General features: G+C 70.7%; 52 protein-coding genes and 1 tRNA gene (2 of these 53 cut by a window edge). 21 read left to right on the forward strand and 32 right to left on the reverse strand.

The window, feature by feature from the left end:
- A protein-coding gene (locus ACFC1K_RS02905) for an acyltransferase (protein WP_375870357.1) crosses the window boundary here: on the reverse strand, positions 1-780 show its 5' portion. Its footprint begins 1,194 nt before the window's first position; the window shows 780 of its 1,974 coding nt (coding positions 1-780); it begins with the start codon at positions 778-780; its stop codon lies beyond the left edge, outside the window.
- A tRNA-Gly gene (locus ACFC1K_RS02910) sits at positions 780-853 on the reverse strand. The genes ACFC1K_RS02905 and ACFC1K_RS02910 overlap by 1 nt, the downstream gene beginning before the upstream one ends.
- Before the next feature lie 79 nt (positions 854-932).
- On the opposite strand from ACFC1K_RS02910, the gene dcd reads away from it, so the two are divergent.
- Positions 933-1,538, forward strand: a complete 606-nt coding sequence (gene dcd / locus ACFC1K_RS02915; protein ID WP_045299427.1) for a dCTP deaminase — start codon at positions 933-935, stop codon at positions 1,536-1,538.
- Positions 1,539-1,543: 5 nt separating this feature from the next.
- On the opposite strand, the gene ACFC1K_RS02920 is transcribed toward dcd, so the two are convergent.
- From ACFC1K_RS02920 to ACFC1K_RS02930, 3 genes are read right to left on the reverse strand one after another with little or no spacing between them, the layout of a single operon-like run.
- Positions 1,544-2,518, reverse strand: a complete 975-nt coding sequence (locus ACFC1K_RS02920; RefSeq protein WP_375870358.1) for a hypothetical protein — start codon at positions 2,516-2,518, stop codon at positions 1,544-1,546.
- Between the two features lie 32 nt (positions 2,519-2,550).
- Positions 2,551-3,303, reverse strand: a complete 753-nt coding sequence (locus ACFC1K_RS02925) for a cache domain-containing protein (protein ID WP_375870359.1) — start codon at positions 3,301-3,303, stop codon at positions 2,551-2,553.
- Positions 3,300-4,085, reverse strand: a complete 786-nt coding sequence (locus ACFC1K_RS02930; protein ID WP_375870360.1) for a FadR/GntR family transcriptional regulator — start codon at positions 4,083-4,085, stop codon at positions 3,300-3,302. Before ACFC1K_RS02930 ends, ACFC1K_RS02925 begins: the two co-directional genes overlap by 4 nt.
- A 125-nt stretch (positions 4,086-4,210) precedes the next feature.
- Here ACFC1K_RS02930 and ACFC1K_RS02935 point away from each other — a divergent pair, with 125 nt between their 5' ends.
- The 5 genes from ACFC1K_RS02935 (at position 4,211) to ACFC1K_RS02955 (ending at position 9,204) form a co-directional block, all read left to right on the forward strand.
- The gene (locus ACFC1K_RS02935; RefSeq protein ID WP_375870361.1) at positions 4,211-5,245 is read left to right on the forward strand and encodes an ABC transporter ATP-binding protein; all 1,035 of its coding nucleotides are present in this window, start codon (positions 4,211-4,213) and stop codon (positions 5,243-5,245) included.
- A 96-nt stretch (positions 5,246-5,341) separates the two neighbouring features.
- Positions 5,342-6,520, forward strand: coding sequence for an ABC transporter substrate-binding protein (locus ACFC1K_RS02940; protein ID WP_375870362.1), 1,179 nt, complete (start codon positions 5,342-5,344; stop codon positions 6,518-6,520).
- Between the two features lie 73 nt (positions 6,521-6,593).
- Positions 6,594-7,517 (forward strand): ABC transporter permease, encoded by a 924-nt coding sequence (locus tag ACFC1K_RS02945; protein ID WP_310286632.1) that lies wholly within the window; start codon positions 6,594-6,596, stop codon positions 7,515-7,517.
- Between the two features lie 9 nt (positions 7,518-7,526).
- Positions 7,527-8,327, forward strand: a complete 801-nt coding sequence (locus ACFC1K_RS02950; protein ID WP_310286628.1) for an ABC transporter permease — start codon at positions 7,527-7,529, stop codon at positions 8,325-8,327.
- A 226-nt stretch (positions 8,328-8,553) separates the two neighbouring features.
- Complete coding sequence (locus tag ACFC1K_RS02955) at positions 8,554-9,204, forward strand: PadR family transcriptional regulator (protein ID WP_310286626.1); 651 nt, start codon at positions 8,554-8,556, stop codon at positions 9,202-9,204.
- A gap of 10 nt (positions 9,205-9,214) precedes the next feature.
- On the opposite strand, the gene ACFC1K_RS02960 is transcribed toward ACFC1K_RS02955, so the two are convergent.
- From ACFC1K_RS02960 to ACFC1K_RS03025, 14 genes are all read right to left on the reverse strand, one after another.
- Entirely contained in the window at positions 9,215-9,901 is a 687-nt protein-coding gene (locus tag ACFC1K_RS02960; protein ID WP_375870363.1) for a hypothetical protein, read from the reverse strand.
- A gap of 98 nt (positions 9,902-9,999) precedes the next feature.
- Positions 10,000-10,965, reverse strand: coding sequence for an NAD(P)/FAD-dependent oxidoreductase (locus tag ACFC1K_RS02965; RefSeq protein ID WP_375870364.1), 966 nt, complete (start codon positions 10,963-10,965; stop codon positions 10,000-10,002).
- Positions 10,958-11,287 carry a ferredoxin gene (fdxA, locus tag ACFC1K_RS02970; RefSeq protein WP_045299416.1) on the reverse strand — a complete coding sequence of 110 codons (330 nt, stop codon included), beginning with the start codon at positions 11,285-11,287 and terminating at the stop codon, positions 10,958-10,960. Before fdxA ends, ACFC1K_RS02965 begins: the two co-directional genes overlap by 8 nt.
- The gene (locus ACFC1K_RS02975; protein WP_375870365.1) at positions 11,284-12,681 is read right to left on the reverse strand and encodes an FAD-dependent oxidoreductase; all 1,398 of its coding nucleotides are present in this window, start codon (positions 12,679-12,681) and stop codon (positions 11,284-11,286) included. The genes fdxA and ACFC1K_RS02975 overlap by 4 nt, the downstream gene beginning before the upstream one ends.
- Positions 12,678-13,484 (reverse strand): uroporphyrinogen-III C-methyltransferase, encoded by an 807-nt coding sequence (gene cobA / locus ACFC1K_RS02980; protein WP_375870366.1) that lies wholly within the window; start codon positions 13,482-13,484, stop codon positions 12,678-12,680. Before cobA ends, ACFC1K_RS02975 begins: the two co-directional genes overlap by 4 nt.
- Complete coding sequence (locus tag ACFC1K_RS02985) at positions 13,481-14,407, reverse strand: ABC transporter permease (RefSeq protein WP_375870367.1); 927 nt, start codon at positions 14,405-14,407, stop codon at positions 13,481-13,483. Before ACFC1K_RS02985 ends, cobA begins: the two co-directional genes overlap by 4 nt.
- Complete coding sequence (locus ACFC1K_RS02990; RefSeq protein ID WP_310286614.1) at positions 14,397-15,272, reverse strand: ABC transporter ATP-binding protein; 876 nt, start codon at positions 15,270-15,272, stop codon at positions 14,397-14,399. Before ACFC1K_RS02990 ends, ACFC1K_RS02985 begins: the two co-directional genes overlap by 11 nt.
- Before the next feature lie 2 nt (positions 15,273-15,274).
- The gene (locus ACFC1K_RS02995; protein ID WP_375870368.1) at positions 15,275-16,357 is read right to left on the reverse strand and encodes an ABC transporter substrate-binding protein; all 1,083 of its coding nucleotides are present in this window, start codon (positions 16,355-16,357) and stop codon (positions 15,275-15,277) included.
- Positions 16,358-16,410: 53 nt separating this feature from the next.
- On the reverse strand, positions 16,411-17,721 hold the full coding sequence (locus ACFC1K_RS03000; protein WP_375870369.1) for a sulfate adenylyltransferase subunit 1: 1,311 nt from the start codon (positions 17,719-17,721) through the stop codon (positions 16,411-16,413).
- Positions 17,721-18,638 (reverse strand): sulfate adenylyltransferase subunit CysD, encoded by a 918-nt coding sequence (cysD, locus tag ACFC1K_RS03005; protein WP_235560106.1) that lies wholly within the window; start codon positions 18,636-18,638, stop codon positions 17,721-17,723. The genes ACFC1K_RS03000 and cysD overlap by 1 nt, the downstream gene beginning before the upstream one ends.
- Positions 18,635-19,378 (reverse strand): phosphoadenylyl-sulfate reductase, encoded by a 744-nt coding sequence (locus ACFC1K_RS03010; RefSeq protein WP_310286608.1) that lies wholly within the window; start codon positions 19,376-19,378, stop codon positions 18,635-18,637. The genes cysD and ACFC1K_RS03010 overlap by 4 nt, the downstream gene beginning before the upstream one ends.
- On the reverse strand, positions 19,375-21,102 hold the full coding sequence (locus ACFC1K_RS03015) for a nitrite/sulfite reductase (protein ID WP_375871146.1): 1,728 nt from the start codon (positions 21,100-21,102) through the stop codon (positions 19,375-19,377). The genes ACFC1K_RS03010 and ACFC1K_RS03015 overlap by 4 nt, the downstream gene beginning before the upstream one ends.
- Before the next feature lie 177 nt (positions 21,103-21,279).
- Positions 21,280-21,966, reverse strand: a complete 687-nt coding sequence (locus tag ACFC1K_RS03020; protein WP_375870370.1) for a sirohydrochlorin chelatase — start codon at positions 21,964-21,966, stop codon at positions 21,280-21,282.
- A 217-nt stretch (positions 21,967-22,183) separates the two neighbouring features.
- Complete coding sequence (locus tag ACFC1K_RS03025; RefSeq protein WP_375870371.1) at positions 22,184-23,035, reverse strand: MarR family winged helix-turn-helix transcriptional regulator; 852 nt, start codon at positions 23,033-23,035, stop codon at positions 22,184-22,186.
- Positions 23,036-23,153: 118 nt separating this feature from the next.
- On the opposite strand from ACFC1K_RS03025, the gene ACFC1K_RS03030 reads away from it, so the two are divergent.
- Positions 23,154-23,780 carry a MarR family winged helix-turn-helix transcriptional regulator gene (locus tag ACFC1K_RS03030; protein ID WP_375870372.1) on the forward strand — a complete coding sequence of 209 codons (627 nt, stop codon included), beginning with the start codon at positions 23,154-23,156 and terminating at the stop codon, positions 23,778-23,780.
- Between the two features lie 60 nt (positions 23,781-23,840).
- On the opposite strand, the gene ACFC1K_RS03035 is transcribed toward ACFC1K_RS03030, so the two are convergent.
- The 3 genes from ACFC1K_RS03035 to ACFC1K_RS03045 all read right to left on the reverse strand — a co-directional run bounded on the left by ACFC1K_RS03035 (position 23,841) and on the right by ACFC1K_RS03045 (position 28,184).
- Entirely contained in the window at positions 23,841-25,886 is a 2,046-nt protein-coding gene (locus ACFC1K_RS03035) for a substrate-binding domain-containing protein (RefSeq protein WP_375870373.1), read from the reverse strand.
- A 120-nt stretch (positions 25,887-26,006) separates the two neighbouring features.
- The gene (locus ACFC1K_RS03040; protein WP_310286600.1) at positions 26,007-26,579 is read right to left on the reverse strand and encodes a hypothetical protein; all 573 of its coding nucleotides are present in this window, start codon (positions 26,577-26,579) and stop codon (positions 26,007-26,009) included.
- 123 nt (positions 26,580-26,702) lie between these two features.
- Complete coding sequence (locus ACFC1K_RS03045) at positions 26,703-28,184, reverse strand: MFS transporter (protein ID WP_375870374.1); 1,482 nt, start codon at positions 28,182-28,184, stop codon at positions 26,703-26,705.
- An 81-nt stretch (positions 28,185-28,265) separates the two neighbouring features.
- Between ACFC1K_RS03045 and ACFC1K_RS03050 the strand changes: the two genes are divergently transcribed.
- The 3 genes from ACFC1K_RS03050 to ACFC1K_RS03060 all read left to right on the forward strand — a co-directional run bounded on the left by ACFC1K_RS03050 (position 28,266) and on the right by ACFC1K_RS03060 (position 32,327).
- The gene (locus ACFC1K_RS03050) at positions 28,266-29,849 is read left to right on the forward strand and encodes an MFS transporter (RefSeq protein WP_375870375.1); all 1,584 of its coding nucleotides are present in this window, start codon (positions 28,266-28,268) and stop codon (positions 29,847-29,849) included.
- Between the two features lie 85 nt (positions 29,850-29,934).
- On the forward strand, positions 29,935-31,686 hold the full coding sequence (locus ACFC1K_RS03055) for a sensor histidine kinase (protein WP_375870376.1): 1,752 nt from the start codon (positions 29,935-29,937) through the stop codon (positions 31,684-31,686).
- Complete coding sequence (locus tag ACFC1K_RS03060) at positions 31,677-32,327, forward strand: response regulator transcription factor (protein WP_310286590.1); 651 nt, start codon at positions 31,677-31,679, stop codon at positions 32,325-32,327. The genes ACFC1K_RS03055 and ACFC1K_RS03060 overlap by 10 nt, the downstream gene beginning before the upstream one ends.
- A 76-nt stretch (positions 32,328-32,403) precedes the next feature.
- Here the strand turns inward: ACFC1K_RS03060 and ACFC1K_RS03065 are convergent, their stop codons facing one another.
- On the reverse strand, positions 32,404-34,119 hold the full coding sequence (locus ACFC1K_RS03065; protein ID WP_375870377.1) for a hypothetical protein: 1,716 nt from the start codon (positions 34,117-34,119) through the stop codon (positions 32,404-32,406).
- Positions 34,120-34,224: 105 nt separating this feature from the next.
- Here ACFC1K_RS03065 and ACFC1K_RS03070 point away from each other — a divergent pair, with 105 nt between their 5' ends.
- Positions 34,225-35,436 carry an alpha/beta hydrolase family protein gene (locus ACFC1K_RS03070; protein WP_375870378.1) on the forward strand — a complete coding sequence of 404 codons (1,212 nt, stop codon included), beginning with the start codon at positions 34,225-34,227 and terminating at the stop codon, positions 35,434-35,436.
- On the opposite strand, the gene ACFC1K_RS03075 is transcribed toward ACFC1K_RS03070, so the two are convergent.
- Both ACFC1K_RS03075 and ACFC1K_RS03080 read right to left on the reverse strand, forming a co-directional pair.
- Positions 35,387-35,656, reverse strand: a complete 270-nt coding sequence (locus ACFC1K_RS03075) for a hypothetical protein (protein WP_375870379.1) — start codon at positions 35,654-35,656, stop codon at positions 35,387-35,389. The genes ACFC1K_RS03070 and ACFC1K_RS03075 overlap by 50 nt on opposite strands.
- Complete coding sequence (locus ACFC1K_RS03080; RefSeq protein ID WP_375870380.1) at positions 35,653-36,363, reverse strand: hypothetical protein; 711 nt, start codon at positions 36,361-36,363, stop codon at positions 35,653-35,655. Before ACFC1K_RS03080 ends, ACFC1K_RS03075 begins: the two co-directional genes overlap by 4 nt.
- 109 nt (positions 36,364-36,472) lie before the next feature.
- Here ACFC1K_RS03080 and ACFC1K_RS03085 point away from each other — a divergent pair, with 109 nt between their 5' ends.
- The 5 genes from ACFC1K_RS03085 (at position 36,473) to ACFC1K_RS03105 (ending at position 41,230) form a co-directional block, all read left to right on the forward strand.
- Positions 36,473-37,030, forward strand: coding sequence for a hypothetical protein (locus ACFC1K_RS03085; protein WP_375870381.1), 558 nt, complete (start codon positions 36,473-36,475; stop codon positions 37,028-37,030).
- A gap of 173 nt (positions 37,031-37,203) precedes the next feature.
- The gene (gene dnaK / locus ACFC1K_RS03090; protein WP_375870382.1) at positions 37,204-39,072 is read left to right on the forward strand and encodes a molecular chaperone DnaK; all 1,869 of its coding nucleotides are present in this window, start codon (positions 37,204-37,206) and stop codon (positions 39,070-39,072) included.
- A 2-nt stretch (positions 39,073-39,074) separates the two neighbouring features.
- A complete protein-coding gene (locus ACFC1K_RS03095) occupies positions 39,075-39,692 on the forward strand; it encodes a nucleotide exchange factor GrpE (protein WP_375870383.1) in 618 nt (205 codons plus the stop codon).
- A gap of 15 nt (positions 39,693-39,707) precedes the next feature.
- Positions 39,708-40,706, forward strand: a complete 999-nt coding sequence (locus ACFC1K_RS03100) for a DnaJ C-terminal domain-containing protein (RefSeq protein WP_375870384.1) — start codon at positions 39,708-39,710, stop codon at positions 40,704-40,706.
- 53 nt (positions 40,707-40,759) lie between these two features.
- Positions 40,760-41,230 carry a heat shock protein transcriptional repressor HspR gene (locus ACFC1K_RS03105; RefSeq protein ID WP_310286575.1) on the forward strand — a complete coding sequence of 157 codons (471 nt, stop codon included), beginning with the start codon at positions 40,760-40,762 and terminating at the stop codon, positions 41,228-41,230.
- Between the two features lie 63 nt (positions 41,231-41,293).
- On the opposite strand, the gene ACFC1K_RS03110 is transcribed toward ACFC1K_RS03105, so the two are convergent.
- A complete protein-coding gene (locus ACFC1K_RS03110; RefSeq protein ID WP_375870385.1) occupies positions 41,294-44,647 on the reverse strand; it encodes a collagen-binding domain-containing protein in 3,354 nt (1,117 codons plus the stop codon).
- Positions 44,648-44,773: 126 nt separating this feature from the next.
- On the opposite strand from ACFC1K_RS03110, the gene ACFC1K_RS03115 reads away from it, so the two are divergent.
- Entirely contained in the window at positions 44,774-45,190 is a 417-nt protein-coding gene (locus tag ACFC1K_RS03115) for an MmcQ/YjbR family DNA-binding protein (protein ID WP_375870386.1), read from the forward strand.
- Positions 45,191-45,193: 3 nt separating this feature from the next.
- Here ACFC1K_RS03115 and ACFC1K_RS03120 read toward each other — a convergent pair whose 3' ends face one another.
- Together ACFC1K_RS03120 and ACFC1K_RS03125 are read right to left on the reverse strand one after the other, a co-directional pair.
- On the reverse strand, positions 45,194-46,819 hold the full coding sequence (locus ACFC1K_RS03120) for an amidohydrolase (protein ID WP_375870387.1): 1,626 nt from the start codon (positions 46,817-46,819) through the stop codon (positions 45,194-45,196).
- A complete protein-coding gene (locus tag ACFC1K_RS03125; RefSeq protein WP_375870388.1) occupies positions 46,816-48,093 on the reverse strand; it encodes an MFS transporter in 1,278 nt (425 codons plus the stop codon). The genes ACFC1K_RS03120 and ACFC1K_RS03125 overlap by 4 nt, the downstream gene beginning before the upstream one ends.
- Before the next feature lie 163 nt (positions 48,094-48,256).
- Here ACFC1K_RS03125 and ACFC1K_RS03130 point away from each other — a divergent pair, with 163 nt between their 5' ends.
- Entirely contained in the window at positions 48,257-48,865 is a 609-nt protein-coding gene (locus ACFC1K_RS03130; protein ID WP_310286567.1) for a TetR/AcrR family transcriptional regulator C-terminal domain-containing protein, read from the forward strand.
- 3 nt (positions 48,866-48,868) lie between these two features.
- On the opposite strand, the gene ACFC1K_RS03135 is transcribed toward ACFC1K_RS03130, so the two are convergent.
- Positions 48,869-50,266, reverse strand: coding sequence for a DUF2252 domain-containing protein (locus ACFC1K_RS03135; RefSeq protein WP_310286566.1), 1,398 nt, complete (start codon positions 50,264-50,266; stop codon positions 48,869-48,871).
- A 54-nt stretch (positions 50,267-50,320) separates the two neighbouring features.
- On the opposite strand from ACFC1K_RS03135, the gene ACFC1K_RS03140 reads away from it, so the two are divergent.
- Both ACFC1K_RS03140 and ACFC1K_RS03145 read left to right on the forward strand, forming a co-directional pair.
- A complete protein-coding gene (locus tag ACFC1K_RS03140; RefSeq protein ID WP_375870389.1) occupies positions 50,321-51,415 on the forward strand; it encodes an AI-2E family transporter in 1,095 nt (364 codons plus the stop codon).
- Between the two features lie 43 nt (positions 51,416-51,458).
- Entirely contained in the window at positions 51,459-52,553 is a 1,095-nt protein-coding gene (locus ACFC1K_RS03145; protein ID WP_375870390.1) for a DUF998 domain-containing protein, read from the forward strand.
- Here ACFC1K_RS03145 and ACFC1K_RS03150 read toward each other — a convergent pair.
- The gene (locus tag ACFC1K_RS03150; RefSeq protein WP_375870391.1) at positions 52,542-53,885 is read right to left on the reverse strand and encodes an ion channel protein; all 1,344 of its coding nucleotides are present in this window, start codon (positions 53,883-53,885) and stop codon (positions 52,542-52,544) included. The two genes, ACFC1K_RS03145 and ACFC1K_RS03150, sit on opposite strands and share 12 nt — an antisense overlap.
- Positions 53,886-53,997: 112 nt before the next feature.
- Here ACFC1K_RS03150 and ACFC1K_RS03155 point away from each other — a divergent pair, with 112 nt between their 5' ends.
- A complete protein-coding gene (locus tag ACFC1K_RS03155; RefSeq protein WP_375870392.1) occupies positions 53,998-54,768 on the forward strand; it encodes a potassium channel family protein in 771 nt (256 codons plus the stop codon).
- 201 nt (positions 54,769-54,969) lie between these two features.
- Here ACFC1K_RS03155 and ACFC1K_RS03160 read toward each other — a convergent pair whose 3' ends face one another.
- Both ACFC1K_RS03160 and ACFC1K_RS03165 read right to left on the reverse strand, forming a co-directional pair.
- A complete protein-coding gene (locus ACFC1K_RS03160; protein WP_310287831.1) occupies positions 54,970-55,305 on the reverse strand; it encodes an SHOCT domain-containing protein in 336 nt (111 codons plus the stop codon).
- A 29-nt stretch (positions 55,306-55,334) separates the two neighbouring features.
- Positions 55,335-55,419, reverse strand: the 3' portion of a protein-coding gene (locus ACFC1K_RS03165; protein WP_310286560.1) for a DUF6325 family protein. 332 nt of this gene lie beyond the right edge of the window; 85 of the gene's 417 nt are visible here — the last part of the coding sequence; its start codon lies off the right edge, out of view — the gene reads right to left on this strand; it ends in the stop codon at positions 55,335-55,337.

Consider the following 55,419-nt stretch of genomic DNA (forward strand, 5'->3'; position numbering starts at 1 on the left):
GGACGCCCCGGACAGCGGCATGGGCGCGGGCCGGAGCTCGGGCACGGACAGGAGCTCGGGTGAGACCCCACCCTCCGACGCGGCCGTGGCCAGCGCGGCGAGCACTGCCGACGGTGTCTCCACGGGCTCCCGTGGTTCGGGGGAGTCGGGGCGCTCCTCGGTGCCTCGGGCGGCAGCATCCGCCGCAGCATCGGGGTGGATGCCGGTGTCGTCGGGCTCGACGCGCCAGCGGATGAACCGCGCGGGGTTCCCTCCGACGACGGCGCCCGCCGGAACGTCCTTGGTCACGACCGCGCTGGCGGCGAGCACGGAGTGCGACCCGACGCTGACGCCGTCGAGGATCACGACGTGCGAGCCGATCCACACGTCGTCGCCGATCTCGATGCCTTTGGAGGTCAAGGGCTGGCGGAAGACGGGCGTGCCGGACTCCATCGAGTGGTTGAAGCCGAGGATCGAGGTGTGCGCGCCGATGCGGACGCCGTCGCCCATCGTGACGCGGCCGCGGATCACCGTGTACGGGTTGATGCTGCAGTCGGCGCCGGCCCGCAGGTCGCCGGTGAGATAGGCGCCCGCCGCGACGTACGTGCGGTCGCCGAGGCGCAGCGAGTCGTTGTCGATCGAGGCGAGCTCGGAGAGGAAGCACTGCTCGCCGAGCTCGTGGTCGGGACGGCCCGCGACGACGGTCTGCTGGAGGAGCAGCTGCGCTTCGCGTTCGGACGGCGTCGCCTCGCTCCAGAAATCCCAGGGCGAGTACTCGTGGGCGGCGATCGCGGGAGACATGGAGGGGCTGACGGGAATCGAACCCGCGCTGTCTGCTTGGGAAGCAGAAGTTCTGCCATTGAACTACAGCCCCGGACGCCGGCACCCCGGCGCTCGCGCGCCTGTTACAGCGCCCGGCCAGCATAACAGCACGGTCCGGATAGGCTGGCTCCGTGCTGCTGAGTGACCGCGACATCCGGCTCGAGATCGACGCGGGGCGCCTCGCGCTCGACCCCTGGGACCCCGCGATGGTGCAGCCGTCGAGCGTCGACGTGCGGCTCGACCGGTACTTCCGGCTGTTCGACAACCACAAGTACCCGTTCATCGATCCCGCCGAAGACCAGCCCGAGCTGACGCGCCTCATCGAGGTCGACCCCGAAGAGCCGTTCATCCTCCACCCGGGCGAGTTCGCGCTCGGCTCGACGTTCGAGCAGATCACGCTTCCCGACGACATCGCGGCCCGCCTCGAGGGCAAGTCGTCGCTCGGCCGTCTGGGGCTGTTGACCCACTCGACCGCGGGCTTCATCGACCCCGGCTTCTCGGGCCACGTCACGCTCGAGCTCTCCAACGTCGCGACGCTGCCCATCAAGCTCTGGCCCGGCATGAAGATCGGCCAGGTCTGCTACTTCCGCCTCACCTCGCCCGCCGAGAGCCCCTACGGCTCGGGGCCGTATGGCAACAGGTATCAGGGGCAGCGCGGGCCCACGGCATCCCGTTCCTTCCAGAACTTCCACCGCAGCGACGTCGGCGCGACGGATGCCGGGAGCCGCGGCGCCTGAAACACTCAGGGCGCGGGCTCGACGATGCCCGGCTCGCGCGCGTACACGTGCACCTGCTCGCCGTCGAGCACGAACTGCAGCGCCGTGCCCTCGGCGAAGCGATCGCGCAGCTCTGACGGCGCCTGCCGTCCGACCACCAGCGCCGCCTGTGCCGGGAACGGGCCCGCACCGCACGCGCCGCCGAGGTAGGAGGGGTTGTCACCCACCCCGCTGAAAACGATCAGACAGGGGACAGCCCCCTGGGTCCCGTCACCCGTGACCTGCGGCTGCGACAGCACCGAGAGGCCGTAGAACGACTCGAAGGCGAGGGAGTCCTCGGTCGGGCCGCCCCAGACCTCCTCCGGCCAGTCGGCGTCGGGGTCCACTCCGAGCACGCCTACCCGGCCCGCCTCCATGCTCTGCACGAGCACCGTCAGTCCGACGCCGACGAGCATCGCGACGACGACCGAGGCTGCCCACACGACAGGTGTGCGCCGCCACCACGGGCGAGCGGGCGCGTTCTCGACAGCGTCGGGGTCGACGTCATCGCCGGCATCGCTGCCCGAGCCGGCGGCTGGGCCCACGCGCCCGGAGGCTCCGGCCGACGCGCCAGCGGCGACCGGAGGGGGCGTGGGGACCGGTCCGCCCGAGCGGTCATCCGCGCTCAGAGCCTCCGCGAGAGAGCCGTGCTCGTCGCGAACGGCTGTGATCGGGTCCGCTGCGGCCGCGGCATCCGTCTCCTCCGATGGGGGCACGGCGACGGCCTGCAGTGCCGCGGCCTCGTCATCGTCGTCGAAGGCGGACCCGCGAGGGGATCCGCCATTGGTCGAGACACGCGCGCTCGCCGCGACGTTCGCCGCGCTCGCGGCTGCGGCCTGCTCTTCGAGCTCGCTCAGGCGGGCGAGTGCGGCGGGGTCATCGAGGATGTCGGCGTCCGGTCCGTACGCGCGCTTGCGCAGCGCGGCGAGCTCGTCGCGCGAGGAGTCGGTCGGCGTTGACATCGAGGCCATCCTTCCCCATCGCGCCCGGCGCGCTAGCTTCCGACGACGAGGGCGAGCGACGTGTCGCCGCAGGCGAGCACTGAGGTGCCGCCCGGCAGTCGGACGGGGGCCGGCGACAGCGCTCGCACGGCGGCGGTGAGGTCGTCACCGCGGAGCATCGATCCCGGCTCGCGGCGCGCGTCGGTCGAGGTCACGACCCGGCCCGAGGCGTTGACGAGGGTCGCGGGTAGCTCGCCCGCGCGCAGCACCGGAAGGAGCACGCGTTCCAGCCGGTCGACCAGGGCGTCCGCTCCGACGACGCCGATCATCGCACCGTCACGCACCACGGGTGTGGTGATCGTGACGGTGTAGTCATCCGTGCACACGTAGTCGACGTAAGGGCCGGTGAGGTGCCGCGCGCCCGTCGTCTGCGGAACGCGCCACCACTCGAGTGCGGTGTAGTCGCGGAACTGCTCGTGGGTCGGGTCGTCGATCGTCGCCAGCCGCCGCACCCCGTGGGTCGAACCGGTGGTTCCGAGCCACCAGGCGAGGTGCCATTCGGCGTCGGTCAGCACACCCGGCGCCGCCACGAATCCCGCGCCGGTGAGCAGCGTGTCTCCTGAGACGGCCGGCACGGCGAACGCCTCGACGAGCGGATCGATCGTCTGCGCCGTCAGGGCGTGGGCCGAGGCGAGCTGCTGCTCGAGCAGATCGCGCCACCCGTCGATCATGGCGAAGATGCCGTCGATGGTCGCGGCGACACTGATCGCCACGTCGGCCGGAGACCTGGTCGCGATGGTGGTCATGGGACGTCCTTCGGGTCGGATGCTGCGTCCTCGGTGCGCGCGTCGATGCGCGCTCGCTCGTCGATGAGCCATTCGAAGGCGCTGTTGATATGTGTGATCGTCTCCGCGCGGGCCTTGTCGGGTGCGACGTCGCGGATGGCGTCGATGACCCGGGCACGGGCGATGGCGCTGCGGTCACGGTACTCCTGCTCCCGCAGGCACATCCAGAGGAGGGAACCTGCCTCTCCCTGCAGGCGCATCTCCTCGTGAACGAGGCGGGGCGACTGGCTGACCGCCGCGACCTCGAGCTGGAACCGGCTCACGGCTCGCCTCGCGCCGCCGGCCGTCGTCAGATCGGCGGCGTCGGAGATCCGCACGAGCGTCTCGATGTCGTCGTCGCTTGCGCGGTTGGCGGCGGTCTCGGCCGCCGTGCCGGCGATCGCCGAGGTGTGCAGCGCGAAGTCGCGCAGCTCGATGCGGCTGAGTTCGCGCAGGCGCCTCTCCAGCACACGGGTCGCGGCGTCGCGGTCGAAGGTGACGAAACTGCCGCCGTCGCGGCCGCGCCGCGTCTTGACGAGCCCTTTGTCGCGCAGCACCTCCAGCGCCTCGCGTGCGGTGACCAGGGCCACTCCCAGGCTGCGCGAGAGGTCCGCCTCGCTGGGCAGGCGCTCGCCGTCGTGGAGGACGCCGGTCACGATCGCATCGGTGAGCCGCTTCTCGACGAGCTCGGCCCTGCCGGTGCCGTCCAGCGGGGCGAAGACGACGGCGCGGGCGGCGTCGACTCTTCCCGTCGCGTGCGGCATGGGACCCCCGGGTGGATGGCGGAAGAGGGCGTCCTCCGCAACTGTGACCCGACCGTAACACGGCCGCCCCCCTTTTGACATATGGATCCATATGATTAACTTCCATCGACATCGAGGGAGACGTCATGAGCGAGCAGCAGCCTGCCATCCGGCTGACCGGACTCACGAAGGAGTTCGGAGCCGTCACGGCCGTCGACCACGTCGACCTCGAGATCGCCGCCGGGGAGTTCTTCTCGATGCTGGGGCCCTCGGGGTCGGGCAAGACCACCGTGCTGCGACTGATCGCCGGCTTCGAGCAGCCGACCGACGGATCGATCCAGCTGTTCGGGCAGGACGTCACGAAGAAGGCGCCCTTCGACCGCGACGTGAACACCGTCTTTCAGGACTACGCGCTCTTTCCCCATATGACCGTGCTCGACAACGTCGCCTACGGCCTGCGCGTCCGGGGGATGGGGCGCGCGAAGCGCCGCGATCTGGCGATGGCGGCGCTCGCCGCGGTGCGGCTCGACCAGATGGCGGCGCGCAAGCCCTCGCAGCTCTCGGGCGGTCAGCGCCAGCGGGTGGCGCTCGCCCGCGCCACCGTCGTGCAGCCGAAGGTGCTCCTCCTCGACGAACCGCTCGGCGCGCTCGACCTCAAGCTCCGCGAGCAGATGCAGGTCGAGCTCAAGCAGATCCAGCGCGACCTCGGCATCACGTTCATCTTCGTGACGCACGATCAGGAGGAGGCGCTGACGCTCTCCGACCGGATCGCGGTGTTCCACGACGGCCGGATCATCCAGCTCGGCACTCCGCAGGACCTCTACGAGCGTCCGGCGTCGCGATTCGTCGCTGACTTCGTCGGCACCTCCAACCTGTTCGACCACGAGCGGTCCGCGACCCTCATCGGGCGCGAGGGCGAACACTCCATCCGCCCCGAGAAGCTCACGCTGGCTTCGTCAGCCGCCTCGGCGCCGGGAGAGCACTCGGCCGAGGGAACCGTGGTCGAGTCGATCTACGTGGGAAGCGGCATCCGTCGCGTCATCGATCTGGATGCCGGCATGCGGGTGACCGTGCTCGAACGCAACGACCGCACCCGCCTGGCCGACGACGACCGCGGGAATCGCGTGCACGTCACATGGCACGACGAGGACGTCGTCTCGTTGATCCCGCCCGGCACTTGATCCCGCCCGGCACTTGATCCCACCCCGACCTGGGCGCCCGCGCCCCGGAGCACACAACAGCACAGCCCGAAATCAACAGCACCGAGAGGAACCACCATGTTGCGCACATCACGGGGACGGCGCATCGCCGCGACCGCCCTGGCGATCGGTTCGATCGCCGTCCTGGCCGGCTGCGGCACGTCCAGCGGCGGGGGCAGCGCCCCCACCCAGGCCGTCGACGAGCTCGGAGACTACGAGGACGGAGTCTCGATCATCGCGTGGGCCGGCTACGTCGAGGACGGCAGCAACAGCCCCGACTACGACTGGGTCACCGGCTTCGAGGAGAAGACCGGCTGCCAGGTCACCTCGAAGACGTTCAACACCTCCGACGAGGCCGTCAATCTCATGAAGACCGGTGAGTACGACGTCGTGTCGGCATCGGGCGACGCGTCGCTGCGTCTCATCGCCGCCGGTGACGTGCAGCCGGTCAACGTCGACCTCATCCCGAGCTACGCGGGCATCTACGACTTCCTCAAGGACCAGCCGTGGAACACCGTCGACGGCGAGCACTACGGGGTGCCGCACGGGTACGGCGCCAACCTGCTGCTCTACAACACGGACGTGGTGACCCCCGCGCCCACGTCGTGGGACGTCGTCTTCGACAAGGCGGGCGACCACACGGGCAGGATCACCGCCTACGACAACCCGATCTACATCGCCGATGCGGCCGTGTACCTGATGGCCCACCAGTCCGACCTCGGGATCGAGAACCCGTACGCGCTCGACGAGACGCAGTTCCAGGCGGCGGTCGATCTGCTCAAGGAGCAGCGGCAGCACGTGGGCGAGTACTGGTCGGACTATCTGAAGGAGGTGCAGGCGTTCGAGACCGGCGACTCCGTCGCGGGCACGACGTGGCAGGTGATCCAGAACGTCCTGGCCGGCGAGGGCGCGACCACCGACGTCGTCCTGCCCGAAGAAGGGGCCACCGGCTGGTCGGACACGTGGATGATCTCGTCGACGACCAAGAGCCCGAACTGCTCGTACGCGTGGCTGGACTGGATCTCCAGCCCCGAGGTCAACGGCGTCGCGACCTCGTACTTCGGTGAGGCGCCGTCGAGCCAGGCGGCCTGCGACTTCCGCGAGGACTGCGAGGCCTACCACGCCGGCGACGCCGACTACGCGTCGCAGATCTGGTACTGGACGACGCCCATCGCCGAATGCCTCGACGGTCGCACCGACGTCCAGTGCATGGACTACTCGGCGTGGACCGAGGCCTGGTCCGAGATCAAGGGCTGACTCACGCAGCGCGCCGGGGGCGGACGGATGCCTCCGCCCCCGGCTTGAACGGATCCCGAACCGGAGGCACTCGATGACCGACACCGCGACCGCCCCGCCGCCCGCCCGCACCGTGCCGCCGCCGCGGGCGACGCCCGCGCGACGCTCGTCGGCGTGGCTGAGCGCGCACCCGCGGTTCCGGCTGGCGTTCCTGCTCACCGCCCCGCTGTTCTGGCTGGTCGTGGTGTACATCGTGGCGCTGGCCCTGCTGCTGGTCACGGCGTTCTGGCAGGTGGACTCCTTCACCGGCGAGATCATCACCGACTGGACGCTCGACAACATCGTCACCGTCGTCACGGGGTCGCTCTATCAGACCGTGACGCTGCGCACGGTCGGGATCGCGCTCCTGGTGACCGTGATCGACGTGGCGATCGCCCTTCCCATCGCGTTCTTCATGGCGAAGGTCGCCTCGCCACGAACGCAGCGCCTCCTCGTCATCGCCGTCCTCATGCCGCTGTGGGCGAGTTATCTCGTGAAGGCGTACGCGTGGCGATCGGTGTTGTCGCAGGAGGGCATCCTCGAGTGGATCCTGGCCCCGTTCGGCCTGCACACCCCGGGCTACGGCCTCACGGCGACCATCATCACGCTGTCGTACCTGTGGCTGCCGTACGTGATCCTCCCCATCTACGCGGGGCTCGAGCGCGTGCCGGACTCGCTGCTCGAGGCGTCCGCAGACCTCGGGGGGAAATCCTGGCGGACGCTCGGATCCGTCGTCCTGCCGCTGGCGTTCCCGGCGATCATCGCGGGCACGATCTTCGCCTTCTCGCTGTCGCTCGGCGACTACATCACCGTCAACATCGTGGGCGGCACCAACCAGATGCTCGGCAACCTCGTGTACACCAACGTCGGCGCGGCCAACAACCTGCCGCTCGCCGCGGCGATCGCGCTCATCCCGATCGTGATCATCTTCGGCTACCTGGCCCTCGTGCGGCGCACCGGCGCCCTCAACAACCTCTAGGACCCGCCGATGCGACTCTCGCGACTCTCCCGCACCGTGCTCGGCGTCGTCACCGCGCTCATCCTGCTGGTCGTCTACCTGCCGCTGTTCGTGGTCCTCGTCAACTCGTTCTCGACGTCGACGTCGCTCAGCTGGCCGCCACCGGGGTTCACGCTGGAGTGGTGGGGCAAGGCGTTCCAGAGCACCGGGGCGATCGAGGCGGTGGGCACGAGCGTCGCGATCGCGCTGGTCGCGACGGCGATCTCGCTCGTGCTGGGCACGCTCATCTCGATCGCGCTCCAGCGGTTCGAGTTCTTCGGCCGCGACGCGATCTCGCTGCTGATCATCCTGCCGATCGCGCTGCCCGGCATCATCACGGGCATCGCTCTGAACAACTTCTTCCGCACCATCATGGGTGTGCCGCTGTCGATCTGGACGGTGGTGATCGCCCACGCGACCTTCTGCATCGTGACGGTCTTCAACAACGTCATCGCCCGTCTCCGGCGCACCGGCACGAACCTCGAGGAGGCGTCCGCGGACCTGGGCGCCGGCATCTGGACGACGTTCCGCCTCGTGACCTTCCCACAGCTGCGCTCGGCGCTGCTCGCGGGGGCGCTGCTCGCGTTCGCGCTGAGTTTCGACGAGATCATCGTCACGACGTTCACGGCAGGGTCCGGCGTGACGACGCTGCCGATCTACATCCTCAACAACATGTTCCGCCCGAACCAGGCCCCGGTCGTCTCGGTCATCGCCGTGGTGCTGGTGATCGTGTCGATCGTGCCGATCTACCTCGCGCAGCGGCTGTCGGGGTCGGAACAGACCCGACGATGACCGGTGGGCAGAGAGATGTGCGGCGGGCGATCCCCAGATCACCCGCCGCGAAGGCGGGCCCGCGTCCCCACGCGTGAGTCCCACCCACGACGACGGTCCGTGTCCCCACACAGGTGGCCGCGCCGATGGTTACTGCATTCTGCAGTATATGGTCCTTCCTGCGTCCGCGGGGTAATCTTTTTGTTCCGCGACGTGACCCGAGTGCCGACGGGGAAGGAGTTTTGTCGTGCCCGAACGCGAACCCTCGATCACGGGGTACCTCACGCTGGGTCTGCTGGCCGGACGGGACTGGTCGGCGTACCAGCTCGCCGAGCAGCTCGGGCGCGGCGTCTCGGAGCTCTGGCCGTCCGCCGATCGCGGACGCTACGCCGTGCTCAACCGCCTGCACTCTGCCGGGTTCGTCGAGACCCGGCAGGAGCACACGGGCAAACGCGCCCGCACGATCTACTCCATCACGCCGGAAGGGCGCGAGGCGCTCGCCGCGTGGCTGCGCACCACGCCGCGCCCGCCGACCCTGGAGTTCGAGGGCATGGTGCGGGTGCTCCTGTCAGACCAGGGCTCGCTCGACGACCTCCGTGCGACCCTCGCCCGTACCCGGGAGCAGGCGCTCGCGAACCGCGAGATGTTCGCGCGATACGCCGCGTACATCAGCGAGACCGGCGGCACGTTCCCCGAGCGCAAGCACCTGTTCGCACTCGCCAACACGTTCATGATCGGCCACTACGAGCACGTCATCTCGTGGACCGAGTGGGCCGAGCAGCAGATCGCCGGCTGGCCCGACACGGTCGCGCCCGCCCGAACCCACGGCGGACAGGTGCACGACATGCTCGCGCCGGGCCGCGAGGCGCTCGCCGGCGACCACGCCACCGACTGGTGACCCCTCGCTCCTACGGTCGCTGGGCGTAGACGATCACCCGGTCACCGTCGCGGACGAACTGCAGCGTGGTGCCTTCGGGGAACTCGTCGAGCAGAGCCGGAGGTGCCTGCGGGGTGACGACGATCGTCGTCGACGAGGGACCCGACCCGGTGGCGCACGACCCGGCCGACAGGCCGAAGTTGACCGAAGCCGAGTCGTACACCCACAGGCAGGTGCTGTTGGTGCCGTTGCCGAAGTCGCGGGCCGAGGCGATCGCGGTCAGACCGAGGTACTCGTCGAACGTGACGCCGTCCGGCGGCCGCGCCCCCCACATCTGCTCCGGCCAGAGCCCGTCCGCGTCCTCGCCGAGATCGGCGACCTGCTCCCGGCCCTGCGGCAGCTGCACCGACGCGACACCCGCCCCGAGAAGCGCGGCGATCAGCAGCGATCCGCCCCACAGGAGCGCGCGGTGCCGCTCCCACCACGGGACCGGCACGACCGGCACGGTGGCGGTCGGTTCGTCCCGCCCTGTGGCCGGAGGCGCGGCCGCTGCCACCAGCGGGACGTCAGCCTCTTCCGCGCCGACGGCTCGCGCTTCGAGCTCGCGGAGCCGGCTCAGCGCCTGCGGATCGCCGTCGATGTCGGCATCCGGTCCGTAGGCGCGCAGCCGCAGCGCCTTCAGTTCGCCCGCGGCGTCGTCGGTCAGGTCGTCGGACATCGGCGACATCATCGTCGACCTCGGCGTCCGGGAACCGAACGGGCAGGTGTCCGATCGGTGAACATCCCGCAGCGCGCGCCTCGGAAGCGCGCATCGGCTCAGTGGGCGGTGCGCACCCCGACGAGATCGTGCACGAGCACGGCGGCCGCCCGCGCACCCTGGCCCGCGGCGACGATGAGCTGCTGCGGACCGGGGGACGCAGCATCCCCTGCCGCATACAGCCCCGGCACCGACGTGCGTCCGGAACGATCGGTCACCACGTTGCCGAACCCGTCGCGCTCGAGGTCGATGCTGCCGACGAAGTCGAGCGCGGGATGCCACTGCGGGCGCACGAACCCGCCGTCGATCTCGACGCGCGCGCCGTCGACGAGGCGTACTGCTGTCACGGTGCCGCGGTCGCCTTCGAGGTCGTCGATCACCCGTCGTTCGACGATGATCCCGGATGCTGCGAGCTCGGCCTCTTCGACCGTGTCGACGGCGTCGGTGCCATTGGTGAAGACCGTGAGCCGGTCGGTCCAGCGGGCGATGAGCCGGGCACGCGCGGCGAGGTCGCGGGTCTCGCCGATGAGGGCGAGCGGCCGGTCCTGGAGTTCCCACGCGTCGCACGCAGCGCAGCTGAAGAGGGTCATGCCGTAGAACGCGCGCAGGCTCGGGATGGCCGGGAGCGTCTCGCGCAGGCCTGTCGCGACGAGCACCGAGCGCGCGGCGACGGCGGGCGGGATGCCGGCGCCCCGGCCCTGGAGCGCCGCGAGGAAGCGGAGGCCCTCGCCGCAGTCGCGCTCCTGCAGCGCGGTCACCACGGTCCGGTCGAACACCTGCACGTTGGGGTAGGCGGCGAGCTCGGCGCGTGCGAGCTTGCGCAGCTCGAGCGGCGGAACCCCGTCGCGCGTGAGGAAGCCGTGCGAGCGCAGGGTCGCGGCGTTGCGCGGACGACCGGCGTCGATGAGGACGACGGACGCACGGGCGCGTCCGAGGTTGAGCGCCGCCGACAGCCCGGCAGGGCCCCCGCCGACGATGACGACGTCGACCTCGGTCGAGGGTGCGGGAGGAGTGGGATCAGTCATGGCCGTCTCCTTGGGGAGGAAGCGCCGCGATGACGGGGTGATCCTTCGCGATGACGCCGGTCTTGGCCGCACCGCCGGGCGACCCGATGTCGTCGAAGAACTCGACGTTCGCGGTGTAGTAGTCCTGCCATTCCTCCGGCAGGTCGTCCTCGTAGTAGATCGCCTCGACCGGGCACACCGGCTCGCAGGCGCCGCAGTCCACGCACTCGTCGGGGTGGATGTACAGCGACCGCTCACCCTCGTAGATGCAGTCCACCGGGCACTCGTCGATGCAGGCGCGGTCCTTCACATCCACGCACGGCAGGGCGATCACATAGGTCACGGGACGAGCGCTCCGCGCGAGATCGCGACCTGCTCGTCGCGCGGCACGACCTTGACGCGCTCGCGCGTGTGGAGGTGGTTCGCGCCCAGCTCGCGCTCGTGCGCGTCGAGGGCGAGCCAGCCGTCCCACGTCGTGAAGGCGACGTCGCGCTCCTCCAGCACGTCGAGCACGTCTCCGTCCACCGTCGGAGCGCCGAGGCGGCCGGCCGCGACGTCCGCCACGAGGTGCGCGATGGTCTCCATCGCGTCCGACTTCGTGTGGCCGATGAGGCCGACCGGTCCGCGCTTGATCCAGCCCGTCGCGTAGAGCCCGGCGATCACGGGGGCCTCCGCGTCACCCGTCACCGCAGCATCCTTCACACGTCCTTCGACGTTCGAGACGACGCCGGCCTTCTCGTCGAACGGCGCGTCGATGACCGGCGTGCCGTAGTAGCCGACGGCGCGATAGACCTGCTGCACCGCGATCTCGCGGAACTCGCCGGTGCCGCGGACGGCGCTGCCCTCTCCCGTCGGCTCGGTGCGCTCGAAGCGGATGGCTTCGACCTTGCCGTCGCCGAGCACCGCGACGGGGGAGTGGTAGAAGTGCAGGTGCAGGCGCCGGCTCGCGCCGGTCGACTCGCGCGTGCGCCAGCTCTGGAGGATGCGGAGCATGACCTTGAGCTGGTTGTTCGACGGCACGAGGCCCTCGAGGTAGGCGAAGTCCTCGTCGTGCACGACGATGTCGACGTTCGGCACCTCGCCGAGCTCGCGCAGCTCGATCGGCGTGAACTTGATGTCGGCGGGACCGCGGCGGCCGAAGACGTGCACGTCGGTGACGGCCGAGGCCTCGAGCCCGGCGAGCACGTTGTCGGCGATCTCGGTCGAACGCAGGTCCACGGCGTGCTTGGCGAGCACCCGGGCGACGTCGAGCGCGACGTTGCCGTTGCCGATGACGGCGACCTCGCGCTGGTCGAGCGTCCACTCGGTGGGGACGTCCGGGTGCCCGTCGAACCACGCGACGAAGTCGGCGGCGCCGTACGAGCCCTCGAGATCGATGCCCGGGATGTCGAGCGCGGCGTCGCGGATCGCGCCGGTGGCGAGGATCACGGCGTCGTAGCGCTCCTGCAGCTCGTCGATCGAGATGTCGCGGCCGACCTCGACGTTGCCGATGAAGCGCGTGGTGCCGGCATCGAGCATCTCGTGCAGCGAGTTGACGATGCCCTTGATGCGGGGGTGATCGGGCGCGACGCCGTAGCGGATCAGTCCGTAGGGCGCGGGGAGCGACTCGAACAGGTCGATGGCGACGGTGCCGCCGGCCTCGACGACCGAGTTGGTGAGGATGTTGCCCGCGTAGATGCCGGCGGGACCGGCGCCGACGATCGCGACGCGGAGGTTCTGGAGGCTCGAGGAAGTCACTGCGTGGGGGCCTTTCGGAGGCGCTCGGGCGCGAGCGGGTCGTACTGGGAGAGATCGAGGGTCGCGAGTTCGGCGGGCGCGTACGGGCTGAGCCGGACGACGTCGCCGACGACCACGACGGCGGGGGAACGGATGCCTCGTTCCGCGGCCTGGTGCGCGATGGTCGAGAGTGTGCCGACGGTGACCCGCTGGCGGGGTCCGTACCCGTCCTCCACGACGGCGACGGGGCAGTCCGCACCGCGCTCGCCGCGGGCCAGCGTGATCGCGGAGTTCGCCAGGGTGCCGATGCCCATGAGCAGCACGACGGTGTGGTCGCGGCCGCCGCCGAGGGCGACGATCTGGTCGTGCGCGGTGGCGACGGTGAAGGCCGTCGCGACGCCGCGATGGGTGAGCGGGATGCCGGCGATCGCGGGCACCGAGATGGCGCTGGTGATGCCGGGCACGACCTCGACGGGGACGCCGGCCTCCTGGCAGGCGTGGAGCTCCTCGCCGCCGCGGCCGAAGACGTACGGGTCGCCGCCCTTGAGGCGGACGACCGTCTTGCCCTCCTGGCCGAGGTGCACGAGCAGCGCGTTGATGGCGTCCTGCGGCACGGCGTGGTGACCGGGGCGCTTGCCCACGTCGACGACCTCGGCGCGCAGTTCCACCCCGTCGGCCTTGAGGCCGTCGAGCACGGCGCGCGCGCCGAGCCGGTCGGCGACGATGACGTCGGCCGCCTCGAGGGCGCGGAGGCCCTTCACGGTGAGCAGGCCCGCGTCACCGGGGCCGGCCCCCACGAGCCAGACTTTGCCCGCGGCGGTCATCGCGAACCTCCCGAGATGAGCAGGCCCCGGCGCTTCAGCATCCGTCGCTCCAGAGGTCCGAAGAAGACGAGCTCGATGAGGATGCCGATCGCGAGGATGAGGATGATCGTCGCGAGCACGCCGGCGAGGTCGGCCAGCTCGCGCGACTGCTGCAGCATCGAGCCGAGGCCGAAGCCGATGGAGCCGCCCGTCGCGATGATCTCGGCCGCCATGAGCGAGCGCCAGGAGAACGCCCAGCCCTGCTTCAGGCCGGCGAGGTATCCCGGCAGTGCAGCGGGGAGGATCACCGACGTCGCCAGCTGCCACCGCGAGGCGCCCAGCACCGTGCCGACCCGTCGCAGCTGTGGGGGCACCTGGTCGATGCCGGCGATGAGGCCGTTGACGATGGACGGGATGGCGCCCATGAGGATGACGAAGTACACGGTGGCGTCCGACAGGCCGAACCAGATGATGGCGGCGGGCACCCACGCGACGGAAGGCAGCACCTGCAGACCCGAGATGATCGGGCCCACGGCGCGGCGGATCGGGCGCACCTCGGCCAGCAGCAGGCCGACGGGCGTGCCGACGACGATCGCGATGAGGAAGCCGACCACGCCGCGCTCGAGGCTCGTCGCGACCGCCTCCTGCAGCCGGCCGGTGTCCCACGCGAGGCCGAGTGCGCTCCACACATCGGCGGGGCTGGGCACCTTGTCGGGCCGAGGCTCCGCGATCACGACGTAAAGCTGCCACGCGACGATCAGGAGGATCACGAAGACGACGGGCGGCACGACGCTCTGGGCGAAACGACGCCAGCGGCTCGGGCCGCGCTCGGCGTCGGTCTGCAGGCGGTCGAGACCGGTGGAGAGGCTGCGGAGATCGTCGGGCAGCACCGAGTTCGGGTCGATGGCGTCGCGCGCGATGGTCGCGGTGGTGTCATGCGGCATTTCGGCGGATCTCCTTGCGCAGCTGCTCGGTGATCTCCACCGAGAGGGCGGCGACCTCGGGGGACTCGATACGACGGCCCGTGGTCTTCGCGATCTGCCACTGCTGCACGATGCGGCCAGGGCGGCTGCCCATCAGCACCACTCGCTGACCGAGGCGGGCGGCCTCGCGGACGTTGTGCGTCACGAACACGATGGTGCGTCCGGTGGCACGCCACACGCGCTCGAGCTCCTCGTGGAGGAGGTCGCGGGTGATGGCGTCGAGCGCTGCGAACGGCTCGTCCATCAGGAGGACGGGGCGGTCCTGAGCGAGCGCACGGGCGAGCGCGACGCGCTGCCGCATGCCGCCCGAGAGCTCGTGGGGACGCTTCTCCGCGGCATCCGCGAGGTTCACCGCATCGAGGAGAGACAGCGCCTTCTCACGACGCTCGCCCCGCGGGACGCCACGCAGACGCAGGGCCAGCTCGACGTTGCGGCGGGCCGTGAGCCACGGCATGAGCGCCGACTCCTGGAACATGACCGCAGAGCCCTCGTCGGGAGTCTCGATGCGCCCCGCGGTGGGCCGGTCGAGGCCCGCGATGAGGTTGAGCAGGGTGGACTTACCGCATCCCGACGCACCCAGAAGGCACACGAACTCGCCCGGCGCGATGTCGAGCGACACGTCCTCGAGCACGACCGGCCCGGCGCCGAAGCGCTTGGAGACGCCGTCGATGCGCACCGCTGGTGGGGGCGCGGGCGCCGCGACGGGCACCGGCGTCACGCTGTCGAAGCTCGGCGCGAGGGGCTTGTTCGTGCCCGCCGGAGCGGGCGCGCCCGCCTCCGGGCCCGCGTGCGCGGACCCGGAGGCGGAAGCGGGAGCGGTGCTCATGTTCAGTCCTCGCCGAGCCCTGCCGCCGAGATGGGCTCTTCGCCCTCGGCTTCGAGCTGCTTGTTGAGCAGGCGCAGATCGAACAGGCCCTCGATCGAGCCGTCCTTCTGGGTGCCTGCCTGGATGCCGTTGTCGACCAGGGTCTCGAACGTGTCGGCGTGCGGGTCGACCGAGAACGTCACGTGCTCGAGCGCGCGCTGGATGACGGCGTCCGCGAGCGGCTTGCCGGTCTCCTTCTCGATCGCGTCGTTGATGACGGCCGGCGCCTCGTCGGCGTTGTCGGCGATCCACGTGACGGCGGCCTCGTGGCCCTTCAGCAGGTCCGCGACGACATCGGGGTGCTCGTCGAGGAACTCCTTGCGCACCAGCAGCACGGTCGTGGGGAACTCGCCGTCCTCCCACAGGTCGGCCTCGTCCTGCAGCACGTGCGCACCGGCGTCGATGACCAGCCGCGACACCCACGGTTCGGGCAGCCAGGCGCCGTCGAGCTGACCGTCCTGGAACAGCGTCAAGGTCTGCGCGTTCTCGGTCGGCGTGATCTGCACGTCGCCGCCACCCGACGTGTCGGTCTCGAAGCCCTGGTCGGCCAGCCACACCCGGGCCGCGACGTCCTGCGTGTTGCCCAGCTGCGGCGTCGCGATCGTGGTGCCTTCGAGGTCGGCGGGATCGTCGATGCCGTCGCGCACGACCAGTGCCGCACCGCCGGTGGCGGCGCCGGCGATGATGCGCGCCGACTCGCCGCCGGACTGGATGAAGGTGTTGATCGACGGGTTCGGGCCGATGTAGGTCGCGTCGATCGCGCCGGCGGTGAGGGCCTCGATGGCGGCGGGGCCGGCGTTGAAGACCTGCGTGGTGATCGTGACGTCGTCGCCGACGGCGTCCTGAAAGAGGCCTTCCTCCAGTCCCACCAACGCCGGCGCGTGCGTCACGTTGGCGAAGTAGCCCAGGCGCAGCTCGTCGACCGAGGGCCTGGCGTCGCCGGCGGAGGTCTCGCTCGGTGATGCTGCAGCGGAGGCGCAGCCGGCCATCATGGCCGCCACGAGTCCCAGGGTTGTGAGTGCTGTCGCAGTGCGGATTTTGTTCACGGTGTCGCCTCCTTAGATTCGGTGTTGCTCAGTGGTGGGTTGTGCGCGACGGGTCAGTCGCGCACGATGCCGGCGGCGAGCGTGGCGCCGTCGGACGGATGGATCACGAGGAACGAGCCCCCGTGGCGGCTGGTGGCATACGGCTCGAGCGGCAGGTCGGCCGCCAGGCGCAGCCGCACACGACCGATGTCGTTGGTCTCGAGCGTCTGCGCCGGCCCGTGCGTGAGCGCGTCGAGGTCGTAGCGCGACTCGATCTGCGCGACGATGGCCTGCACGGTCGCCGTGCCGTGCTTGACGAGGACACGGATGCCGGGGGTCAGCGCCCGCGCGTCGAGCTGGAACAGTTCGGCATCGAACTCGCGGCGACCCGCCGGAACGGTGCCGGCGGCGACGACCAGCGCACCGCGCGCGGTGTCGATGTCGCGGTCGAACTCGAGGGAGACGGACTGCGGGGCCGTCGCCTCCTCGACCTCGGCGCCGGCGGCACGGATGCCGGTCACCGTGGTCGCCGAGCCGCCAGGGAAGATCTCGACCCGGTCGCCCACGCGCACCACGCCGCTGGAGATGCGGCCGGCGACGGCGCGGTAGTCGCGCAGGCGCTCCGCCTCGGCGGGGTCGATGCCGGGGGCGAGGCCGCCCTGCGGGCGCAGCACGAGCTGCACCGGGAGGCGGAACGGCTCGAGCTCCCGCTCGGTGTCATCGGCGGCGGGAAGGGTCTCGAGCAGTTCGAGCAGCGCCGGGCCCTCGTACCAGGGCGTGCGCTCCGAGCGGTCGACGATGTTGTCGCCCTCGAGAGCCGACACCGGGATGACGTGCAGATCCTCGATGCCGAGCTCGGTGGCCACGGCCTCGGCCTGGGCGGCGACCTCGGCGAACGTCTCCTGCGAGAAGCCGACGAGGTCGATCTTGTTGACCGCGACGATGACGTGGGGAACGCGCAGCAGGGCGACCACGGCGAGGTGCCGCTTCGTCTGCTCGAGCACGCCCTTGCGGCCGTCGACGAGCACGATCACGGCGTCAGCCGTCGTCGCGCCGGTGACCATGTTGCGCGTGTACTGCACGTGCCCGGGGCAGTCGGCGAGGATGAACGACCGCGCGCCCGTGGAGAAGTAGCGGTAGGCGACGTCGATCGTGATGCCCTGCTCGCGCTCGGCGCGCAGGCCGTCGGTGAGCAGGGCGAAGTCGAACGCGCCGTGCGCGAAGCCGCGGTCGGCCGACGTGCGGGCGACCTGCTCGAGCTGGTCGGCGAGGATCGCCTTCGAGTCGTGCAGCAGACGGCCGACGAGCGTCGACTTGCCGTCGTCGACCGAGCCCGCCGTGGCGAACCGGAACAGCGTGGGCTGGGCGGTGAGGGTCGCGGTCATCAGAAGTACCCGTCCTTCTTGCGGTCTTCCATGGCCGCCTCGCTGAGGCGGTCGTCGGCGCGCGTCGCGCCGCGCTCGGTGATGGTGGAGATGCCCACCTCGGCGACGATCGCGGCGAGGTCCGCAGCATCCGATTCCACCGCTCCGGTGCAGCTCATGTCGCCGACCGTGCGGTAGCGCACCGTGCGGCGCTCGACGGTCTCGTTCTCGCGCGGCGGCGAGAACGGGCCGACGGGCCGCCACATGCCGTCGCGGGCGTACACGTCGCGCTCGTGCGCGAAGTACAGCGGCGGCAGCGCGATGCCCTCGCGCTCGATGTAGCGCCAGACGTCGAGCTCGGTCCAGTTCGAGATCGGGAACGCGCGCACGTGCTGACCGGGCGTGTGGCGGCCGTTGTACAGGCTCCAGAGCTCCGGGCGCTGGTTGCGCGGGTCCCACTGGCCGAACTCGTCGCGCAGCGAGATGATGCGCTCCTTGGCGCGGGCCTTGTCCTCGTCGCGACGGGCGCCGCCGAAGACGGCGTCGTGGCGGCCGGCGGCGATCGCGTCGAGCAGCGGCAGCGTCTGCAGCGGGTTGCGGGTGCCGTCGGCGCGCTCCTGCAGGCGGCCGTCGTCGATGTAGTCCTGCACGCTCGCGACCTCGAGACGGATGCCGAGCCGCTCGACCGTCTCGTCGCGGAAGGCGATCACCTCGGGGAAGTTGTGGCCGGTGTCGACGTGCAGCACGGGGAAGGGCACCTTGCCGGGCGCGAACGCCTTCGTCGCGAGGTGGAGCACGACGACCGAGTCCTTGCCGCCGGAGAACAGCAGCACGGGCCGCTCGAACTCGGCGACGACCTCGCGGATGACGTGGATGGCCTCGGCTTCGAGCAGGTCGAGGGTCGAGAGCGCGGTGGGGGCGGCGATCGTTCCGGTCATTCGTGGAGCCCGCATTCGGTCTTGGCCGAGCCGGCCCAGCGGCCGGATCGGGGGTCTTCGCCGGGCGCGACCGGCTTCGTGCACGGCTCGCAGCCGATCGAGGGGTAGCCGAACCCGACGAGCAGGTTCACCGGAGCCTTGTGCGCGGCGGCGTACTCGAGCACGTCGTCGAAGCTCCACGCCGCGACGGGGTTCACCTTGACGAGCCCGTTGCGCTCGTCCCACGTCACCAGCGGCGTGTTCGTGCGGGTCGGCGCTTCGTCGCGGCGCACCCCCGTGAACCACAGCTCGTACCCGCCGAGCGCGTCCTGCAGGGGCGCGACCTTGCGGCGCGCGCAGCACAGGCCGGGGTCGCGCTCGAAGAGCTTCGCGCCGAACTCGGCATCCTGCTCGGCGACCGTCTGATCGGGGGTGATGTCGACGATCCGCACATCGAGCGCGCGCTGCACCTCGTCGCGCGTCGCGTACGTCTCCGTGAAGTGGTAGCCGGTGTCGAGGAAGAGGACATCGACGCCGGGCAGCTGCTCCGCCACGAGGTGGGGGAGGGCGGCGTCGGCCATCGAGCAGGCGACGGCGGCAGCATCCGTCCCGAAATTGCGCGCGACCCACGCGACCACTTCGGCAGCGGATGCCTCGTGATCGGTGAGGCTGCCGAGTTCGAGGTTTCCCTGCTCGGCGAGAGCCTGCAGCTCTTCGCGGGTGCGCTTGACGGCGACGCGGGGGGCGAGGGAGACGGTCACTGGAGGGCCTCCTCATCGGCGCGGTGCGCCCACTGGGCGAACGTCTCGTCGGTCTCGACGTCGCGCTCGGTGAGGAACCGCTTGACCACGCGCTCGGTGTAGTCGGCGATCCCGTCGGCGGCGACCTTCAGGCCTCGCACGGTGCGGCCGAGGCCGGCGTCGTCGCGATCGGCGTTCACGAGCCCGCCGCCGAGGTGCACCTGGTAGCCCGGCACCTGCTCGCCGTCGATGGTGACCAGCTGTCCCTTGAGGCCGATGTCGGCGGTCTGGATCCGCGCGCAGGAGTTGGGGCAGCCGTTGACGTGGAGCGAGATCGGATGCGGCAGCTCGAACTGCTCGAGACGCTTCTCGAGGTCGAGCACCGCCGCCGTCGCGTACGCCTTGGTCTCGACGATCGCGAGCTTGCAGAACTCGATGCCCGTGCACGCGATCGTGCCGCGGCGGATGAGGCTCGGCCGTGCCGACAGTCCGAGCTCGTCGAGGCCGGCGATGAACGGCTCGACGTTCTCCTCGGGGATGTCGAGGAAGACGAGCTTCTGGTGGGGCGTCGTGCGCAGGCGCGTCGAGCCGTGGGCCTCGAGGAGGTCGGCGAGCTTGGCGAGAGTCGGGCCCGAGACGCGGCCGACGATCGGTGTCGCGCCGATGTAGGAGAGGCCGTCCTTCTGCTTGTGCACGCCGACGTGGTCGCCCTGCGTGAGCGGCTTGGGCGCGGCGGGGCCGTCGGGCAGCTCGTAGCCGAGGTACTCGTCCTGCAGGATGTGGCGGAACTTCTCGGCGCCCCACTCCGCGAGCAGGAACTTGAGGCGCGCCTTGTTGCGCAGGCGCCGGTAGCCGTAGTCGCGGAAGATCTGCGCGACGCCGTGCCAGGCCTCCGCCACCCGCTCCGGCGCGACGAAGACGCCGAGACGCTCCGCGAGGCGCGGGGTGGTCGAGAGGCCGCCGCCGACCCAGAGGTCGTAGCCGATACCGAGCTCGGGGTGCTCGACGGCGACGAACGCGACGTCGTTGATCTCGTGCACGACGTCCTGGCTGGGGTGGCCGGTGATGGCCGACTTGAACTTGCGCGGCAGGTTCGCGAGCGACTCGTCGCCGATGAAGCGCGACGTGATCTCGTCGATCTGCGGCGTCGGGTCGATGAGCTCGTCGGCCGAGATGCCGGCGACAGGCGAGCCGAGGATGACGCGGGGCACGTCGCCGCACGCCTCGGTGGTGCCGAGGCCGACCGCCTCGAGGCGGCGCCAGATCTCGGGCACGTCCTCGACGCGGATCCAGTGCAGCTGGATGTTCTGGCGGTCGGTGATGTCGGCGGTGCCGCGGCCGAAGTCGTTCGAGATGCCGGCGATGACGCGCAGCTGCTCGGTGGTGAGCTGGCCGCCGTCGATGCGCACGCGCATCATGAAGTACTCGTCCTCGAGCTCTTCGGGGGTCAGGGTCGCGGTGCGGCCGCCGTCGATGCCGGGCTTGCGCTGCGTGTAGAGCCCCCACACGCGGAAGCGACCGTGCAGGTCGGTCGGGTCGATCGAGGCGAACCCGCCCTTCGAGTAGATGTTCTCGATGCGGTCGCGCACGCTCAGGCCGTTGTCGACCTGCTTCCACTCCTCGTTGCCGTTGAGCGGGGTGGTGCCGTCGACCTTCCACTGGCCGTTCGGCTTCGACGACGGGCGCGGCGGGCGCACGGCCGCGCGCGGGCGTTCTGCGGCTGCGCGCGCTTCGGTGTCGCTGATGGTCACGGTGGCCTCCGGGGTGAATCCCGGGGCGTCCCCCGGGCGGGACCCTATCGAGTCCATTCCGTGAGGCTAGAAGCGGTCGTGCGTGTGACCTATCTGAGCGTCAAGAGGCGTTAACCGACGTAACGGGGCGTCACACAGTTGCGGCTGCAGGCCTTTGTGGACTCGGTCCGACTACTTTGCGGCTTCGTTGTAGCGATCGACCACGATGTCGACAAGGGATGCCGGCGGCTCGTCGTCGCCGAGAAGCGGCGGCGCGACCGGGGCTCCGGCCGCGAGCCGCACGGCGAGGTCGTGGAAGTAGCCCGGGGCGAGGAGATAGTCGGCCACGACGACGCGCTCGGCGTGCGCTCCGGCGTCTGCGACGGCGACGTCGACGCGGGGGTCGGCGGCGGCGAGGAAGCCGACCGTGACATCACGGTCGAGCCGGGCGCTCAGCATCCGTCCGATCTCTCGGCAGTCCTCGTTCGCACGGTCATCGGTCGAGCCGGCCACCGCGAGCACGAGGGCGTCGTCGGGGCCGACGGGGCCCAGGCGTGCGAGGAGCGCGTCGACGAGGCGCGGGTCGGGGCCGAGCGCCGGAGCGATGACCACGCCGTCGCGCCCCGCGGACTGCTCGATGAGGTCGACCCGCACGTGGTACCCAGCCGAGAGGAGCAGCGGCACGATGACGACGGGGGTGCCCTCCGGGATCGCGTCGAGGGATGCCGCGACATCCGGCTGCTGCACATCCACGTGCCCGAGCCGCACGGTGACGTCGGGCAGCCGCCGCGCGACCAAGTCGACGAGTGCGGCGACCGCGGCCTGCCCCGCCGGCGACGACGTGCCGTGCGAGATGGCGAGGAGCGCGGGCCGGGTCATGTGGCCCATTGTGCCCCGCGCGTGTGACGCGCGTGTGACGGCGTCGTCGGTATCGATGACCCTTGCATCCTCAATTGAGGATCTCCGCCGAGATGAGGAGCGAGAGCAGTGCGTGGCTCCTCAGCTCGGCGATGCACCTCGGTTGACGACGCGGAAACGCCGAAGGGTGGTCCCAGCGTGTGCGGGGACCACCCTTCGGAGGGATGGATGCTGCGGCTCAGGCCGCGCCGGACTCCCGGCCGCGGGAGAACCCTGCGTCGAAGCCGCGCTCGTACGCCTGCTGCGTGCGCCGGCCTCCGCGACCCTGGTGGCCGTGGTGGCCGTGACCGTGGCCCTCGTGGTCGTGGTGGCTGTGGCCGGCGTGCGGGTGGTGGCCGTGGCAGCCCTCATCGCCGTAACCGCGCAGGGGCTCGTCGAAGCGCTCAGCCGGGTGGCCGGGACGCCCGGGAGCGAAGCCGCGGTGGCGGTTGCGGCCGTAGCCGTCGTGGACGTCGGGATCGAACGGGCGCGGGCGCCCGCCGAGACCAGGACCGAACCCGGGGCCGAAGCCGCCGAAGCCCGGGCCGAAGTCCGGACGGAACCCGGGGCCGAACCCGGGGCGTCCGAAGCCGCCGAAACCGCGCTCGCGGCCGGTGGCGTTCTCGTCCCAGCCGAGCTCGCGGGCGATGGCCTCGAGCGAGCCGGTCAGAGCTGCGTAGGCCTCGTCGTCGCCGACGGCGGCGACCACACGGGCGCGGAGTCCGTCGACGATCGCGCCGATGCGCTCCTTCTCGGAGCGGCCGAGGTCGGTCAGGACCCACGTTCCGTCGCCCTGCTCCTCGACCCAGCCGCGCTCCTCGAGGCCGCGGAGGCGCTTGCCCTTGCGGGCGAGACGCTCGCGGAACTCGGGCGCGTCGATGTCGCCGGACAGCACGTTGAGCGCCATCCAGTCGCGTCGCGTCATGCCCTCGGCCTCGAGCGCCGTCGCGAACTCGCGCGTCAGCAGGCCGTCGACCGCACGCAGCCAGTAGCCGAGCGGGCGCTTCTCGGTGGGGGTCTCGTTCTCTTCGCTGTCATTGATGTCGTTCATGGGGAAGTCCTTTCGGGGGCGGCTCGGAGGGCCGCCGGGTGATACATGTCGAAGTGCATGTACATGCAGTGTGACATGTATTTCAGATCCATGTCAAGTCGCATGTAAATTGGAGGGCATGCCGTCCACTCCCGACGACCCCTCCGACGCGATCGCCGCCGCCCTCGCCCGCCTCCGCGGACGACGGGGCCCCCGTCCGCCGTGGATGGAGGGCGCCGCTCCGCATGGCGCGGGCCCGCACGCGCACGGGCACGCCGGACCGCATGGGCACAGCGGCGATGGCGGGGAGCACGTCCACGCCGACGGCACGATGCACGGCTTCGGCGGCCGCGGTCCGTGGGGTCGCGGGGGACCGGGCCCCGGCTTCGGCGCACCGCCGTGGGCCGGAGGAGGCGGCCGCTTCGGCGGCCCCGCGCGCATGAGGCTGCTCGAGGCGCTGGCCGCAGCATCCCATCCGCTCTCGGTCGGAGAGATCGCCGACGCGGTGGGCGTCGATCAGCCCCGGGCGTCGCGGCTCGTGCAGCAGTCCGTCGAGCTCGACCTGGTGCGGCGCGAGGCGGACCCCGACGACGCCCGCCGCACGCGGGTCGCGCTGACGGATGCCGGAACCCGTCTGGTGCGCGGATTCCGCGGTGAGCGGCGCGAGGCGATCGACTCGGCGCTCGCCGCCTTCACCGACGAGGAGCGCGCGGAGCTCGCCCGCCTGCTGACGAAGCTCGCCGACTCCTGGCCCGGCGCCAACTGACGCTCGCCTGTCACGACGTGCCGCGGCGAGCGGCACATCGTGACAGGCGAGCGGAGGGAATCAGAAGCTGGTGACGAGGTCGCCGAGCACCGCCTCGAGCTTCGACGGGTCGGTCGCGTCGTAGTAGTGGGCGCCGGTCGCGCTCGAGATGGACTGCAGCGTCGCCACGTCGGCGTCGGCCCCGTAGGCCAGCGTGAAGATGAGCACCGGCGTGGCGTGGTGCATGTCCTTCAGGTTCGCGAGCATCTGGTCGGCGCTGATCGTCGGCGCGTTCGGGGCGTCGTTCTCGCCGTCGGAGAGAAGCACGATCGCGTTGATGTGGTCGCTCGACCACGACGCCGCCTGCTGCGCCGCGAACGTGTCGACCGCCTGATAGAGCGGGGTGTCGCCCATCGAGGTGAGGCCGCCGAGCGCGCCGAGGAAGCCGTCACGCGACGAGCCGATGTCGGCGACCGGAGACACGAGCCCCGGCACCATGGCCCCGTCCGGCGCCTGCGCGAAGGCCGCGAGGCCGACGTCGTCGCCGTTGGTGAAGTGGCCGAGGGCCGCCTCGATCGCCTTGCGGGCCTGGGTGAGCTTCGTGTCGCTCGCAGAGATGGGCTCGTCCATCGATCCCGACACGTCGAGGAGGAAGAGCACGTTCGCGCGCTTGCGGACGTCGGGGAACGACGCCTGCACGGCGGTGACGACGTCGGCGCCGGGGAAGGCGAGCGTGCCGCCCTGGTCGCCGTCTAGCTGCCCGACCTGCTGGACGCCGTCGTCGAGGTCGCGGTTGAGGTCGCGGTAACCGGCAGCGCGGACAGCCGCCTGACCCTGCGCGGTGTGCGTGAAGCGGATGAAGTCCGCCGCCGCCTCCGACTCGACCGGATCGATCCACGCGCCCGTGAGGCGCATGACCGGATTGTCGGCGGTGTAATAGCCGTCGGCCGGGTAGATCGGCACGAGCTGCTCCGCCGGCGGGTCGGCCTGCGTGCGGGTGATGCCGTCGCGGCTCGTGATGCCGCGGTTGTAGTCCCACACCGACTTCTCGTCCACGATGACCGCCGAGAGGAAGTCGGCGGTGGAACCGGATGCCTCGGCCTGGCGCGCGTGCCAGAGGAAGTGCTCGGGCGTGGCCATGTAGTGGCTCGTCGCCTTCTCGTTCTCATGCACCTCCGCCTGCACGGCGGGGTCCTGCACCTGGGCGGCGGTGAAGTCCGTCATCGATCCCGCGGCGGTGCCGTAGGAGGCGAACATGGCGGCCTCGCCGCTCGTCGCGACGAGCGGGCTCGTCTTGCCCAGCTTGAACGCGCCCCACTCGGGGTGGCCGAGGCCGCTCCAGAGATCGGGGTCGCCCGCCGACGTGAAGATCTCGGCCCACGTCGGCGCCTCGGCATCCCATCCGATCGCGGACGCGAGGTTCTCGGGCATGGCGAGCACGATGTCGGAGACCGCGACGCTCGTGCCCTCTGCGCGAAGGTTGGTGGCGCCGGCGGCCTGCGCGACGTCGACCCACGTCGACGAGTCGGGCAGCCACACCGTGGGCTTCTGGTCGTCGGCGAGGTTCGGGAAGCCGGTCGCGACGACGGCAGCGGCCACACCCGACTTCTCGCGGCTGGTCGTCACCGTCACGCATGAGCCGGCCACGTTGCGTGGCTGGCTGTTGTACGCGGCCGCGAGTCCTTCGACCATCTCGGCGTTCTCGAACGACGACAGCACGTTGACCGTCGCGCACGGCTCCGCTCCGGCGGTTGCGGCCGGCTCGTCCTCGGGGAAGACGATCGGCTCGGCGACCACGGGTGCCTCGGGAGCGGGGTCGGCGGCCGGCTGCTCGGCGCCGGCGAGGTTGGAGATGATCGCGTACGACACCGTGCCGATCGAGCCGACCAGCACCACGATGCCGACGATCGTCGTTGCGATGATCGCCTGGCGGCGGCGCTTGCGGCGGCGCTCGCGGCGCTCGTCGATCGCGGACGGCTTCCCGGACTTCGATGCGGCAGCGGGGGTCGAGAAGGTGGGAGAAGAGGTCGACGGAGATGTCGACGGCATGGGTGCGGTCGGTGGGTTCGGGGACTGGCCCCGACGGGGTCCGGGCTCGTCCTCGCCGCCGCGCGTTCCATCGCGCATGGGCATCCTCGGGCTGGTTGCGGCCGCGAGGCCGCGCGGGGGGTCACCGGTCGGATAGCCCGGTGTGGCTAGAGCCTAACCCGAGTGAGGTTGCGAGGCGAGGGAGAGGACGCCGAGAGATCACCGTGAAGCGGTGTTCAGCATGCCGATCAGAACGGCCGTCCACCAGGCAGTCTGCGACACCACCGCGCTCCAGATGCACCAGAGCCGCAACCTGGCGGGGAGCGCCGAGAACCGCACGCGGCCGGGCAGCCGGTCGAGTTGATCGGTCAGCCTCGTCATGGCCACGCCGTTCATCGCCGCGACGAGAACGGCGATCATCTTGATCGCGGTGAGCGGCTGCGCGAGGTCGGGCTGGAGGAACGCACCGGTCGCGAGAAGGCCCGCGATGCCCAGCCACGCCAGGGCGGTCACCGGGGGCTCCGTGCGGCGGAGGTCGTCGAGAGAGGTGCGGCGCAGCATCCAGAGCAGTCCGCTCATCTCCAGCAGCACCGCCGCCCCGAGTCCTACGATCACGGATGCCAGGTGGCCGAACAGGGCCGGTGCGTGCAGCCAGTCGTGCGGCACGACCGACGTGCCGATCCACAGCGACAGCAGCCACCCGATCAGCACCCACCAGTAGCCGACCGCACGGCGGTGACGCGCGGCGCGCAGGCGCTCGGCGCGTTGGCGCTGGATCAGCGGGGTCGTCACGGTGCCTCTCGGGTTCGGCGAGGTGAGGCACGCGTGCGCGACGACCCCCCGTGCGCATGCTGCCCGAAAGCGAGGGTATCCGATGCGACGGCTGTCGCGATCGGCAGGACGGACCCGGAGGGATCAGCCTGCGATGTCTTTGGGCCGCAGCTTGACGGGGAGCAGGAGCAGGAGCCCGACGAGCAGCACGATCACGATGCCGAGGATGCCGTAGTGCGTCGCGCCGAACACACCGATGAACGTCGCCCACAGCAGCGGGGAAAGGAAGCTCATCACGCGGCCGGTGGTCGCGTAGAGGCCGAAGACCTCGCCCTGCATCCCGGTCGGCGTGACACGTGCGAGCAGCGACCGGCTCGACGCCTGCGCCGGGCCGACGGCGGCCGACAGGATGATGCCGCCCACCCAGAACACCGGCTTGCCGCCTTCGCGGAGGAAGAAGACGAACAGGGCGCTGACGATGAGGATCGTGAGCGCGGTGATGATGACCGCGCGGGCGCCGAAACGGTCGTCGAGACGGCCGGCGATGATCGTCGAGACGCCCGCGACCAGGTTCAGGGCGATGCCGAAGGCGATGACCTCGGTCGCGCTGAACCCGAACGACACCGCGGCGAGCACTCCGCCGAAGGCGAAGACTCCGGCGAGGCCGTCGCGGTAGACGGCGCTCGCGATGAGGAACCAGAAGGTCGGCCGGTGCTCGCGGAAGAGCGCGACGACGTCGCGCACCAGCACGAGGTAGCCCTCGAAGAACCCGACCTTCTTCCGGCCCGGGTCGGCCGGCGATTCCGGCACGAGGAAGACGAACGGCAGCGCGAAGACGATCGTCCACACCGCCGCGCCGACGGCGATGAGGCGGTAGGCGAGGCCGTCCGACACGTCGAGGCCGAACCAGTCGAAGGTGTTGAGCACGACGACGAGCGCGAGCGCCAGGATGCCGCCGATGTAGCCCATGCCCCAGCCGAGCCCGCTGACGCGGCCGATCGTCTTGGGCGTCGAGACCTGCACGAGCATCGCGTTGTAGTTGACGCCCGCGATCTCTGACGAGACCGACCCGAGGGCGACGAGGATCGCCCCGAGCCAGAAGAACTGCGGCTCGGAATACACGAAGAAGAGCGCGAACTGCAGGAGCGCCAGCACCGCGGTCGCCCCGACCACCCAGCGCTTCTTGGTGCCCGCGGCGTCGGCGCGCTGACCCAGCACGGGGGCGAGCAGGAGGATCAGGATGCCGGCGGCGAAAGTCACCCAGCCGTACCACTCCGACAGATCGGCGAGGGCGCCGCAGTACGCCGTGCCCGCGTCCGCCGAGCTGGAGCACACCATGTCGCCGTTCGCGTTCTGCTGGGCGACATCGGGCGGCAGGAACGCGTCGGAGACCAGGTACAGCGAGACGAAGACGAAGGTCAGGATGACCGAGTTGAAGGGCTGCGTCGCCCAGTCCCACAGCGCCCACGCGAACACGCGCCGACGGGGCACCGGCGTGTCGTCGAGACCGTCGGTGTTCAGGGCCGCGGTCGACAGCACGTGCTCGGTCGAAGCGCCGGGCTCCGCCGGAGAAGCAGGCTGCGACGGCGTGCCGGGCTCGTCGGAGCCGGGGACGGGAGAGCTCATGTTCGTCACACTAGGGCCCTTCGGTGAACTGGTGCGGAATCAAAGTAGCGCTCCGAACCGCCGTGGTGGTTTGCTTCGTTCATGACAGGGGATTCCTCGCCCGAGACGAAGTTCAACGGCCGTCTCGCCATCCTTCTCGCGATGGCGATGTTCGTGCTCGTGGTCGACACGTCGATCATGAACGTCTCGATCTCCGCAGTGGTGACGGAGCTCGGCACGACCGCCAGCGGCGTGCAGGGCGCGATCGCCCTCGAAGCCCTTGTCTCGGCGGCATTCATCCTCATCGGCGGCAAGACCGGCGACCTCATCGGACGCAAGCTCGCCTACATCCTGGGCCTCTGCGGCTACGCCGTCGGCGCGGTCGCGATGGCGTTCGCAACGAGCCTGACCGCCGTCATCATCTTCTGGGCGGTCATCGGCGGGATCGGAGCATCCCTCCTCCTCCCGTCGATGCAGTCGCTCATCCACGGCAACTTCGCGGGCTCCCACCAGAAGCGCGTCTACGCGCTGGTGGGCGCGTCGGCCGCCATCGCCGCGGCCGTCGGCCCGCTCCTCGGCGGCTTCATCACCACCTTCTGGTCGTATCGGGTCGCCTTCGGCCTCGAGGCCGTCATCATCGCGGTCGTCCTCCTCGGTGCCGGCCTCGTGAAAGACGTCAAGTACACCGGCGACCGCTCGATCGACCTCGTGGGTGCGGCCCTCTCGGTCATCGGCATGGGCGGTGTGGTGCTCGGCATCCTGGTGTGGCAGGAGGGCGGCGGCTACGTCGGCATCATCATCGGCCTCGGCGTGGTCGCGCTCGGCGGCCTGGCGTGGTGGCTCAACTCGCGCAAGAAGAAGGGAAAGCCGGTCCTCCTGGACCCCGCGCTGTTCTCGTCGAAGCCGTTCCGCACCGGCGTGAGCGGGCAGCTGCTGCAGCAGATCGCCCTCGGCGGCACGATGATCGTGCTTCCGCTGTACCTGCAGATGGTCTTCGAGTACAACGCGCTGCAGGCCGGTCTGTCGATCGCGCCGCTGTCGCTCAGCATGTTCGCGGTCGCGATCTGGGCAGGGCGCCGTGCCAAGGGGCGCCCCGCGAACCTCATCCTGCTCGGCTTCTCGCTCGCCGCGGTGGGCCTCATCGCGATCGTTCCGCTCGTGCCTCGCGCCGACAGCGGGTGGTGGCTCACGATTCCGCTCATCATCGCGGGCTCGGGCCTCGGCCTCCTGGTCTCGCAGCTCAACAACTACACGCTCTCGCCGATCTCCGACGAGCGGGTCAGCGAGGCCGCGGGCGTCAACTCCGCCGCCGGCTCGTTCGGCCTGTCGTTCGGCCTCGCGTTCGCGGGCGCCATCATGCTGGCGACCCTCGCGGCCTCGTTCACGTCGCTCGCGTACTCCAGCACCGTGCTCACCAGCGAGCAGCAGACGCAGGTCGCCACGGTGCTCGAAGAGGACGCCGAGCTCATGTCGAACACCGGGCTCGAGCAGCTCCTCGCCGACGAGCCGCCGGAGGCATCGGCGGAGGTGATCCGCATCAACACCGAGGCCCGCCACATCGCGCTCCAGGTGGCCCTGCTCATCCCGATCCTCGCGGCGGTGCTCGGCGTGCTCAACGGGTTCCGCATGCGGCGCCTGCCCGACCCCAAGTCGAACGAGGCGGTGGAGGGGATGCTGGGCGGCTGAGCTGTCGCTTTGGCGACCTGAGTCCTCGTGCGCCCGGGCGGCGTGACGGTTCAGAATGAGGGGACGTCATCCGCGAGAGGGTCCGATGCCTGCAGCACCCGGTGTGCGCTCCGCGCTCTCGCGCTCGCTGGATCGCGCGATCGTCATCGTCGCGGTGCTGTCGGCGCTGCTCATCCTCACCACGATCGGGCTCCTCCCGCTCGGCGGCCCGGCGGGCCTCCTGCTCGCGGCGCTGCCGCTGATCTTCGGCATCTACGTCGTCGCCGGGCTCATCGCGTGGCGGCGACGCCCCAGCAACGGGCTGGGCTTCCTCATCCTCATCGCGGGGCTGATGGTCTTCATCGGCGGCGTCGCCAACACCGAGGTGCCCGTCCTGCTCGCGATCGGCGCGATCGGGGCGACGCTCGCCCTGCCGGCGATGGTCCATCTGCTGCTCGCGTTCCCCTCGGGAAAGCTCCCTGATCGCCTCTCGCGCGCGCTCGTCGTGGTGCTCTACACCGCCTCGCTCGTGCTGCAGGCTCCGGAGTACCTGCTCGACCCCGACGGGTCGTACCCGCCCTTCGCGATCGCCGACGCACCGGGCGCGGTCGCCGTGTTCGGCATCCTGCAGACGCTCGTCGCCACCGCCGTCATGCTGGTGGTCGCCGGTGTGCTCTGGGGGCGACTTCGGCGAGCGGATGCTGCGCACCGGCGTGTGCTGATCCCGCTCTTCTCGTACGGCATCTTCACGGTCCTCTTCCTTCCGCTCATCGCCATCGCGCTGGACCGGGTGTTCCACGTGGAACCGGCGGTGAGGGGTCTGCTGCAGTTCGCCGCGGTCGCCGGCATCCCGATCGCGTTCGCGCTGGGACTGCTGCGCGGCGGCTTCGCCCGCACCGGCGAACTGGAGGAGCTCGGCACGTGGCTCGGCACCGCCGACGCCGCGAAGGAACCGCTCGCCGCAGCACTCGCCCGCACGCTCGGAGACCCGACGCTGCGGCTGTTCTTCTGGGCAGAGGGCCAGGGCGGGCTGCTCGATGAGGGCGGCCGTGACGTGTCGGTCGAGACGGTGGCCGATCCGCGGCGCGGGTGGCAGCCGATCGTGCTCGACGGCCGATCCATCGGCGTGATCGACTACGACGCCGAGCTGCTGGCCGACAAGGAGCTGGTGCACACCGCCGGCCGGATCGTCGCCATCGCCGTCGACCGCGACCGCCTCACCGCTGAACTGCGTGCCAGCCAGACGGCGCTGCGGCGTTCGCGCGAGCGGATCGTCGAGGCGGCCGATCGCGAGCGCCGCCGCATCGCGCGGGATCTCCACGACGGGCTCCAGGTGCAGCTGGTGCTGCTCGCGCTCGAAGCGCAGCAGATCGCGACGGCGCCCCCGCCGCGCGTCCCCGAGCGCGCCACGCGGCTGCGGATCGACATCGATGCGGCCGCCGCCGATCTGCGGGCGCTGGTGCGCGATCTCGTGCCCGCCGCGCTCGTCGAGCGCGGCCTGACGGCTGCGGCCGAAGACCTCGCCGACCGGATGCCCATCCCCACCGAGATCGCCTCCGAGATCGACGACGGGGCCCTCAGCCACGTCGTCGAGGCGACGACCTACTTCGTGCTCACCGAGGCGCTCGCGAACGTCGTCAAGCACGCGGGGGCGACGATCGCCAGGGTCAGGCTGGGTCTCGACGACGGTCGCGTGCGCCTCGACGTGGAGGACGACGGCGTGGGTGGCGCCTCGATCGAGGCGGGGTCCGGCCTCAGGGGCCTCGCCGACCGCGTCGAGGCGATCGGCGGAACGATCTCGATCTCGAGCCCGCCGGGCCGGGGAACACGAGTGTGGGCGGAGGTACCGTGCGGGTAGTCATCGCGGAGGACGAGGCGCTGATCCGGCGCGGACTCGAACTCGTGCTCGAAGAGGGCGGCCACGAGGTGGTCGCGGGCGTCGGCGACGCGGACGCGATGACGGATGCCGTCCTCCGCGACGCGCCGGACCTCGTCGTGACCGACATCCGCATGCCGCCCACGCACACCGACGAGGGGCTCGAGGCGGCCCTGCGGATCCGCCAGGAGCACCCCGGAACGGCGGTCGTGGTCCTGTCCCAGCACGTGCAGCGCCGGTACGCGCAGGACCTTCTCGCCCACGGGACCGAGCGCGTGGGCTACCTGCTCAAGCAGCGCATCGCGGATGTCGGCACGTTCCTCGACGACCTCGAGCGGGTCGCCGCCGGCGGCACGGCGCTGGACCCGGACGTCGTCGCGGTGATGGTCGGGCGTGCGCGGCATTCCGAGGCCGCGGTCAGCGGTCTCACCCCGCGCCAACAGGAGGTGCTGGCGCTGGTGGCCGAAGGCCGCAGCAACGCCAGCATCGCGAGCGCCCTGTTCCTCAGCGAGAAGGCGGTCGTGCAGCACGTGTCGCGCATCTACGACGCGCTCGGCCTTCCGCTCGACGCCGAGGCCCATCGCCGCGTGCAGGCGGTCATCCGCTATCTGAACCGCGACTGAGTGCCGGCGGAAAGCCGGGGTCGCAGCATCCATCCCCTGAAGGGAGAGTGGATGCTGCGACCCTGGCGATCCGCTCTCAGTCGGTGGTGCGACGGCCGCGGCGTGCGAGCCGGGTCAGCAGCAGTGCGGCGCCGGCGAGTACCGCGATGCCGGCGAGCCAGGCGGCAGCCGACGGATCGACGCTGCTGCCGGTGGCCGCGAGGGCGCCCGATGCGGCGGCCGGCGTGGCGGTGGGCTGCGGCGTCTGCGCAGGAGCGGCGGGCGTCGGCGTGACCGGCGGCTCGGCTTCGACCTCGTCCGAGAGCGCGCGGGTGTGCGAGGTGAGGGTGCCGGGAGTGGTGTCGTCGGGAACCGTGAAGGTGCCGGTGACGCGGTACCACGTGCCGCCGGTCTCGAACAGGAAGTCCCCGCTGATCTTGCGGTACGCCGGCGCGAACTCGAACCAGCCTTCTTCGTGAGCCGGCACGATCATCGTGGCGATCCACTTCTTCTCGGTCTCGTCGGTCTCCTCCCAGCCGTACGCGACCTTGATGGCAACCTTGAACAGATCGACGACGTTCGCCTCGGCGCTCACCGAGACGTTGACCGTGTTCGTGATCGACCGACCGCTCGCGTACGAGAACTGGTACTCCGCGTCGTCCTCGCCGTCGTTGGCGTACGGCGGACCGAGGGGCTTGCCCGGTTCGACCAGGGCGTCGTTCGTCGCGGGCACGAAGTAGCAGGCGTCGGCCGCGTCACCGCAGCCCGCCGACATGAGGTCGCGCGCCTCGAGCGGCTCGAGCGTCTGGATGGGTGCGGTCTTGATGGCGAAGTCGACGCGGTAGTCGCCGCGTCCCGAGACCTCGGTCGTCGTCATGTCGCACGTGTACGGCGATGCCGTCACGGCGAGCGCACCCTGCGACGGATCGCCGTCGAAGATCTGGCACGTGTAGTCCCAGTTGAACTCGACGCCACGCCAGTTCGACGCCATGCCCGACACCCAGAACCGCGTCGGCACGCCGCCGTCGTAGATCCGGTACGAGAAGTAGCCCGAGGCGTTCTCGGTGGACTCGCCGTTGCGGCGGAACGCCGCCCAGTCGAGCGTGGCGCCCGACGCGATCGTCAGGAACGGCAGCTGCTCGGCCGGATCGGCCGGATACCAGCGGCCGTCGGTGATGAACCTCGTGGTCGGCGACTCCAGGGCGCCGTCGTGGAGAGACACCGAGCCCTGGGGCGAGATCGCGCCGCGCACGGTCGCCCAGTCGAGCGAGGAGACCTCGAACGTCTCGTCGTACGCGTACCGCGGATCCGGGCCGGGGAGCATCCCCTGGTGCGTCGAGGTGCACCAGTACGGCGAGTCCTGGCTCTGATCGAGCTCCGTGCCGCCGGCGGCCGGATCGCCGCGGTAGATCCGGCACGAGCTGCCGTAGATGGTCCCGCCGCCCGAGGTGTGCGCATCCGCCACGACCCAGAACTCGGTCACCGTGCCGAAGTCGACGATGCGGGCCGTGGCGCTGCCCTGGACGCTCTGCGTCTCGCTGGCCGCCGACCATGTCGTCGTGGTCGCCGGCCCGGCCGGGCCGACCTCGCTGTTGTCTCCGGGCTCGATGCGGCCGGAGTCGTCGCTCAGGTCGTAGCGGATGTCGGTGAGCTCGATGTCGCCCGCGATCCGGAGCGTGGTCTGGATGCCCACGAGACCTTCCAGAGCGGCCGCGGGCGTCGCTGCGAGCACCCCCGCCGCGGCCAGGGCGATGCTGATCGTGCCCGCGGTGATGGCCTCCCGGCGACGACGGATGATCGGAGTGCGTGCCATGGTCACGACCGTAGGAGGACGGCGGTGCGGGCGGCGAGGGACTCAGGTCGCCAATGGGCCCCGGGTGCGTGACAGCGCACCGCTGACACCCCTACCTTCGGGGGTGTGAGCACACCGGACGGCGCCCTCTTCAGCGATCCCTTCCACAACGAGTTCGGCACCTGGATGCTCGGCTATTCGCCAGCCGGCGGTGGCGACGTCGGAGAGGTCGCGGCCGTCGGCCGCGCCGTCGGCGACGGGGACGACGGCGCGTTCTTCGACGCCTGGGTCGCGGCCGGCGATCGCGTCCGGGCCGAAGCCGACGCCGCGGCGGCGGCGGGGCGACCTGGCGCGTCCGATCTCTATCTGCGCGCGAGTGCGTTCTATGCCAGCTCGTACCACCCGCTCTTCGGCACGCCCGTCGACCCGCGTCTGCTCGACGGCTTCCGCCGGCAGATCGACGCCTTCGATGCGGGGCTGGCGCTGCGCGGCATCCATCCCGCCGCGGTGCCCGTCGGGGACGCCCGCGTGCCCGCGTACCTCGTGCCGGCGTTCGGCCGCGAGACGGAGGTGCGGCCGCTCTTGATCCTGGTCAACGGCTATGACGCCACCGTGACCGACTCGTACTTCGCCTCGGCCGTCGCCGCGCTCCGGCGCGGGTACCACTGCCTGCTCTTCGACGGTCCGGGCCAGGGCGCCGTCCTGTTCGAGCAGGGCGTGCCCATGCGGCCGGACTGGGAGATCGTCGTCTCGGCGATCATCGACCACGCGCTGACGTCGCCGATCGTCGATCCCGACCGCATCGCGGTCAGCGGCTGGAGCCTCGGCGGCTACCTCGCGCCGCGCGCCGCGTCGGGGGATGCGCGGATCGCCGCGTGCATCGCCGACCCGGGCCAGCAGGACCTGGGGGCCGGACTCTCGACGTTCGCTCGCCGGCTGGGGGCGACCGAGGAGGAGGCCGCGGATCCGAGCGGGCTCGACGATGCGGTCGTGGACCGGTTGATGGGGGTGATCGAACAGGACCGCAAGCTGCGGTGGTCGATCGTGCAGCGCGGCTTCTGGGTGAACGGGGTCTCCGATCTGAAGAGTTTCCTCGCGCGCAGCGCCGAGTACCGCATCGACCGTGTGGCGGACATCCGCTGCCCGGTGCTGCTCACGCGCGCCGAGGGCGATCCCCTCGCGGCCGGCGTGCCCGCGTTCGCGGCCGCCCTGCCCGATGCCACCGTGATCGACTTCACGGCTGCCGAGGGCGCCGGCGGTCACTGCTCGATGCAGAACCGGTCGCTCCTCAACCGCCGCGCACTCGACTGGCTCGACGACGTGCTCGCCGCCCGCTGACGATCAGCACGCCGGCGCCGAGCAGCACGGCGGCGGCTCCGAGGATCGTCGCGGCCTGCGGCGAGGCATCCGACCCGCTCGCGGCGAGCGATGCCGCGGGCGCGGTCGCGGGATGCGCATCCGCGTCCGAGCCGCCCGACGGCGGGATGGCCGCCGCCGGAAGCGTGGAGCCGGGAGGTGTCGGCGTGGGCTCGATGACTCCGACGTCGGTTCCCGTCACCCGTGACACGCGGAACACGGCCTGCCAGTCGCCGCCGCTCGCGAGATCGAGACCGTCGACCTGGCACCGGAGCCGTCGATGAACGTGTGCGGCGCACTGGTCTCGAACGTGCCGTTCGTCAGGGTGACGCCGGACTGCGGCGCCACGATGCCGCGGACCGTGGTCCAGATGAGCGACGAGATGGTGACCGTGAGCGTGGTGATGTTCCCTTCGCCCGGGTCGTACTGGATGCCGGTCTTCTCGCACGTGTACGGCGACCCCTCGGCGGGATCGAGCAGCGTGCCGCCGACGTCGGGGTCGCCCCGGAAGACGTCGCAGCCGGCGTCGTAGAACGTCGCGCCCTCGCTGTAGTTGCGGGCGCTCACGACGCGCACCCAGAAGGGTGTGGACAGGCCGTTCTCGACGACGTGCGCGACCATGGTGGCCTGGATGGGTGGGGCGAGCAGATCGGGTTCCGCGGTCCATGCCAGGAACTCGGTGCCCGACGGCGCCCCGTCGACCGTCCAGCCGCCGCTGTTCTCGAACACGTAGCGCGCGGAGTCCATCGCGATCTCATCGGTGAGCTGCAGCACGGTGTGCAGGCGGTGCTCGTCGTGCTCGTCATCCGCGGCCTGAGCCGGCGCCGCGACGGCGATCGCCGCCAGGGTGCCCGCCACGATCGCGCCGGCCGCACGCAGCACCCGGCTGCCTCCCCAGTGTCGTCCCATTGTCGTCACGCTACGGAGGACCCGCCCGCGCGGGCGAGAGACTCAGGTCGTCAGTGCAGGGATGCAGGAGGTCGAGGCATCCGTCGCCCACCACCCGTAGGGTGACGGCATGACCGACGAACGAGACGGCGGGCGACCCCGCTCGCGCAAGCAGCAGCGGCGACTCGAGGAGTTCGACGGGCAGGAGGAGGCGTTCGTCCGCTACTTCAAGGAGCGGGTCTATGCCACCTTCACGGGCCTCGCGATCGTGCTCGTGGTGTCGGCGAGCGATCACGCCGAACCCGACCACGCGTTCTTCGCGCTCGTGCTGGGCGTCGTCGGCATCACGGCCGCCGGGTTCGTGTCGGACATCGTGTCGCACCTCGCGGTGCACCAGGAGTTCCCGAGCGCCGGGGAGTTCGCGGTGCTCGGGCGCATCGCCGGGGGACCGCTCGGCACCGTCGTCGTGCCGGGCATCCTGATCGCGCTCGCGTGGCTCGACGTGATGCACCTCGAGACCGCGCTGCGCGTCTCGAGCATCGTCTACATCGCCACGCTCGGGGTGATCGGGTGGGCGGCCGTCCGCCGCGCGCGGCTGTCGTGGGCGCAGAAGCTCGTCGCCCTCGGCATCCTCCTCGCCCTGGGCCTGCTCGTGATCGGGCTGCAGACCCTCGCGCATTCGATCTGACAACGGCCTCGGCCAAGTTGAGCCGCCTCGTATCAACTTTGATTTGACGGATGCTGCGACCCAGGCGTATGGTTGAGTCATCGCGACTCAACCTCATGGTGGGCCGCGAGAAGACTTCCCCGTAAACCTCGGGTGGCAGCATCCGTCTGCGCCCTTATCAAGGAGAGATACACATGGCACGTGCTGTTGGAATCGACCTCGGTACGACCAACTCGGTCGTGAGCGTCCTCGAGGGCGGCGAGCCCAAGGTCATCGCGAACGCTGAGGGCTTCCGCACGACCCCTTCGGTCGTCGCGTACACGAAGGACGGCGAGGTGCTCGTCGGCGAGACCGCGAAGCGCCAGGCCGTCACCAACGTCGACCGCACCGTCTCGTCGGTCAAGCGTCACATGGGCACCGACTGGGGCTTCGACGTCGACGGCAAGCGCTGGACGCCGCAGGAGATCTCCGCGCGCATCCTGCAGAAGCTCAAGCGCGACGCCGAGCAGTACCTGGGCGACACCGTCACCGACGCCGTCATCACGGTCCCCGCGTACTTCAACGACGCCGAGCGTCAGGCCACCAAGGAGGCCGGCGAGATCTCGGGCCTCAACGTCCTGCGCATCATCAACGAGCCCACCGCGGCCGCCCTCGCCTACGGCCTCGACAAGGGCAAGGAGGACGAGCTCATCCTCGTCTTCGACCTCGGTGGCGGAACCTTCGACGTCTCGCTCCTCGAGGTGGGCAAGGACGACGACTTCTCGACCATCCAGGTGCGCGCCACCGCCGGTGACAACCGCCTCGGCGGCGACGACTGGGACCAGCGTCTCGTCGACTACCTGATCAAGCAATTCAAGGACACCACCGGTGTCGACGTCTCGGGCGACAAGATCGCGCTGCAGCGACTCAAGGAGGCCGCCGAGCAGGCGAAGAAGGAGCTCTCGTCGTCCACCTCGACGAGCGTCAACCTGCCGTACCTGTCGCTGACCGACTCGGGCCCCGTGTCGCTGTCCGAGACGATCACGCGCGCCAAGTTCGAGGACCTCACCAAGGACCTCCTCGACCGCACCAAGAAGCCCTTCGAGGACGTCATCCGCGAGGCCGGCATCAAGGTCGGCGACATCGACCACGTCGTGCTCGTCGGCGGCTCGACCCGCATGCCCGCGGTGTCGGAGCTCGTGATGAAGGAAGCCGGCAAGGAGCCCAACAAGGGCGTCAACCCCGACGAGGTGGTCGCCGTCGGCGCCGCCCTCCAGGCTGGTGTCCTCAAGGGCGAGCGCAAGGACGTCCTCCTCATCGACGTGACCCCCCTGAGCCTCGGCATCGAGACCAAGGGCGGCATCATGACGAAGCTCATCGAGCGCAACACCGCCATCCCGACGAAGCGCTCGGAGACCTTCACGACCGCCGACGACAACCAGCCGTCGGTCGCGATCCAGGTCTTCCAGGGCGAGCGCGAGTTCACCCGCGACAACAAGCCGCTGGGCACGTTCGAGCTGACCGGCATCGCGCCGGCGCCGCGCGGCATCCCGCAGATCGAGGTCACCTTCGACATCGACGCGAACGGCATCGTGCACGTGTCCGCCAAGGACAAGGGCACCGGCAAGGAGCAGTCGATGACGATCACCGGCGGCTCGTCGCTGCCCAAGGACGACATCGAGCGCATGGTGCGCGAGGCCGAGGAGCACGCCGCCGACGACAAGAAGCGTCGCGAGGCCGCCGAGGTGCGCAACCAGGCCGAGACCCTCTCGTACTCGATCGAGAAGCTCATCAAGGAGAACGAGGACAAGCTCCCCGCCGAGGTGAAGACCGAGGTGCAGGGTGACGTCGACGCTCTCAAGACCGCGCTCGCCGGCGAGGACGACGAGGCCGTGAAGGCCGCGTTCGACAAGCTGAACCAGAGCCAGGGCAAGCTCGGCGAGGCCATCTACGCCTCGAGCCAGGCTTCGCAGTCCGCTCCGGATGCTGCGGCCGGCGACGCCGGTGACGGCCAGGCCTCGACCGACTCCGATGAGGACGTCGTCGACGCCGAGGTCGTGGACGAAGAGGACGAGAAGAAGTAACCATGGCGAACAAGGACCACAACCCGGAACCGGTCGAAGAACCGGGCGACGGCGACGAGGTCCGGCCTGAGGGTGTGGGGTCGGAGGCGAACGCCTCCGGCCCCGCGCCGCAGGACGGGCAGGACGACGAGCTCACGGTCGACGACATCCTCGGCGCCGCGCAGAACGCCGACGCCGCGGCCGAGGACGCCGTGCTCGCCGACCTCGAGTCGCAGCTGCTCAACGACCTCAAGCGCCTGCAGGCCGAATACGCCAACTACCGCCGCCGCACCGAGGAGCAGCGCGAGGTCGAGATCGAGCGCGCCCAGGGCGCGGTCGCGAAGGGCATCCTCCCGGTGCTCGACGACCTCGACCGCGCTGAGAAGCACGGCGACCTGGAGCAGGGCTCAGCCTTCGCGGCCATCGCCGACAAGCTCCGCGGCGTCGCCGAGCGCATCGGGCTCACCACGTACGGTGCCGCGGGCGAGACGTTCGATCCGCAGCAGCACGAGGCGATCTTCCAGGTGCCGACGCCGGGCGCTACCGAGACCACGATCGTCGAGGTCGTCGAGATCGGCTACCGCCTCGGCTCGGTGGAACTGCGTCCGGCGAAGGTCGTCGTCGCGGTTCCCGCCGAGTAGCCCCAAGGAGGCTCCATGGCCAGTCAGGACTGGTTCGACAAGGACTTCTACTCGGTGCTCGGCGTCTCGAAGGACGTCAGCGAGGCGGACCTCAAGAAGACGTATCGCAAGCTCGCGCGGAAGTACCACCCCGACTCCAACCAGGGTGACGCGGCCGCCGAGGCGAAGTTCAAGGAGGTCAGCGAGGCGTACTCGGTGCTCTCCGACGCCGAGCAGCGCAAGGAGTACGACCAGATCCGCGCGATGGGCTCGGGCGCCCGATTCACGTCGGGCGGCCCGGGCGGCGCCGGCGGCTTCGAGGACGTCTTCTCGATGTTCAACCAGGGCCGCGGCGCGCGCTACCAGAGCGCCGAGGACTTCGACGACATCTTCGCGATGTTCAACCAGCAGCAGGGTGGCACCGGCTTCGGCTCCGGGCGGTTCGGGCAGACGAGCGGCGGTTACCGGGGCTTCGGTGGCCCGACGCGCGGTGCCGACGTCACGGCGCGCACGACGATCGACTTCGTCACCGCGACCAGGGGCGAGACCATCACGCTGGCGGGCGAGGACGGCAAGCCGTTCAAGGTCAAGATCCCCGCCGGTGTCTCGGACGGGCAGAAGATCCGGCTGCGCGGCCGCGGGCGTCACTCGCCCGACGGCGGTGAGAACGGCGACATCGTCGTGCAGGTCACCGTGCGACCGCACCCGGTGTTCACGCGGGACGGGCTGAACCTCCGTGTCACGGTTCCGGTGACGTTCACCGAGGCCGCGCTCGGCGCCACCATCGAGGTGCCGACGCTCGGCGGCGATCCGGTGCGGCTGCGCGTCGCGCCGGGCACGCCGTCCGGCCGCGTGCTGCGTGTCAAGGGCCGCGGCGTCGAGACGGCCAAGGGTACCGGCGACCTCCTCGCCGAGGTGCAGGTGGCCGTGCCGTCCCATCTCGATGAAGCCGCGCGCGAAGCGCTCGAGCGCTTCCAGAGCCTCGAGTCCAAGGAGAACCCCCGCGCCGACCTTATGGCCAAGGCGCAGGGCTAGACGATGGATGCGGGTCGCCTGGCGACCCGCATCCGGAGGATGGTGAGAGAAGGATGACCGAGGACGACATCGACGAGGATGCCCCGATCTTCGCGATCGCCGTCGCCGCCGAGCTGTCGGGCATGCACCCGCAGACGCTGCGTCAGTACGACCGGCTCGGGCTGGTCGTGCCCGCCCGCACGCAGGGCGGATCTCGGCGCTACTCGCTGCGCCACGTGGAGCAGCTCCGCGAGGTGGCCCGCATGTCGTCGGACGGCATCGGCCTCCCGGCGATCGTGCGCATCCTCGAGCTCGAGAACCGCGTGCAGGAGCTGCACAGCCGCGTCCGCGACCTCGAGGACCGCATGCGCGCCGAACTCGAGAAGCGGCCGGGCGCCCGCGTCTTCGCCGCCGGATCGACCGGCGCGGTCGTGACGCTGCGTCACGGCACGCGTGTGCGCCGCGCGACCGAAGTCGTGGTGTGGCGCCCGCGCACGGCGCTCGCGCAGCAGAGCGAACCCCCGGACGAGACCCCGGCGGGCTGATTCACGAAAGAGGGAGGGGACGGATGCCGTCCCCTCCCTCTTCGTGTGCACACGGGTCGTGCGTCAGACGCGTCGCGCCCGTCTCATGGCCAGCAGCAGACCCACCCCGATCAGGCCGACGGCTCCGAGCGGGACGAGGGGCGAGAGGCCGCCGCCACCCGTGGCCGGAAGCGGACGCATGCTCGCAGTGTTGGTCAGCGTCAGCTCCGCCGTCTGCGGGGTGCGGACCTCCGACATCGGCAGCGTGACCTTCCCGTCCTGATCGGGCACGAGGGTCTCGCCGCCGACGCTCCAGACCGGGGTGCCCCAGTCGACCCGAGGGATCGACGGCAGATCGGCTTCGCGCGCCTCGATGATCGTGCCGACCGGGAAGTAGGGCGACGTGATCGTGACGTTCGGCTCGAGCTCGATGCGCTCCTGCGGGACGCCGTCGAGCCACCAATCGGCGGGGAACGTGGTGCCCGCCGGGACCGACGACCCGCCATTGCCCGCGACGACCTTCGTCACCGCCCAGCGGGTCATCGCGACCACCGAGTTGGTGACTTCGAGCACCGGCGGCGTCTCGCCGGGGCCGATCTCGACGAAGCTCGCCGGGCTCCACGTCGTCTCGCCCCACTCGTAGCCCTCGGGCAGCGCGGATGGGTCGGGCTCCTCCTCGAGAACGTTGACGATCGTGCCGATCGGGAACGAGATCGGATTGCCCTGGCCGTCGACCGGACCCGCCGGCGTCCCGTCGGCAGGCAGCCCGAACCTCCCCACCAGCACATCGCGGCTCGGCAGGTGCGCCACGTAGTCGATCGTGAACGAGTCGACGAGGAGGTCGTCCGGATCGATGCCGTCCATGCTCTTCTGCACGAGGAACGTTCCCTCGATGAGCGACGCATCGTTGGTGAGCGTCGCGTGCACCACGGCCTGGTCGTCGACGCCGATCGTGAGCTGCTCGAGGTCGAACGCGGCGCCGAGCCAGGAGACGTGCCGGATGGTCGGCGCCGCCTGCTCCTCATACGTCACGACGGTGCCGTAGGGGAACAGCAGCGGCGCGCCCGCGTCGTCGACGGGGCCGACCGGCGCACCGTTGCCGGGGACCCGCAGCACGCCCTGCTGGATCACGTCCTCGGGCTCGGTCGTCGGGAAGTACGCCGTCCACGCCACGCTGAACTCGAGGCCCGGGGGCACCTGGTCGGGCGGGACGCCGTCGAACTCCTTCGAGATCGTGAAGGTGCCCTCCTTGAGCGCGTTCGTCACCTCGATCTCGATGTCGGCTTCCGAGTCGGGCGGGAGCGGGATGTCCACGATGTCCCCGAAGCCGTCCGGCTGGTAGGGAGTCGTCACGCCGTCGATCGTGACGTTGAAGACGGGCGGCACCCAGTCGTCGACGTTCGCCACGGTGACGCCCTCGAACGTCGGCGGCAGCTCGGCCAGCTCCAGCGTCTCGGCGCCCGTCTCGAGGTCCTCGATCAGCTGGGGCTCGCCGACCGGCAGGGGAAGGGTCGCCCGCTCGGGGGCGGGGTTCGTGTTGTAGGTGACCTCGTAGCCGAACCGCGGGTCCGCGGCGGAGCCGCTCGCCGACTTCACGATCGTGATCGTGCGGCCGTCGTCGGTCGGGGTGACGACGTTCGTCAGCTCGACGTCCACCGTCGTGTCGGCCTCGGTGATCACGAACGTGCGCCCGGGGTTCCACCCGATGCCGCTCCAGTCGAACCCCGGCGGCGGATCGATGCCGTCGAGGTTCTCGGTGAGGATGATGCGGGTGCCCACCGGGAAGGCGATCGGAGCGCCGTTCCCGTCGACCGGGACGACGGGCGTGCCGGTGAAGGGCACGTTCATCGTGCCGGTGCCGATCTGCTCGCCGCCGTATCGGGCGATCCACGTCACGGGCACCGTCCCCTCGAGGACCGGCGGTTCGCCCGACGGATCGTCGATCGACTTCGAGACGCTGAAGGTGCCCGTCAACCGGGTCGCCGTGTTCGTGACGACAACCTGGGCGGTGCCGGTGCCGACGATCAGCGGGTTCGGGTCGATCTCGACATCGCCCCACTCCCAGCCGGGGATGGTCTCGGGCGTGATCTCCTCGAAGGTGATCTCCGTGCCCGCCGGGAACCGTTCGCCCGCGGCGACGGGGGTGCCGTCGGCCGGTACCTCGAGTGAGCCGACGGTGACGTTGTCGTCCGGGTCCACGGCGCGGTAGTTGACGGTGAACGTCGCCCCCTCGGGAAGATCACCGGGCTGGATGTCGCCCGACAGGGCCTTGCGCACCACGAAGGTGCCGCTGGCGTCGTTGCACGAGATCTCGCCGGAGAAGAGGAACGAGTGGACTTCCCCGCCCTGGATGACGACGTTCTGACCGATCACCTGGCCGTCGAGCGGCGCGGCGTTCACGGTGACAGAGGCGTTCGGCGCGTAGATCGAGCCGTCGATGCGGGCCTGGCCGGCGGTCACGGTGACGTCGCCGGTCAGCTGCGAGAGGTCCCACACGATGTACGGCGAATGCACGCCCTGCGGATCCGCCCGCGCGCCGATCACCTCGGTCGTCCCCGCGGGCACCCGGATGACCAGCGGGTTCGACACGCCCGGCGTCGGTCCGGGGGAGAACTGGATGAGCGCCGCCCCGGCGATGTCGGCGTAGTCCACGATGTTGGGCTGGTCCGGGCTCAGCTCCTCGAGGACGACGCGGTCGCCCGCGTCCTCGGCCACGCTGACGTGGTAGCCCACGCCGGTGGTGGGGTCCGCGATGTCGTCGAAGCAGCTCGACGCCTCCTCCCACGACGCGTCGCGGTTCGCCTCGACGTAATCGGCGACCGCCGTGGCGGAGGTGTTCGCCGTGTAGATGCTGCCGTTGCCGGTCGCACCGGAGGGGGGCGCAGCATCCGCCGGGTACTGCTGGTGGGTCGCGTCGATCAGCGGGGTCTGATCGGCGTTGGAGGGGTTCTGGTTGAGGCGCAGCCAGTCGGCACGCGTGAACGCCTGCCAGCCGCCGTCGCGCTGCACCATCTTGAGGTCGCCCCACAGCGCCGGGTCGGTCGTTCCGGCGCTCGTGATGGCGAGGATGCCGGTGCTCGCGGTGCTGTACTCGCCGACGAGGAACCGGGTGGGGTCGCCGTCGACCGTCGGCAGGTCGTAGTTCCCCGTGCCGGCGGAGACGTGGATGATCGTGTACTGCCCGCTGCTGCCCTGCACCGTGGCGGTGCCGCCCACCGCGATGCTGCCCTCGGTCTCCTGGTTCTGCAGCAGCGCGTTCTCCCGGGCGTAGACCGTGAAGCCGCCCGCGATCGCGAAGGGGTTGACGGAGTCGGGGTAGGCGGCCGCGGCGGGCTGCGGTTCGATCGCTCCCACGACGACTGCGCCGGTGGCGGCGAGCAGTGTCGCGGTGATCCCGGCGACGACGCGTCGCAGGCGTGGGCGGTCGAATCGTGGCATGTGCGAGGCCCCTCTCCCCCCGGGGCGCGAGGAGGCGCACCGCTCGGTCCTCGTACCCTATCGGTCCTGATCAACCGGACAATCACCGGCTCGACCCGCGCCGGCATCGGGCGCATGATGGAGGGCATGGCGACCCTCGACGACGTCCGCGTCATCGCGCTCGGGTTCCCCGGCGTGATCGAGCGCGTCGACGGGCACCGCGGCGGGGCGGGATGGCGTACGCCCGCCGGCCTCTTCGTGTGGCAGCGTGGCCCGAGCGGGCGCGACCTCGATCAGCTCGACGCGCTCGGGCGCGAGTGGCCGCCGGGCGACGTCGTGGGCGTGCGCACCGACGGTGCGCAGGTCAAGGAGGCGCTGCTCGAGACGTACCCCGACGCGTTCTTCACGATCCCGCACTTCGACGGCTACCCGGCCGTGCTCGTGCGCCTGGACGCCATCGACCTCGAGCAGCTGCGCGAGGTCATCACCGATGCGTGGCTGCTCAAGGTGACGAAGCGCGCCGCGAACGAGTGGCTCGTCGCGCACCCGCCGGCAACCGGATAGCGCTCAGAGCACTCCGGCGTCGTACCTCGTCTCGCCGGCGACCACCGTGCGCACGACCCGGGCCGTCAGCAGCGACTCGGGACCGTCGGCGAACGGGTCGGCGTCGACGATCGCGAAGTCCGCGGCGAGTCCCGCCTCGAGCCGTCCGCGCGTCGCACCGTCGCCCACGGAGGCGGCAGCATCCCGTGTCGCATGTCCGAGCGCCTGGGCGAGCGGCAACGCGAAGTGCGGGTGCCGCGGGGCGAACGAGTCATCGAGCGCGGAGCACCGGGTCGCCGCGATGTACATGTTCGGGAGGGCCTCGTGCGGCGCCGTGGGCGCGTCGGTCGAGAAGGCCAGCAGAGCGCCGGCGTCGACGTACTCGGGCCACGCGAAAGCGCGGTCGACGCGTTCGTCGCCGAGCATCGCGGCCCAGTTGTCGAAGATGGCCGGGTCGGCGTGCACGGGCTGCATGGATGCCGTCACCCCGAGTCGCGCCATGCGCTCGGCCGTGCCGGGCGAGGCGTACTCGAGGTGCTCGATGCGGTGACGACGCGGGCGGTCGCCGTTCACCGCGGTGGCGTGCTCGAGCGCGTCGAGGGCGATGTCGCTGGCCAGATCGCCGATCGCGTGCAGCGCGACCTGCAGGCCCGCCGCATCCGCGGCGAGGACAACCGGGGTGATGTCGGCGAGCGGCCAGATGGGATCCGCGTTCGAGCCGTTGGAATACGGATGCCGCATCGCGGCCGTGCACGCATCGATCACGCCGTCGATCACGAGCTTGATGCCGACGATCCGCAACCAGGGCGAGCGCACCGTCTCGGCGAGCTCGGCGGCACGGGCGACCTGGGCGAGGTTCGCCGCCTCGTCGCCGGTGTTCTCGACGAACCAGTGGGCCGCGACGCGTAGAGGAAGGTGCCCGCCGCGCCGCTCGGCCGCTCGCTGGAACGCGGCGAGCCCGAGGTCGTCGAACGCCATGTCGACCGCTCCGGTCACGCCGGTGGCGGCGTAGGCGGCGAGCGTCCGCTCGACCGCGGCGTCGCGTGCGGCATCGTCGGTCTGCGCCGCCAGGAATGCCCACACGTGCGTCTGCGCGGCCGTCTCGTACAGCATGCCGTCGGGCTCGCCGTCGGCGTCGCGGCCGATGCTGCCGCCCAGCGGGTCGGGGGTGTCGCGCGTCATGCCGAGCTCGGCGAGGGCCGCCGAGTTCACCCAGCACGAGTGGTAGTCGTTGGCGTCGAGGTAGACCGGCACGTCCGCGACCGCGGCGTCGATCATGACGGCCGTGGGCTTGCCGCCGGGAACCGAGTCGAACAGCCACCCGCGGCCCAGCACGCGCGCGGCGTCCGGCTGCGCCGCCCGCGCGGCACGGAGGCGCTCCTGGATGTCGGCGAGCGTGCGGGCGTCGGTGAGCCCCACCCGCCCGAGGGCCTCGCCCATCATCACGAGGTGCGTGTGGGCGTCGGTGAATCCGGGGAGCAGCAGCCGGCCGTCGAGGTCGACGACGGCGGCCTCCGCGCCTGCCGCGGAGTGGGCGCCCTCCGTGTCGCCGGCGAACACGACCCCGTCGCCGGCGACGACGAGGGCCTCGGCCCACGGCTCCGCACCGGCCGTGAAGATGCGTCCTCCGGTGTAGATGGTGGCGGTCATGCGTGGAGCTCCTCGGTCTCTGCGGCAACGGTCTCGACAGCGGCTTCGGCCGCAGCATCCTTCTCCACCCTCGTCGAGATCGCCGCGACGATCGCCGCCGGGATCGCGAGCACGAAGCTCGCCACGCCCAGCACGACGGTGAATCCCTGGTAGCCGAACGCCTCGACGAGCGCCGCGCCGATGACCGGCGTGAGGGCCGATCCGACGAGGTACACCGCGAGGAGGGGGCCTGACCAGCGGCCGTCCGCGTCGAGGGCGGCCGAGGTGGAGACGAAGTACATGAAGGCGATCGCGTAGATCGTGTTCCAGACGATGAAGAGCGTGATGAACGCCGTCTGGTCGCCCGCGAAGCCGAGCGCGATCTTCAGCGCGCCGCCCGCGACCAGCAGCACCACGAGGGGGACAGCGCGGCCGAGCCGGTTGCCGACGATCATGAGCAGCACGGAGCCGACGAGCCCGCCGGCGGTCGCGCCGCTCAGCGCGAGACCCAGACCCTCGGGGGTGAGTCCCGCCTGCTCGCCGCCCATGACTCCGGCCATGGCCCACAACGAGTCCTCGCTCGCCGCCCACAGGGCGAAGGTCACCAGCAGTGCGAAGCCGGCGATCGTGACCGTGCGCGAGGCGGTGCGCGCGCGGACGCTCTGCACGACGCCCGTCTCGGGGACCGTGACCGGCATGGCCTCGGGCACCGCAGCGCCGGCTTGCGGGTCGATGACGGGGGCCACCGGAAGCCAGCCGACCGCGAGCAGGCCGACCAGGCAGAACAGTGCGAGGGCGCCGAAGACGTCGATGGGAGCGAGGCCGATGAGCGGGATCACCGCGAGCACGATGGTGATGACTCCGCGGTTCGCGAGACCGTTGAAGCCCGCGACGCGGTCGGGGTTGCGGAATGCGGCGAGAGCGGCTCCGGCGGCGGCGACCGCGCAGCCCGCGCCGACTCCGCCGACGAGGAGCCCGGTGATCGCGACGCCCGCCGACGGGACGAGCGCCGCCGCGACGAACCCGACGAGCCCGGCCGCCAGGCCGATGCGCGCGATCGTGCGGCGATGCGCCCCGGCGCACAGCGGCGCGGTGGCGAGGCCGGTGATCGCGGTGGCGAGCAGCGTCGCGGTGACGATCCAGCTCGCGGTGAGCACGTCGACGGCGAACCCGGTCTGCAGGGCGGTGATCATGTACGGCGAGAGGTTGACGCCGAGGTACCCGGCGATGCCGATGGCGAAGGTCGCGGCTGCGGTCGGGAACCGCAGGGGCACGCGAGCGGTGAGGTCGTTCATACGGGATCCTTCTGTCGTTTCTGCACGACGGTGTGCGACACCCGGCCAGCCTGGCCGGTAAACGAACGGTATTCGTTTATTGTTGCACGCGTGTGACGGATCCGGGAAGCCCCGATTTCGGCAGACCCGCCGAAGCTAGGCTGACCGGGATGGAGGGAGACGGATGCCGCGTCCTCGCGTGAACCTGCTGTCGGTCGATCTCATCGCCGACGCCGCGATCGACCTCGCCGACTCCGGCGACACGTTCGGGGTCAACGCCCTCGCCCGCAAGCTCGGGGTCACGCCGTCGTCGCTGTACAACCACGTCGACGGCAAGGACGCCATCATCGAGCTCATGCGCTCACGGCTCGGCGCGAGGTACTTCCCGGAGCCGATCACGGGGGAGTGGGACCAGATCGTCACGGGGACGGTGCGGGGTCTGCGTCACCTGTACGCCGACCACCCGCTGATCGTGCCGCTCATGGTCGGCAAGACGATCACCGATCCGGGCGTCATCGGCAGCTACGACCGGCTCGCCACCGCGCTCGTCGACGCGGGCGTGCCCGACGACGAGGTGCTCGCGATCGTGGCCATCGTCGACGCATACGCGATCGGCTTCGGCCTCGACCTCGCATCGCCCGACGAGATCTGGCAGCCGACGGTGCCGACCGCCACGCTCGGACGACTGATCACGGATGCCGCGCACGGCGCAGAGCGCAGCGACGCCGCCTTCGAGATCGGTCTCGAGATGCTCGTCGCGTCGCTGCGCCTGCGGCTGCAGAGCCGCCGCTGAGCCTCAGCTCGCCGCGTCGACGCCGCGGTGCGTGCGGAACAGCTCCCAGTCCGCGCGCGAGAGGTCCGCGTACGCGTGCGCCCATTCCAGAATCGCTTCACCCGCGACCTTGCCGCCGCCGACGTAGCCCGCCACGGCGGCTGAAGCGGGGGACTGGCCGTGCGCCCGGGCCAGCGTCGCCGCGCACGCGTCGGCGTACCAGAGGAACGCGGAGTCGTCGAGCTCGTCCATGTCGAATCCGCCCTTCTTGTCGCGGAACTGACGGACATAGAAGTCACGCTGGGCGCCGTACGTCGTGCGGCGTACGAAGCCGAGGAAGGGGTCCGACACCGACTGGAGGATGCGCTGCATGCCCACCACGCGGCCGCCGTCGCCGTACTCGTCGATGAACCGCGTGACGACGTCCGGCTGCTCGGCCTTGCCGTACTGGATCAGCACGCTCTTGCCGGCCTCCTTGCCCTGCAGGAGCAGCACGCCGTCATCGCCGTCCTGCATCGAGATCACGAAGCACCGTGTGCCGACGCTGCCCACCCCCACGACGCGCAGGGCGATGTCCGACATGCGGTACTTCTGCAGCAGCGCGCGGATGTCGATGTTCGCCGACTGCACGTACTGGTCGAAGACGCCGAGGACCCGCTCCTCCGACTGAGCGTCGATGTGGGTCATCGTCGGTGGCGCTTCGACGAAGACGACCCTGCCCTCCGCGTCCACCTGCGTCATCTTCTTCGCCGCGCGGGCGCCGGTGCGCTTCTCGGCCTCCTTGATCGCGGAGTCGATGGCGGCGCGGGTGTCGGCGTCCACGGCTCGCTCGGCGGCCATGGCGTCGAAGCGGTCGTAGTAGCGCTTCAGCGGGCTGCGCTTTGCGCCCGTGCCGATCGCACGCGCATAGACGCGCACCGCGTCCAGCGATGCCTCGCGCACCACGGAGTCGGCGCGCCCGGTCGACTGCCCGGCGATGACGATGCTGGTGACCAGGCGCTTCACGTCCCACTCCCACGGCGCCCAGGCGGACTCGTCGAAGTCGTTGAGGTCGAACACGAGGGTGCGCTGCGGCGACGCGTACAGGCCGAAGTTCGACACGTGCGCATCGCCGCAGGACCCGACGCTCACGCCGCTCGACGGTGAACGCGACAGGTCGGCGGCCATCAGCGCGGCCGTCCCGCGGTAGAAGGCGAAGGCGCTCGCGGCCATGCGTTCGGTGCGCACAGGCACGAGCTCGGGGACCCGGTCCGCGTCCTGTGCGTCGAGGATCCCCATCGGGTCGCGGTCGTTCGTCGGCAGCTCGGCGAGCGACTCCCGCGGAGTGTGCTCGCGGGCGGCGCGGCCATCGGCGATGTGGTCGGCGTACGACGGCAGAGGGGCCCACGTGCGGCCGATGGGCGAAGCATCGATCGTAGACATGGGCCCAGTGTGGCACTGCGCGGTGGCCGCCTGGAAGAGCGGTACCCTGACGCCGTGACCCGCGCCGCGCCGCCCGCTCCGCCACCTGCGATCTCGCCGAGCCTTCGCGTGCTCCTCGTGCTCGCCGCCAGCGTGGTCGTGCTCGCCGGCGTGTACTTCGCGAGGAGCCTGATCGGTCCGCTGGCGCTCGCCATCGTCCTCGTCGTGATCTGCGAGCCCGTCCGTCGTCCGCTCGAGCGCCGCGGCTGGCCCCGCTGGGCGGGTACGACCGCTGTCATCCTGCTCGCCTACCTGGTCCTCGCGATCATGGGCGTCCTGCTGTGGGTCGCCGGCGTACAGTTCGCGGGCCTCGTGTCGGACTACCTCGACCAGCTGCGCGGCAGCCTCGACGACTTCCTGGCGTGGCTCCAGTCCGTCGGCCTTGATCAGCAGGCGACGGATGCTGCGGCCTCGGTGCTCGACCCCAAGGCGCTGCTGGGGCTCGTGGGGAGCATCGGCGGCACCGTGATCGGGGTCGTCACGGCCCTCTTCTTCGTGGTCTCGTACATCATCTTCACGGCAGCCGATGCCGCCCGGTACCGCGACGCGGAGCGGGTCTTCGGCGCCGGCCGTCGCCCCGTGCTCGCCCGGATCGGACGCCTCAACACGGGTGTCCGCCGCTACTACGTCGTCAACGCGTCGTTCGGCGCGATCGTCGCGATCATCGACGGCCTGGCGCTCTGGGCCCTCGGCGTGCCCGCGCCGATCGTGTGGGCCGTGCTCGCGTTCGTGACGAACTTCATCCCCAACATCGGATTCGTGCTCGGCCTCATCCCGCCGGCGGTGCTCGCGTTCGTCGTGGGCGGCTGGCCGATGTTCCTCGCGGTCATCGCGATCTACTGCGTCGTCAACGTGGTGCTGCAGGTGCTCGTGCAGCCGAAGTTCGTGAGCGACGCGGTCGACCTCAGCCTCACACTGAGCTTCTTCTCGGTCGTGTTCTGGACGTTCGTGATCGGCCCGCTGGGTGCGATCCTCTCGATCCCGCTGACATTGTTCGTCCGTACGCTGGTGCTCGAGGGCGACCCTGGCTCACTATGGCTGCGGTGGCTGTCCGGAGACCGCACGGCCACACCGGCATCCGCCGCCCGCGAGTCGCTCACCGACTCCTGATCCACCCCTCGCCCGCAGCACCCGAGTCCTCCCGGAGCCCCCGATGACCCAGACTTCGCTCGATCGACCCACTCCCGAGCAGCCCTCCTCGCCTCGCCGCAGCGGGGGAGTCTTCGACGCGTCGAGCGAGCGATCGCTCGAGTCGCTCGCCCTCGGTGTCGGCGCGATCTCGTTCGTCCTCGTCGCCCTGGTCTCCCTGATCGTGTTCCAGTTCCAGGCCGCGCCGATCTCCGGTCCCGGCTCGGTCGGCCAGTTCGCCGCGATCGCCTCCGGCGTCGTCACCTTCCTGGCCGTGATCGCGGGCCGGTTCGTCGTGCATCGTCACGAGGGCGGCCAGCGCCTCCGCGTACTGGACTACGTCGACGTCGCGGCACTCGCCTTCGCGCACGGCGTGATCGCGCTGCTCGGCTGGACGCTGCTCGCCGTGATCCTCGAGCAGGCCTTCATCGGCGCGACGGTCTTCGCGCTGCCGGTGCTGCTCCTCGCGGGTGCCACCGCCGCGATGAGCGGCTACATCGCGTTCTACTCCGCCACGCACATGGACCTGCAGCTGCTCGCGGTCGTGCTCGCCGTGTTCCTGGTGTTCGGCGTCCTCGCCAGCATGCTGACCGCGAGCGACCCGGACTGGTGGAAGGACAACCTGAGCGCCCTCGGCATGTCGTCGAATGTCTCGGCGTTCGCGTTCAACATCACGATCATCGTCGCCGGCTTCCTCGTGACGACGCTCGCCCGCTATTCGACGCGCGGCATCCCGACGGCGAACCCGAAGGGCATCGGCCGCGTGCGCGTGACGCTGATCGTGCTCGGCCTGTTCCTCGGCATGGTCGGCCTCTTCCCGGTCGACAGGTTCTTCGCGCTGCACACCGGCGTCGCGTCGGGCATGGTCGCCGCGTTCGGCGTGCTCGTCATCGCGCTTCCGAAGTGGATCACCGGCATCTCGCGGGCCTTCGTCGTGCTCGGCTGGCTGTTCCTCGGGGTCACCCTGCTGCTGGCGGTGTTCTTCTTCATCGGCTACTACACGCTCACCGCCGTGGAACTCGTGGCCGGCATCCTGGTGTTCACGTGGATCGTGCTGTTCATCCGCAACGCGGCCGCGTTGCAGCAGGACTCGCGGCCGCAGCCGATCTCAGCGCACTGAGCTCGCCGGCTCCCACGGGAGGCGTGCGCCGGGCCGCTCGCGAGCGAGGTCGTCCGGCGTGATCAGCATCTCGCGCGCCCAGGTGACGACGAGCCAGGCGGGCAGCACGATGATGCAGAGCATCGGCAGCACGGTGATGTCGTCCACCAGGGCGACAGCGACGAAGAGCGCGACCCAGCCGTCGCGGGCGATCGCGAGGACCACGCCCAGGATGCCGCACGCGACGGCGAGCGAGAGCGGGAGGCCGGGGATGAGCGCGCCGCCCAGCAGTCCCGCCGCCACGCCGAGGAAGACTGCGGGGAAGATGCGGCCGCCGCGGAATCCCGCGGATGCCGCGACGACGAGCGCCGCCATCTTGACGAGCAGGATGATCGCGAGCTGGCCTGGCGGGTAGGCGCTCGGGTCGGCGAGCAGCTCGGCGCTCTGGTCGAGGCCCTTGAACAGGGTGATCGGTCCGCCGATCGCGCCCAGCAGGCCCAGTACCACGCCGCCCAGCGCAGTGAAGAGCAGTGGATGCCGCAGCGCGTGGAACGCGCGGTGCACCAGCGGGAAGAGATAGATGCCGACGAGGCCGAAGGCGGCCGCCGCACACGCGATCAGCGACCCGGTGAGCAGATCGAACGCTTGCGGGCCGCCGTACGGGTCGAACGGCGACTTCGCTCCGAAACCGCCGCCGAGAAGGTAGGTCGTGACCGAGCCGGCGCCTGCGGCGACAAGCGGGAGGAAGAGCTTGTCCCACAGCGAGCCGCCGATCTTGAACTCGCCGACCATGCCGGTGAAGACGAGTGCCGCGGCGACGGGCGTACCGAACAGCGCACCGATCGTCGCCGAGATGGCCAGCGCGCCGATGAGGGCGGGCGGCACCGCTTTCGACATCCGGGCGATGATGGCGACGGCGAGTGACACATTGATGGCGACGATCGGGTTCTCAGGCCCGAGGCTCACGCCACCTGCGAGGCTCAGCATGACCACCACCGCGAGGCCGGGCAGCACGGACAGCGGCAGAGGGGTGGCCGCGAGCTCGGTCGTGGCCGAGTCCGGCCCGGCGTGCCCCGGCACGAGCCAGACCACGAGCCCGACCGCGATTCCTGTGAAGGTGAGCACGGCGAAGATCCACCACGGAGAATCGGAATCGATCCCCAGGGACTTCGGCAGGTTCGTCCAGAGCCCGGTTTCGAGCTGGTCGGCGATCTGGTTGAGGCCCCAGAGGCTGACGGCCGAGAGCACGCCGATGAGGATCGCCGGGATCGACAGCAGCACCAGCCGGCGGACGGTGAGCTGCGGTCCGGGTGGCGTAGCCGGTGCGGGCGAGGGGGTGGAGGGGCCGGGCATGGGCACACGATATCGGCAGGTCGTCACCATCGCGAGGATCGGAGGCGACACGATCCCGCGCCGTGGGGCGCGTCCACGCCCAGCGCGGAGCGGCATGCGCCATGATTCGGCTGTGGACGAGCACACCTGGCACAAGCGGACCCAGACTCCGCTGATCATCGCGAGTCTCGCGTACCTCGTCGCCTACTCATGGCGGGTGATCGGCGACCTGCACGGACTTGCCTGGACCATCGCCACAGTCGTGGTGCTCGTCACCTGGGCGATGTTCATCGCCGACTATCTGGTGCGTCTGAGCCTCGCCGACAATAAGCGACTGTGGTTCCGCAGGCACCTGCCCGCACTGGCGTTCGCTCTTGTTCCGGTGCTGAGGCTCGTCCGGCTGCTGCGGTTCCTGACGCACATCCCGGGGATGAAGACGACAGCCGGCGGTGTGCTGCGCACGCAGATCCTGGTCTACGGCGTAGGCGCGTCGTTCATCCTGATCTACATCGCGTCGCTGGCCGTGCTCGAGGCCGAGCGCTATGCGCCCGGCGCCGACATCACGACGTTCGACATCGCGATCTGGTGGTCGTGCGTGACGGTCACGACGACCGGCTACGGCGACTACACGCCCGTGACGGGCGCCGGCCGATGGGTCGGCGTCGGGCTCATGTTCGGCGGGGTCGCGCTAGCCGGGGTGATCACGGCGACGCTTGCCTCTTGGGTGCTCGAGCGTGCGGCGCGCGATCACGACGACGAGGAGCCCGCGACGCGCGCTCAGCTGCGCGCGCTGATCGAAAGGCTCGACGCGCCCACCCCGCCGCCCGCGCAGGGCGGTGCGCCGGGGCCGGAGCGCGGACCCGGGCCGCTGGGCGACGGCGGCGACGACCGCCCGGGCGGCTGACCAGCGGCGTTCTCGAGTCGAGCCCGGGCATTTGCGCCGAGACCGGGGACGTGGCCCTCGGTTTCGGCCGGAATCCCTTGCCTCGGCGAGGCGGCGGTGGACCATAGGCATCCCTCGCGCCGGCGGGCGCAGCATCCGTCCCCCTCGCACGCAAGAAGGCCGCGTCCCCGGCGGGGAACGCGGCCTTCTCGACGATGCGTGTCAGGAGAGCAGCTTGGCCTTCGCCGCCGCGAACTCCTCGTCCGACAGGATGCCCTGAGCGTGCAGCTGCGCGAGCTGCGTGATCTTGGCCATCATGTCGTCCTCAGCGGGCGCTGCAGCCGGCGCAGGAGCCTGGGCGGCCTGGGCGTTGGCGACGGCCTGCGCCGCCGCCTGGTCCATGGCCGCCTGCTGAGCCTGGGCCTCGTAGGCCTGCTGCTGCGACTGGTCGTAGTACTTCTGCTGCTGGTGGCGCGCGACGCTGCCCGAGACGGCCGTCGCCGTGCCGGCGACGACAGCGGTGCGGGCGGCCATGCCGATCAGGCCGGGACGGCCCATTCTTCCGAGTGGCATGTGTCTTTCCTCCTTCAGTCCGCGTTCTCGGCGAGGAACGCGTTGACGATCGGTGCCGGGATGCCCTCGCGGGCGATGACCGCGCCACCGGCGTCGTAG

It is taken from the genome of Microbacterium sp. NPDC056057, assembly GCF_042266945.1.
In the GTDB taxonomy this organism is placed as follows: domain Bacteria; phylum Actinomycetota; class Actinomycetes; order Actinomycetales; family Microbacteriaceae; genus Microbacterium; species Microbacterium trichothecenolyticum_C.

Excerpts from the sequence above, each read along its gene's own strand:
- ACFC1K_RS02920 (WP_375870358.1), bottom strand. The coding sequence starts at position 2,518 with ATGTCAACGCCGACCGACTCCTCGCGCGACGAGCTCGCCGCGCTGCGC.
- ACFC1K_RS02925 (WP_375870359.1), bottom strand. The coding sequence starts at position 3,303 with ATGACCACCATCGCGACCAGGTCTCCGGCCGACGTGGCGATCAGTGTC.
- ACFC1K_RS02930 (WP_375870360.1), bottom strand. The coding sequence starts at position 4,085 with ATGCCGCACGCGACGGGAAGAGTCGACGCCGCCCGCGCCGTCGTCTTC.
- ACFC1K_RS02935 (WP_375870361.1), top strand. The coding sequence starts at position 4,211 with ATGAGCGAGCAGCAGCCTGCCATCCGGCTGACCGGACTCACGAAGGAG.
- ACFC1K_RS02940 (WP_375870362.1), top strand. The coding sequence starts at position 5,342 with ATGTTGCGCACATCACGGGGACGGCGCATCGCCGCGACCGCCCTGGCG.
- ACFC1K_RS02945 (WP_310286632.1), top strand. The coding sequence starts at position 6,594 with ATGACCGACACCGCGACCGCCCCGCCGCCCGCCCGCACCGTGCCGCCG.
- ACFC1K_RS02950 (WP_310286628.1), top strand. The coding sequence starts at position 7,527 with ATGCGACTCTCGCGACTCTCCCGCACCGTGCTCGGCGTCGTCACCGCG.
- ACFC1K_RS02960 (WP_375870363.1), bottom strand. The coding sequence starts at position 9,901 with ATGTCCGACGACCTGACCGACGACGCCGCGGGCGAACTGAAGGCGCTG.
- ACFC1K_RS02965 (WP_375870364.1), bottom strand. The coding sequence starts at position 10,965 with ATGACTGATCCCACTCCTCCCGCACCCTCGACCGAGGTCGACGTCGTC.
- cobA (WP_375870366.1), bottom strand. The coding sequence starts at position 13,484 with ATGACCGCCGCGGGCAAAGTCTGGCTCGTGGGGGCCGGCCCCGGTGAC.
- ACFC1K_RS02985 (WP_375870367.1), bottom strand. The coding sequence starts at position 14,407 with ATGCCGCATGACACCACCGCGACCATCGCGCGCGACGCCATCGACCCG.
- ACFC1K_RS02990 (WP_310286614.1), bottom strand. The coding sequence starts at position 15,272 with ATGAGCACCGCTCCCGCTTCCGCCTCCGGGTCCGCGCACGCGGGCCCG.
- ACFC1K_RS03000 (WP_375870369.1), bottom strand. The coding sequence starts at position 17,721 with ATGACCGCGACCCTCACCGCCCAGCCCACGCTGTTCCGGTTCGCCACG.
- cysD (WP_235560106.1), bottom strand. The coding sequence starts at position 18,638 with ATGACCGGAACGATCGCCGCCCCCACCGCGCTCTCGACCCTCGACCTG.
- ACFC1K_RS03020 (WP_375870370.1), bottom strand. The coding sequence starts at position 21,966 with ATGACCCGGCCCGCGCTCCTCGCCATCTCGCACGGCACGTCGTCGCCG.
- ACFC1K_RS03025 (WP_375870371.1), bottom strand. The coding sequence starts at position 23,035 with ATGAACGACATCAATGACAGCGAAGAGAACGAGACCCCCACCGAGAAG.
- ACFC1K_RS03030 (WP_375870372.1), top strand. The coding sequence starts at position 23,154 with ATGCCGTCCACTCCCGACGACCCCTCCGACGCGATCGCCGCCGCCCTC.
- ACFC1K_RS03035 (WP_375870373.1), bottom strand. The coding sequence starts at position 25,886 with ATGCGCGATGGAACGCGCGGCGGCGAGGACGAGCCCGGACCCCGTCGG.
- ACFC1K_RS03045 (WP_375870374.1), bottom strand. The coding sequence starts at position 28,184 with ATGAGCTCTCCCGTCCCCGGCTCCGACGAGCCCGGCACGCCGTCGCAG.
- ACFC1K_RS03050 (WP_375870375.1), top strand. The coding sequence starts at position 28,266 with ATGACAGGGGATTCCTCGCCCGAGACGAAGTTCAACGGCCGTCTCGCC.
- ACFC1K_RS03055 (WP_375870376.1), top strand. The coding sequence starts at position 29,935 with ATGCCTGCAGCACCCGGTGTGCGCTCCGCGCTCTCGCGCTCGCTGGAT.
- ACFC1K_RS03065 (WP_375870377.1), bottom strand. The coding sequence starts at position 34,119 with ATGGCACGCACTCCGATCATCCGTCGTCGCCGGGAGGCCATCACCGCG.
- ACFC1K_RS03080 (WP_375870380.1), bottom strand. The coding sequence starts at position 36,363 with ATGGGACGACACTGGGGAGGCAGCCGGGTGCTGCGTGCGGCCGGCGCG.
- ACFC1K_RS03085 (WP_375870381.1), top strand. The coding sequence starts at position 36,473 with ATGACCGACGAACGAGACGGCGGGCGACCCCGCTCGCGCAAGCAGCAG.
- dnaK (WP_375870382.1), top strand. The coding sequence starts at position 37,204 with ATGGCACGTGCTGTTGGAATCGACCTCGGTACGACCAACTCGGTCGTG.
- ACFC1K_RS03095 (WP_375870383.1), top strand. The coding sequence starts at position 39,075 with ATGGCGAACAAGGACCACAACCCGGAACCGGTCGAAGAACCGGGCGAC.
- ACFC1K_RS03100 (WP_375870384.1), top strand. The coding sequence starts at position 39,708 with ATGGCCAGTCAGGACTGGTTCGACAAGGACTTCTACTCGGTGCTCGGC.
- ACFC1K_RS03105 (WP_310286575.1), top strand. The coding sequence starts at position 40,760 with ATGACCGAGGACGACATCGACGAGGATGCCCCGATCTTCGCGATCGCC.
- ACFC1K_RS03110 (WP_375870385.1), bottom strand. The coding sequence starts at position 44,647 with ATGCCACGATTCGACCGCCCACGCCTGCGACGCGTCGTCGCCGGGATC.
- ACFC1K_RS03115 (WP_375870386.1), top strand. The coding sequence starts at position 44,774 with ATGGCGACCCTCGACGACGTCCGCGTCATCGCGCTCGGGTTCCCCGGC.
- ACFC1K_RS03120 (WP_375870387.1), bottom strand. The coding sequence starts at position 46,819 with ATGACCGCCACCATCTACACCGGAGGACGCATCTTCACGGCCGGTGCG.
- ACFC1K_RS03125 (WP_375870388.1), bottom strand. The coding sequence starts at position 48,093 with ATGAACGACCTCACCGCTCGCGTGCCCCTGCGGTTCCCGACCGCAGCC.
- ACFC1K_RS03130 (WP_310286567.1), top strand. The coding sequence starts at position 48,257 with ATGCCGCGTCCTCGCGTGAACCTGCTGTCGGTCGATCTCATCGCCGAC.
- ACFC1K_RS03135 (WP_310286566.1), bottom strand. The coding sequence starts at position 50,266 with ATGTCTACGATCGATGCTTCGCCCATCGGCCGCACGTGGGCCCCTCTG.
- ACFC1K_RS03145 (WP_375870390.1), top strand. The coding sequence starts at position 51,459 with ATGACCCAGACTTCGCTCGATCGACCCACTCCCGAGCAGCCCTCCTCG.
- ACFC1K_RS03150 (WP_375870391.1), bottom strand. The coding sequence starts at position 53,885 with ATGCCCGGCCCCTCCACCCCCTCGCCCGCACCGGCTACGCCACCCGGA.
- ACFC1K_RS03160 (WP_310287831.1), bottom strand. The coding sequence starts at position 55,305 with ATGGGCCGTCCCGGCCTGATCGGCATGGCCGCCCGCACCGCTGTCGTC.